Here is a 57,671-nt window from a genome sequence, read left to right as displayed (position 1 = left end):
CTGGCAGGCGAGGACCTTCATGACGGGTTCGCTTGAGGCGCGGCGTCGTCGGCACTCTCCATGCGCACAGTCGCGCCGGCGTTGATCGCCTTCAGCGCGACGACATCGTCGATCGCCTGGGCCCAGATGTTGCAGGGACTGGCGAGCCGGATTTCATCGCCCTCGGAAATCGGCGTCGGGCCGAACCCGATGGCCACCGCGTCACCGTCGGGCCAGTAGGCGATTTCGCCGGCCTCGACCACCGAACGTGCATCGCTTTCGCGGCCGATCCGGCATGGCGTCGAAAAATAGACCTCGTCGCCCCAGGTCATGGCGCGCGATTCGAATGGCAAGGCATTCCAGATGGCATCGGCCGTCGGCGTGTCCAAGAGCATGGCTCCGATCACGATGTCGTCGCAGTGAATTCGTATCCGTCTTGCCATTGCCCGGTTCGATGCGAAAGGGTTCAATCAGAATGGTTCAATCCGGCGCGCCATCGCTCTAGTCTAACGGTGGAAACGAAAGGGAGCCAAGGATGACAGTTTCGCGCCTGGCGGCGGCGACCGCCGCGATCATGCTTTTGGGGCTCACCGCGGAGGCCGCCGACGAGCCGTCGCCCGCGGCCCGAACCTTTTTCGATAGCTGCATGGGCAGCGCCGGCAGCACCGAAGAATTCTGCCGCTGCGGCGTCGGACACTACGAACGGAAATTGTCGGCGCAGGAGTTTTCGCTGGTCGCCGCGATCTCGGCCCAGGTGGCGGCGGGCCAGAAGGCGGCGTTCGACGCCGAGGCCGACCGTCTCGGCCTGACCGCGGCGGAAAAGGACGCCGCCTTGGCGCATATCGGCGACGCGGCGAAGGGCGCGGCTTTGGCCTGCGATCCGCTGATCAAGAAATAAGTACCAGTGGGCCCACATTTTAGTTCGAAGCGGATATCACGCGGATCAATTCTCCCCCAGTAGCTAATTTCCAATAGACGCCGTAGCCTATGGCCGGGAAGGATAAGAGATGCAACGTCGGCTTGCGGCGATTCTTGCTACCGATATGGTCGGTTATTCACGGCTTATGGGGTCCGCCGAAGAAGACACGATTGCGCGCCAGAAGGCGCATCGCTCTGAACTATTCGACCCCCTGATCTCCGCGCACCACGGGCGTATCGTCAAGACCACCGGCGACGGTTTGTTGGTGGAATTTGCCAGCGTTGTTGATGCCGTCAAATGCGCCGTGGCCGTACAGAAGGGTATTGCGGAGCGCGAGGCCGAATTGCCTCAGGAGCACCGCATCCAATACCGAATGGGCATCAATCTGGGCGACATCGTGATTAACGGCGATGATATCCTGGGTGATGGCGTGAACGTCGCGGCGCGGCTCGAGGGCCTCGCCGAGCCGAGTGGGATCTGCGTCAGCGCCACGGTGCACGAGCACGTTGGCGATAGGCTTCCGATTGGCTTTGCCGACTTGGGCGAGCTCAAGGTAAAGAACATCGCCCGACCGATACGAGCCTATAAGGTTCTCGCTGCAAACGAGACGTCCGATACAGCATCCCCGGGAACGGCGGAAGTAATGCTCAAGCGACCGGCGGTGGCTGTTCTGCCATTCGCCAACATGAGCGGTGACGCCGAGCAAGAGTATTTCTCCGATGGGCTCACCGAGGAAATCATCACCGCGCTCGCTCTTTGGCGGTCATTTCCGGTGATCGCCCGGAACTCCAGCTTTGCCTACAAGGGCAAGGCTGTGGACGTGAAGCAGATCGGCCGTGAACTCGAGGCGCGCTATGTTCTCGAAGGCAGCGTGCGCAGGAGCGGAAACCGTGTCCGGGTCACCGCGCAGCTTATCGACACAACTGGCGGCCATCATGTCTGGGTCGAAAAGCTTGAAGGGGAATTGGACGACGTTTTCCTGCTCCAGGATGAGCTTACCCATAGAATCGCCGCGAATTTGGAACCGGCAATCGGAAAGGCCGAACTCGCGCATTCAAGGGCAAAGCCGCCGGACAATCTGGATGCGTGGGACTATTTTTTACGGGGACGGTCAAGGCTCCACGAGTTCACGCATGAGGGCCATGTCGAAGCCCGGAAGATGTTTACGCGCGCGATCGAGCTCAACCCGAATTATTGCGAAGCATTTGCCAACCTGGCCTGGACGTATTCGCGCGATTTGTTGCTCGAATATACGGAAGACCGGAAAGGCTCTATTGCGAAACTCCACGAGGCGGCCCGGCAGGCGGTGGCGCTCAATGACGAATCCTCATTGGCGCACCACCTCCTGAGCACTGCCTATCTCTGGCGTGACGAGTTGGATCTTGCGATTGCCGAGGGGCGACGGGCGGTGGCGCTCAACCCGAGCGACGCGGATAGTCGGCACGCGCTCGGCAACAAACTCGATCTCGTCGGAGATGCCGAGGGAATTGTTCTGATGGAGCAAGCCCAACGGCTCAATCCGAAGGATCCGCAGAGGCACATGCAATTGTCTTTCCTGGCCCGCGCTTATTTGAACGCTGGCCGGTACGAGGAGTCGGTGGAAACGGCAAGAACGGCCGTCCAATGGCGGCCGGATTACCCCAATGCTCATTATGTCTTGGCGGTGGGCTTGGGCCATCTGGACCGCGAAAAGGAGGCCCGCGCCGAGCTCGACGAATGCGAAAGGCTTCATCCGGGATTTGTCGAAATACGGAAGGACTGGCGACCTTATCGCGACGCCAACAGCAATCAGAACTTGCGCGAAGGTCGCAGGAAAGCAGGTTTGGCGTAGTATCTCGGGCGGATATTTAGAGCCTTACTCTGACTATTCCGAGGCGTGTCGGAGCGGCGAAGTCACCATTGTATGATTGGCGCGTTGCGGCGCGGTTGACGTGGTTACGGGCCGCGCTTCACGGATATTCGGTGGCGCGAACGGTTGCCAGGACCTTGTGCAGGGCCTCGATCAGCACCCGGTGCTCGTCTTCGGTCAGGCCGTCGACCGCGACCCGATAGTGACGCATGGCGATCGGCATGATGCGGTCGAAGGTCGCGCGGCCGGCATCGGTCATGAACACCTCGGCGATACGCGCGTCGCCCGGCGCCTGCCGCCGTTCGACGAGACGCGCCTGCGCCATGCGGTCGACGATCCGCGACAGCGTCGATTGTTCGGTGATCGTATAGACCGACAGTTCGCCGATGCTGCGGCCGTCCTTGACGTGCAGCACCGCCAGCACGCGCCAATAGGGCAGGGTGACGCCGATCGTTCGCAGCTCTTCGCTCAGATCCGTGTTGAGCCGGTTCGAGATCCGGTTGAGCAGGTAGGGCAGGAAGTCGTCGAGCGACAAATCGTCGGCGAGCAGGCGATGGTCGGGATCGTTGCGCGGGCTCATCGGCGCATCACCGAGGGCAGCCAGGTGGCGGCTTCGGGGACCAGCGCGATCAGGGCCAGTACGATCAGTTCCAGGACGATAAACGGCGCCGCCGCGCGATAAACTTGGCCCATGGAGATCTCGGGTGGCGCCACCCCCTTCATCACATAAAGCAGGAGACCGAAGGGCGGCGTCGTGAAACTGATCTCCATCACGATCAGCATCAGGACGCCGAACCACAGCAAGTCGATGCCGATCGTCGTCGCCAATGGAATGAAGAAGGGCAGGGTGATCATGATCATACTCACCTGGTCCATGAAGGCGCCGAGGAACAACAATATGCCGAGCATCGCCAGCAGCAGGATGATCGGATCGGCGCCGACGCCGCCGATGACTTCGAGCAGGCCGTTGGTGGCGCCCGAAAAGGCGAGGATCTGCGAGAACGTGATCGAGCCGGCGATGATGAACAGGATCATCACCGAAATCTTCGCCGTCTCCATCAGCGCGCGGACCAAGTTTTCCCGGGTCACGGCGCCGTAAAGGACGGCGGCGATGAACGAGGCGGAACAGCCCAGCGCCGCCGATTCCGTCGGCGTCGCCCAACCGGCGAGGATCGAGCCGACGACTACCGCGAAGATGCCGAACAGCGGCACCACGTAGACCAGGAACGGCCGCCACCGGTCCCACGCATTCAGTTCCTCGACATCGTAGGCCGGCGCCAGATCGGGGCGCAGCCAGCTCCGTCCGCTGACATAGCCGAGGAAGGCCAGGCTCATGATCAGGCCGGGGATGATTCCCGCCATCAGCAGGCCGGCGATCGAGATCCCGGCGAGGCTGCCGAGCAGAACCGCCAGCGCCGAGGGCGGGATCAGCATGGCGATGCTGCCGGTGGCCATGATCGGGCCCATCGCCATGGTCGGGTGGTAACCGCGCCTCAGCATTTCGGGCATCAGCACCGAACCGAGGACGGCGGTGTTGGCAATCGTCGACCCCGACAGCGAGGAAAACACCGTGCCGCCGACCACGGAAACGATCGAAAGCCGCCCCGGCAGGCGCGTGAACAGGCGGTCGATGGCGTTGATCGCCTTCAACGCGACGCCGGTATGAAAGAGGATTTCGCCCATCAGCAGGAACAGCGGTATCGGCACCAAGGCGAAGCTGTTGACCGAGGCCATCGAATTGCGGGTCATCTGGGTCAGACCCGCTTCGCCGCCGAGAAAGACGAAGGCGCCGACCGCATTGACCGCGAAGAAGGCGAAGGCGACCGGCAGGCCGATCGCCATAAGCAGGCAGATCAGACCAAGCATCAGGACGAGGGCGGCATACCATTCCATGATTTTCGCCGCCGCCCGTCAGAGTCCGTCGGTCATGCGATTCTTCATGTCGCCGCCGGCGATCCATGTGCGTCGCAGACGGCGGGCGAACTCGATCGCGAGCAACACTCCGGCGAACGGCATGACCGCCAACAATGGCCATTCGGGGATGACCAATTCCTTGTAGATGAGCCGGCTGCCGCCGAGGGAGATCGAGGTCGCGTTCAGGCTGTACCAGGCGAAGGTCGCGCAGGTCGCCATTCCGATCAGGTCGGCGGCCAATTCCATGACCGTCGCCATCGGTTTGGGCGCGACATTGACGAAGACATCGACACGCACATGGGCGGCCCGGTTCAGCACCCAGGGCGCGGCCAGAAACGTGGCGACGTAAATGACGTATTCCGCCACTTCCAGCAACCACGGGAAATTCAGGATGCCGGCATTGCGGAGGACAATATCGACGGTGATCGCGAACGCCAAAAGCGCCAGGGTGGATCCGGCAAGTAGGCCGCAAAGGGCCAATAACCGATCGTAGACGGCGGCCACGCTATTGCCCATCGCATGAAATCGCGGTGACGCGGATGGGCCCGGCGAGGGCCGAGCCCATCCCTGGTGCGCCTATCGGGTCAGCAGCTCTTGCAGCTTTGGACCGTTTTCCGGGTTCGCCTCGATAAAGGCTTTCCACCCTTCATCCTTGGCCATCTGCAGGTATTGCGCGCCGGCATCGCCCGAAAACGTGATGGTCTCGATCCCGACATCGGCCTGTCTCGCCAGCTCGGTGTCGTTGACCGCCATGTCCTCTTCGCACAGCGATTCCATCCACAACGCGGCATCCATGATCACCGCCTTCTGCTCGTCGTTGAGGCTGTTCCACTTTTCCAGGTTCATGATGACCTCGACCGATGCGCGATAGAAGGGCGGGTCGACGCGATAGCCGGTGACCTCGTGCCAGCCGAGATCGAGCACGCCCTGGGTCGGCCAGCCATAGCCGTCGACAGTGCCGCTTTCGAGGGCGGTGTAAACCTCGCCCGGCGCCGTGCGCAGCAATTCGGCCCCCATCGCCGCGAAGAACGCGCGATAGATCGGGGTCACGCGGATCTTGTAGCCGGTCAAATCGGGCTTGCCGATCGGATCGGCATTCTTGCCGAGATAGAGGTGGAACGGCACGCAGTCCTTCTGGCGCGCGATGTGCTGGGCATTCATCTTCTCGTTGTGGAGCTGATTCATGAACGCCCAGGCACCGTTCTCGCGCTCTTCCGAAATCGTGTATTCGGACAGCTTGATGGCGTCGCCCTCGGGCAACAGCGTCGTATAGAACGCGCTCGCCACATTGGCGATATCGACCGTGCCGCCCTGGATGGCGTTGCCGACTTCGAACGGGCTCATGACCTTGCCGCCGCCGCCGATATAGTCGATTTGGACGACGCCCTTGCCGGTCTCATTGACCTTGTCGACGAAGCGTTCGAAGTTCTTGGTGAAGGTCGTCCCGTCGGCGAAGGCGCTCATGCCTCGTATCGTGACTTCCTCGGCGGTTGCCATGCCGGCGAGCGACGCAGCGGCGACGGCCGTCGCCGCGAACAGTGCGGGTGTCAATTTCATGCGGCTTTTCCTCCCTGGTCGTGACTAGGCGCGGCCGGATGGCCGGACCCGTCTCTATTGATTGACGCAACTCCATGCACATTAGCGTCCGAAAGCGCCGCCTTCAATTCGAAGCCTTCGGGATCGGCGAGGGCGGCGTCACGTGCTTGCTTGACCGCGGCCGTCGCCGGGGCGCCGCCGGCTTGCGCCAGCGCGGGTTCGATGACGGTGTCCACGATGGCGGCGTAGTTCTCCCGGCCGCGCCGATAGGTGTCGCCGTAGCCCTTCAGCAGGCGCGCGCATTCGGCGATTTCGACGGCGAGGTCGGAGGAGAACTCGGCGCCGGCGCAGACCATGTCCAACCAGTTCTCGATCGCCGCGCTCTCTTCGGTGAAGCGCAGTGACGTCCGGCGAAAGCGGCGCATCCGGGACAGCAGCCACAGCCGGGCAAACCCGCCGAAGCGGTCGGTGCGGATGCGCATCGAGCGCTGCCACCGTTCGTGGCCGCCGAATCGCCGGGTAAGATCGCTGACCATGCGGCCGAGACGGGCGGGAAGGATCGCCGCGACCTCTTCCGGGCTCGGTTTGAGAAATTCGGTGATACGCACCGGCTCGCCCGGCTTCGCGCCGACCTCTTGCCGCATCTTTTCGATGCGCTCGGGCCGGATCTTCAGCTCGGCGACGCGGATGACGTCCTCGTAGCTCATCCATAGCGCCAAGTGCCGCGCGGTCTCCCGGCTCAATCGATATCCGGTGTCGGGAGAATCATGAATGAGAACGCGCTGCAGGCGTTCGACATACAGCCTGGCGTAGTCCCCGTCCTGGTAGTCGAGCAGTCGCCGAACACCCTGGTGCGCGATCTCTCTGACCTCGAGTGGTAATCCGTCGCAGGTAGCTGCAACGTCTCCCGGGATCTCGCGGTCGGTTATCGTTGCCGGCGCGGGCGATTGCTCGGGCGCAGGCGAGCTGCCGGCAACCCGGGCTATCCCCGCGCGAAAGCCGTTGAGATTGGCCTCGACCGCAATCCCGCTGTTCCGGATCGCCGCCTCGTAGCGGTCATGTGGGATGGGCAGGGTATCGCTGCCGGCGATGACGCCGAGGATCACCGCATTGATCGCCGCGCCCTCGGCCGCCGCGATCGCCGCCAAATCGCCGAGGATCGGGCGCCGCGCCAAGGCATCCGCGGCGGCCAAGATCCGGTCGGTGTCGAACCGGCCATCACCCATCGCCGACTTTTCCGCGATCGAATAGATACGGTGGGTCGAGGCGATCAGGCACGTCCGGTCGGGGCTCACGAAACCGGCCTCGATCGCCCGTCCGGCCTCGAGAAGTTCGGAGGCGACCATGACGTCGATGTGCCCGGGGCTCGGATAAAGCGCCATCACCGGCCGGCGCGCCGACCCATCCTGCGGCTCCGGATAGATCTCGATGTAATAGGTCGTCGCACCGGTGCGCTGGGCGACGCCCGGGATCGACGTGCTCTGGACCGGAAATCCTTCCGCTTCGGCAGCGCCGACGATCCAGTCGGTGAGGACGCCGCCGCCTTCGCCGCCGAGGGCGGCAATCAGGATGCAATGGGGAAGCGGCCCGCTCATGCCGGCGCTTCGCCCTGAAGCCAGCCGATCATGCGGCGATGGAGCCGATCCAGCCACAGGTCGCGGGCACCCGGGTTTTGCACGATTTCGGCCTGGTAGAAGGACGGGCACAGCGCGGCCGCATCGGCGACTTCGCCGCACAATCCACAGCCGACGCAGCTGTTGTCGACATGGGCGACCGGGTCGCGGCGCAGCGGATCGGGGTTGGGCTTGACCGTCAGCGACGGGCACCCGGACAAGCGAATACAAGAATGGTCGCCGGTGCAGATCGCCTCGTCGACGCCGAAACGGGTGCGCACCACGCGTGCGCCGGCGGCGAGTTTTTTGCGGATCAGCGGCTTCAGCCGGCGTTGCCGGGCGAGTTGGCATTCGCTCTCGGCGATGATGACCTTGAGTCCCTTTTCCGCCGTCGTCATCGCCTCCTTCAGCGCGCGTTTCATGGCGCCGACCCGATAGGTGGTGACCGTCTTGAGCCAGCGCACGCCGACGCCGCGGAGCGCGCCACGGATGGTCTGGCTGGTCGGCTGGTTGGCGAAGTTCTTGCCCGAAGACGGGATGTATTGCTGACCGGTGGCCGAGCTGTAGCCGTTGTTCATGATCACCAGAACGCCGTCGGTGCGGTTGAAGACGGCGCTGGCGACGCCGCTGGTCAGGCCGTTATGCCAAAAGCCGCCGTCGCCCATGATGCTGACCACGCGTTTGTCGAACGCGGGCGCGACCGCGGCGGCGCTGGCCAGGCCAAGGCCATAGCCGAGCACGGAATTGCCAAGGTTGAAGGGCGGCAGCGTCGAGAAGGTATGGCAGCCGATATCGGCGGCGATGTGGATCTTGCCGAGATCGCGTTCGACCAGCTTGAGGGCGCTGAACACCGGCCGCTCGGGACAGCCGGTGCAGAATGCGGGGGGCCGCTTGGGCACTGCCGTGCCCAACAGCTCCGCAGCCTTGGCCTTGATTTCGGTGACCCGGTCGACCGCGGCGGCGACCGGCACCAGGTCGATTCCGGCCGGCACGCTGCCTTCGAGGTAGGCGGCCAGGCCGCGCAGCAGAACCTCACCCGTATACTCGCCGGCGAGCGGCAGGACGTCCTTGCCGACCACTTTGGCCGCCACCTCGTGGCGGCGGAGAAGCGCGTTGATCGCCTCTTCGAGGAAGGCCGGCTGGCCTTCCTCGACGACCAGGACGGTTCTCTTGTCGGCACAGAATGCGGCAATTTCGTCGGGTACCAAAGGGTAGGTGACGTTAAGCGCTAATATCGGCACGCGGGCCGCGCCGAACGCGTCGGCCAGGTCCAATTGCTGCAAGGCGCGGATGACCGAATTGTAGAGCCCGCCCTGAAGTATGATCCCGACCCCGTCGAGATCGCCCGGGAATACCTCGTTGAGGCGGTTGGCGCGGACGAACTCGACCGCCGCCGGGTAGCGCTGCTCGACCTTATGCTTTTCCTGGCTGTAGGTCGCCGGCGGCAGGCAGATGCGGTCGTAATCGAAATCGGGCGCGCTCAGGACATCGTTCCGCGACACCGCCGGCCGGCGGTTATCCTTGCAGACGAAACTTCCGTAAACGTGGCAGGCGCGAATCCGGAACTCCATCATCACCGGCGTGTTGCTGACCTCCGACAATTCGAAAGCGCGTTCCACCAGCTCGACGATCTTGGGATGGTGCGGCCGCGGGTCCAGGAGCCACAGCTGCGATTTCATGGCGAAGGCGTGACTGCGTTCCTGGATGATGCTCGAGCCTTCGCCGTAATCCTCGCCGAGGACGATGACGGTGCCGCCCTTCACGCCCGCCGAGGCAAGGTTCGACAGCGCATCGGAGGCGACGTTGGTGCCGACCGTCGACTTCCACACCACGGCGCCGCGCATGGGATAGTTGATCGACGCGGCGCACATCGCTGCCGCGCCGGCCTCACTGCCGCAGGCCTCGAAATGGATGCCGTACTCGTCGAGGATTTCGCGCGCATCCGCCATCACGTCGATGAGGTGGGAGACGGGCGCGCCCTGGTAGCCGCCGACATAGCTGACCCCCGACTGCAGCAGGGCCTTGGTAATGGCGAGAATGCCCTCGCCCTCGAAGACCTCGCCGTCGCCGAGCTTGAGCATTTCGACCTCGCGGGCGAAGGAGCGCTCCATGGTTCGCGGCACCGTCCGGCAATTTATATGAATTTACATATAATCCCCATCGGCGATCCGAGGTCAAGGCCAATAGCGGGGGATGACGCGACGGCGGAACCGTGCCGCGCAACCCGGATCAATCGCCGCCGCCGGTCGACTCGACCGGCGATGCATCGGTTGGGCCCAGCACGGCGGCGCTCGCCGGCTCGACGAAGGTAATGCCGGCTTTCTTCAAGGCGCTGTGGATTTTCCGATTGGCCAGGTAGCGGATCTGGAAATAGCGCAGGCTCGGAACCCAGAAGCGGGCGCCGAGGACGACCCCGCCATAGGTAAAATCGTGGACCCCGACCTGGGCCGGCGGCGCCTCCTCGGATTCGGCGAACTCGGCGATACTGTCGCGGATCACGTCGGTGGCAAGGTCGATATCCTGGTCGTTGCGGACGATGATCTTGGATTCGATGACGCGATAGTGGTGGGAATCGACCAGCACCCGGCCGACGATTTCCTTGTTCGGGATGGTGATCGTTTCGCCGTCTTCACCGCGCAGCACCGTCGCCGCGAGGTTGATTTCCTCGACCACGCCGTAGACGCCTTGGACCTGAATCGTGCTGCCGACCTTGAACGGCCGGGTCAGGATCAAGACCAGTCCGGCCCCGTAATTCGACAGCGGGCCTTGGATGGCCAACGTGCCGCCGAAGGCGACCGCGCCGGCCAGTGCGATGAAGGGCGCGATGGTGATGCCGAAATTGCCCAACGTGATGATGACGACGATGGCGATAAGAATGACCCGCACGACATTGCCGGCGAACTTGGTCAGGGTTGGATCGAAATCGCGCCGGGTCCCGTAATCGACCGTGCGGCGCGCCAGCCAGGATGAAATCTTGAGGCCGATGACGAGGACGACCAACGCGCCCAGAATCTGGAAACCGTAGGCGACGGCGAACTCGACGATCGTATCGATCATGACCTCGAGCGAATCCATGCTCAGATCCACGTTATCCATCCTATCGCCCTTCCGCTTTCGCCTCGGTCCACAATATCCAAACGTAATTCCGCGCGACGGCTGAAATCCGGCATTCGGGCGCACCGCCCCTTCGCCTGGCCGACGGCATGCGTCCGATCAATTCTCGAACTCCGCGGTTACCCGGACACTCGCCTCCATGGCCTGGAAATCTTCGGCCGCGCCGATAAAGGTGCCCTGAAGCGGTACTGCCTGCGACGGGTCCCGGGCGACGGCGACGCGGATGAGATTGAGGCCGCCGACTTTGCCGTTGGTCGGATCGTACTCGACCCATCCGGCGCCGGGCAGGTAGACCTGGACCCAGGCATGGGTGGCGCCGGCGCCGGTCACCGTTGTCGCACCGCCGTCGATCGCCGGGTCGTAGAGATAGCCGCTGACGAACCGGGCGGCGAGGCCGAGGCTGCGGACCGCTTCCATCATGAACAAGGCGTAGTCGCGGCAGGTGCCGCGGCCGGCATCGAGCAGCTCGGTCGGGCTCCGGGTTCCCGGCGCGGTGCGGTCCTCATAGGTGAACCGATAGGGGATCGCACTGTTGAGTTGTTCCAGGACAGACCGGGTCTCGACCGAACCGCCACCGCCGAGGAACTGCCGCGCCCAGTCGGCGAGCTGGTCGTCGGGATCGGGATAGTGCCGTTCGTTGGTGCGGGCGAGATCCGGGATCATGTCGGCCGGATAGCTGAACGGGAGCGTTTGCGCATAGTGCAGAATGGGAAAGGCGGGCGCATCCAAGCCATAGTGCTCGATCGTGAAGCGGCTGTCGAAGGACAGCGTGTCGGCCGCGGCCTCGAAGTGTGCGATCGCGATCGAGTTGGAGAACACGTCGTGCATCCAGCGAATTTCCGTCGGCGGCGAGATCCGCAGCGACGTTTCACGAAGCCGCAGATCGTGACTGTCGCGGGGGCGAAACATCAGCCGGTGCTCGCCAAAGCGCACCGGTCGATGATAGCGGTAGACCGTCTCGTGCTCGACGGTCAGGACCTTCATCGGTCCGCGCCCTCAGCCAATCTCATGCTCCGCCAGTCCCTCGAGGGCCCGGATCAGGGCGGAATGGTCCCAGCCGCCACCCCCCTTGGCCGCGCAATTGTTGAACAGTTCCTGGCAGGTTGCCGTATTGGGCAGGCTGACGCCCAAGGCGCGTGCGGATTGAAGCGCCACGTTCAAATCCTTTTGATGGAGCTCGACCCGAAACCCGGGCTCGAAGGTTCGCTTGATCATGCGTTCGGCATGGACCTCGAGGATGCGCGAGGCCGCGAAGCCGCCGAGCAGGGCTTCGCGGACCTTGGCCGGGTCGGCACCGGCCTTGGATGCGAAGACCAGTGCCTCGGCGACGGCTTCGAGGTTGAGGGCGACAATGATCTGGTTGGCGACCTTGCAGGTTTGGCCGTCGCCGTTGTTGGTGCCGACCAGGGTGATATTCTTGCCCATCAATTCGAACAGCGGTTTGATCTTGTAGAAGGTCGCCTGCGGACCGCCGACCATGATCGTCAATGTCCCTTGTTGCGCGCCGACCTGGCCGCCGGAGACGGGTGCATCGAGGTACTCGCCGCCGGCGGCGTTGATGCGGGCGGCGAAATCTTTGGTCGCCGTCGGAGAGATCGAACTCATGTCGACCACGGTCTTGCCCGCGGAAATTCCTTTCTCGACCCCGTCGGCGCCGAACAGGACCTGCTCGACGTCCGGCGTATCGGGCACCATAAGCACGGTGACCTCGGCGTTTTCGGCGACTTCGCGGTGGCTCGCACACTCGGTGGCGCCACCGTCCGCGATCTCCGCCGGCACCGGCGCGCTATGCCGGATCACGAACAGCTCGTGTCCCGCCGCCTGAAGATGTCCCGCCATGGGTGCGCCCATGATGCCGAGACCGACAAAACCGATCTTCATACCGTCTCCCCTTGTCTTTCGAGGCCAATCCGGACCGCCATCATATCGGTTCGCCGATTGGGCCGGAATCGAAATTCAAGCGAGTCGTTTATGGCAATTCAAGTGACCGCGGCGCCTGTGCTAGAAAGCGTAACAATTTTCCGAGACCGTTTCGACTGGCGTCGCTGCATGAACGATCGCACACCCATCGTCTTGGTTACCCGCAAGATGCCGCCGGCCGTCGAGGCCCGGCTGCAGCGCGACTATGACGTCCGGTTCAATCCGGACGATCGGCTTCTCTCCGCCGACGAGCTGGTCGCGCGTTCAGAGGGCGTCGATGCGATCCTGCCCTGCTACACGGAGGGATTTTCGGCCGATGTGATAGCGCGGCTGCCCGATTCGGTTCGTATCATCGCGACCTACTCGGTCGGTCATAATCATATCGACGTCGCGGCGGCGCGGGACCGCGGAATCGTCGTCACCAACACGCCCGACGTGCTGAGCGACGCCACCGCGGAGGTCGCCATATTGTTGATGCTCGGCGCGGCGCGGCGCGCGGCGGAAGGGGAGCGGCTGATGCGCGACGGAGCATGGCAAAGCTGGAGTCCCAATTTCATGACCGGCACCCAGGTCACCGGGAAACGATTCGGCGTCGTCGGGATGGGCCGCATCGGCCGGATCGCCGCCCGCCGCGCCCGCGGCTTCGACATGGAGATTCACTACTACAATCGCAGTCGTCTACCCGCCGCGCACGAGGAAGACGCCATCTATCACCCCACGGTTGAAGACCTGCTGCCCCATTGCGACGTGCTCTCGCTCCATTGCCCGGTCACGCCCGAAACCTACCACCTGCTGAACAAGGCCCGGATCGACCTGCTGCCGCCCCATGCCATTGTCGTCAACACGGCGCGCGGCGAGATCGTCGACGACGACGCCCTGATCTCGGCCCTGACCGAAGGGCGCATCGCCGCGGCCGGCCTCGATGTCTTCGAGAATGAACCCGACATCGATTCGCGCTATGCGTCTTTATGGAACACCTTCCTGCTGCCCCATCTCGGCAGCGCGACGGTCGAAACCCGAAACCAGATGGGATTTCGCGCGCTCGACAACGTCGATGCGTATTTCCGCGGCGTCGAACCGCGTGATCGTGTGGTCTAGCAATGGAGGGACCACGATGACCGAAACGAGCGACCTCACCGACCTCACCGCAATCGAGGGCGCGCAGGCGATTGGTGCCGGCGGCCTGACATCGGAGCAGTGGGTCGCCGCGTGTCTTTCGCGAATCGCCGAGACCGAAGACAGCATCCAAGCTTGGGCCTTCCTCGATCTGGACCTTGCCCTGGCACAGGCGCGGGACGCCGATCGCCGCCAAGCTGAAGGAGCGGTACTCGGGCCGCTGCACGGCGTTCCTGTCGCCGTCAAAGATATCTTTGATACCGCCGATATGCCGACCGAGAACGGCAGCCCCATCCATGCCGGCCGGCGACCGGTCGAGGATGCGGCGGCGGTGGCGCGCCTGCGGGACGCCGGGGCGGTGATTGTCGGCAAGACGGTCACGACGGAATTCGCCCTCTTCACGCCCGGCAAGACGCGGAATCCGCATGACCCGTCGCGAACCCCAGGAGGCTCGTCGAGCGGCTCCGCGGCGGCGGTCGCGTCACACATGGTACCGCTCGCGATTGGCAGCCAAACCGCGGGCTCGGTCATCCGACCGGCCTCGTTTTGCGGGGTGTTCGGTTTCAAACCTTCGCATGGATCGATTTCGCGTCACGGCGTGCTGGTCCTGTCGGCAACGCTGGACCACGTCGGCACGTTTGCCCGCGATCTTGATGACCTGGCGCTCATCACCCGGATCCTAGGTGGTGCGGATCCGCGCGACCCCGACACGGCCAATGCGATCGTTCCCGACTTCGACAGCCAAAATTCCGGCCGGGCGCGCCGCCTCGCGTTTCTCCGCGCCCCAGTATGGGATCGGCTCGAATCCGGCGCCGCTGCCCAATTCGAAAGCTTGGTCGGGGAAATGGGCGCGAGCGTGGTGGCGGTCGAACCGCCAGCCGGGTTTGCCGACATACTCGACCTTCAAAGTATCGTCATGGAATCGGATGTGGCGCGACACAGGGCCGAGGACTTCGCCACCGCTGCCGAATTGATCAGTCCCAGGTTGACAGAAATCATCGAACGCGGTGCACGTACCGACCAAGCGGTATTCGAAGATGCCCTCGTCCGCCGCTCGCGCCTTCGCGACGATGTCGATCGATTGCTGGGCGATTTCGATGCGATCGTGACCGCGTCTTCGTCCGGCGAAGCGCCGGTCGGCTTGGACTCGACCGGTGACCCGTCCTTCGCGGTGCCGTGGACGTTTCTTGGGCTGCCGGCGATATCGCTGCCCATGCTCCGCGGTCCGAACGGCCTTCCGGTCGGGGTCCAGTTGGTCGGCCCGTCCGGCGGCGACGGCGAACTGCTCGCAACTGCGCGCTGGCTGGTCGCGCATGGGGCGGGCTCAGTCACACTTCGGTGAGCGACAATCTGGCCGCCGATTCGGTTTTCGTCTCCGCTGCCGATTTCCTGCCGCAATTCGTCTCTAAAAGGCACTAGCACCCGGAAGCGACGTCGTAATTGGCGGTTCCAATCGAGGTCTGAAGTAGTTAATCGGCAATTCCGTATGGTGGAATAGTAATCCCACAGCTTATTGCGGAACGTCGCCGCGCCATGCGATAAAGACGCGTCATTACTTAAGAAGCCATTAGAATCACAGGGAGGATACGAAATGGCGAAGCGTAAACAAGTGCGTGAGGCCGTTGAGGGCGTCGTCGATAGCCGGCGGCGATTCCTCAAGACGACGCTCGCGGCGGGCGGAACGGCGGCGGCCTTTACCGCCGCCAGCCAGGTTGGCGCGCCCTTCATCGGTACTGCCTTGGGGCAGACCAAGACGTGGAAAATCCAGACCTCATGGCCGGGCGGCATCGGCCTTGAAATCTTCAAGAATTGGTCGGCCGGCATCGTTGAAAAGACCGGCGGCGAGCTTGCGTTCCAGCCTTTCGGCGCGAAGGACGTGGTTGGCGATTTCCAGCTCTTCGACGCGGTGAAGAACGGCGTTCTCGATGCCATGAACCCGTTCACGCTCTATTGGGCCGGACGGATGCCGGCCGCGGTGTTCCTCAGCTCCTATCCGCTGGGCCTCCGCAACCCGCATGAATGGGACGTATTCTATTACGCGCTCGGCGGGTTGGAGCTGGCGCGCGATCTGTTCCGCGATTTCAACATGTACTATGTCGGCCCCATCCATCACGGTCCGAACATCATCCATTCGAAGGTGCCGATCCGATCGATCGAGGACTTTCGCGGCCGTAAAATGCGCCTGCCGGGGGGTATGGTGGCCGAGGTGTTCCAGGATGCCGGTGCCAAGACCACGCTGCTTCCGGGGTCGGAAATTTTCCCCGCGCTCGAAAAGGGCACGATCGACGTCGCCGACTATGTCGGTCCGGCCATCAACCATGCGCTCGGCTTCCACCAGGTCACCGACTTCATCTCGATGGGCCCTCCGGGCTTCATGTCGCTCTATCAGCCGGTCGACTTGATGGACCTCACCGTTGGCCTGGACCAGTGGGAGGCCTTGTCGCCGCAGATGAAGCAATTCGTCGAGATGGAGGTGCACGTCTATTCCGACCTCCATCATGCGGCGATCCAGAAAGCCGACCAGGAAGCGTGGAAGAAGTTCGAGGACGCCGGCACGATCGTGACGCGGCTCGGCCAGGACGACGTCGAGAAGTTCACCGACCTCGCGGTTCCGCGGTGGTTCTCGTGGGCGAACAAGGACAAGAACGCCGCGCGCGCGTTCAAGATCCAGCTCGACTACATGATGTCCGGCAGCCTTGGCTACGTGACCCCGGAAATGATCGCGGGTCAAAATCTGGATCTGTAGGAGTACGCTCTTACGGACCTGCGATAGGGGCGATGTGACAGGTGGGAGGATGCCGCTTAGGCGGCATCCTCTGCTTGTCGTTGAGGGGAGGCTAGAAGGCAGCCGATGCCCGAGCTGAATTTCGTCCTGCCCCATTGGCTTTATTGGGCCGGCTTGGTGCTGTTCCCGCTGATCGCGATGATCTTGGTGCGGCGTGCGCGGGATCTGAACAAGCGCGGGCGCAGCAGCGTGACGGTTGCCTACTTCGTTTGGCTGACCGCTGGGTTTCTCGGCCTCCACCGCCACTACCTGAGGCGTCACCTGACCGGCTTGATCTATATTCTGCCGTTCGTCGGCGTCATATGGTCGAACATCGAGGCGCGCACCTCCCGGGTCGACCTTTCCGGAGCGACGAGTGAAAAACTGACCGCCGAGTTCTTGATCGAGCGGGCCGAAAAAATGCTTGCCGACGGCAAGGAGGGGGCCGCGGCGAAGCTCGAGGAAGCGCGCGCCAAACTCGAAGCGGTCGAAGCGCAAATCATAGATTTCGCTGGTGACATGGTGTTCTGGACCGACGCCGCGTTCTATTGCGCGGCGGCCATACTCGTATTCCTCATCGTCGATGCGATCCTGCTTCCGCGCTTGATCGCGCCGATCCTCGAAGCGGAGGAAAACGAGCCGCAAGCCTCTTATGTCGAGGACGCCTTGCCGGAGGAGGCGCGGCAAGGGACCGGCGAGGCGCCGGACGTGTACATACATACGCCGATCACCAACGCGATCGACCGGCTCAGCACCTTCACCGGCGCCTTCGTCGCCTATTGGTCGGTGATCGCGGTGTTCGTCTATTACTACGAGGTGTTGGCCCGCTATATTTTCAATTCGCCGACCAATTGGGCGCATGAGGGCATGTTCCTGATGTTCGGCATGCAGTACCTGATCTCGGGCGCCTATGCCTATCTCACCGACGCCCATGTCCGCGTCGACGTGTTCTATGCGCGGCTTTCGGTGCGCGGCAAGGCGATCAGCGACCTTCTGACCTCGGTCTTCTTTTTCATTTTTGCCGGAACCCTGTTGTGGACCGGATGGACGTTTTTCATCGATGGGGTCAGCGTGTTCGAGGTTTCGTTCACCGAATGGGCGATCCAATACTACCCGGTGAAGTTCGCCATATTTCTTGGCGCGGTCCTGATCATCCTTCAGGGCGTGTCGAAGCTGCTGAAGGACATAGTTCTTCTGCGCGGCGCGGGAGCCTAGGGCGTGGGCCTCGAAATCCCCATCGGGTGGTTGACGCTGCTGATGTTTGGCAGCCTCCTGGTGCTGCTGATGGCCGGTCTGCCGTTGGCTTTCGTTACCGGCGGCTTGGCCTGCGTATTCCTGTTCCTGCTCGGCGACGAACGGATGCTCAACATGGTCCCGTCGCGCATCTTCCCGTTGATGACCGATTATCAGCTATCGGCCATTCCGCTGTTCATATTCATGGCGACCATGCTCGAACGGGCGGGGATCATCAGTGAGATGTTCGATGTCATCTACAAGCTCCTCGGCGGCCTGCGCGGCGGTCTTGCGGCGGCGACGATCATCGCGTCGACGATTCTGGCGGCCATGGTCGGGGTTATCGGTGCCGCCGTGGTGACGATGGGAATCATCGCCCTGCCGGCGATGTTGGCGCGCAAATACGACACCACCATCGCCATGGGCTCGATCATGGCCGGCGGAACTTTGGGGATCCTTATTCCACCGAGCATCCTGGCGATCATCTATGCCGTTGTCGCTGAGCAATCGGTCGGCGAGCTATTTGTCGGCTCGGTGTTTCCGGGCCTGCTGCTGTCCGGCATGTATATCGCCTACGTGACCGCGCAGTGCTGGGTCTACCCGGAGAAGGGGCCGGCGATTCCGGTCGAAGAGCGCATCAGCACGCGGGAGAAAATTCGTGTGTTGAGCCAAATGACCGCGCCGATTTTCCTGATCGTCCTTGTTCTGGGCGTCATTTTCACCGGGGTCGCGACGCCTGTCGAGGCGGCGGGGATCGGTACCTTCGGGTCATTCATCGTCGCCGCGCTGCATCGCAGGCTCGATTGGATCACCATTCAGGAGGCCTGCATATCGACCCTCAAGGCCTCGGCGATGGTGCTGTGGATCATCTTCGGCGCCACCGTGTTCGTCGGTCTCTATGTCGTCGAGGGCGGCCAGGCCTTCGTCCAGGAGGCATTGGTCGGAACCGGCCTCGGGCCGTGGGGCATCCTGATCGTGATGCAGATCATTCTCATAATCCTCGGCATGTTCCTCGACTGGGTGGGTATCCTGCTGCTGTGCGTGCCGATCTTCGTCCCGATCATCAAACAGCTCGGTTTCGACCCGTTGTGGTTCGGCGTGCTCTATCTCGTCAACATGCAGATGTCGTTCCTGTCGCCGCCGTTCGGCTACGCGCTCTTCTACCTGCGCGGGGTCGCGCCGCCGGAGATCCCAATGACGGCGATCTTCCGGGCGGCGATCCCGTTCCTGATCATTCAGGTCATCGGCCTGACGCTGTGCATGGTCTTTCCGGAAATCATCACCTGGTTGCCGAGCCTGGTTTACGGCTAGCGCCGCCCCCGGACGCGCAAGTAGGCGGTGACAATGGCCAACACGCGAAACCCGCAAATGATGTCTCGAATCGAGTGATCAGGTCGTGAGGATCGATTGGCAGGTCGGGCGCGATGGTGCGCCGGTATTCGACGGCGAACATCTGGAGCGAATCACAGAATCGAATGCCGCGGCCGGCATCGACCATGCGGCGGTGCGCGCCTATCGGTTGGCCCGTGTGCGCTCGGAAATGGCGAGGCGCGTTATCGCGGCATGCATTCTGTTCGATCCGGTCAACGTTCGCTATGCGACGGGCGCCCGAAACATGCAGGTATTTCATCAGCGCAACCCGGCGCGATATCTCTTCCTGCCCGTCGAGGGCAGAGTCGTTCTGTTCGAGTTTACGGGCTGCATGCACCTAGCCGACGGCCTCGAAACGATCGACGAGGTGCGTCCGGCGACGACCGCTTCTCATGTTGCGGCCGCTGACGCCATCGTCGAGCGCGAACGCAGTTGGGCGCGTGAAATGGCGAGCCTCATGAATGAAGAGGTTGGGCGACAGCGACGTATCGGACTCGAGCGGGTCAACGCGGGCGCGGCGATGGCACTCAGCGCCGAGGGCTTGACGATCGTCGACGCACAAATGGTCGTGGAGCGCGCGCGGTCGATCAAGTCACCGGAAGAGGTCAAGTGCGTGCAGGCATCGTTGCGCGCGACCGAAAATGCCGTCGCCGCCTTGCGAGCCGCAATTCGGCCGGGAATGAGTGAAAACGAGCTATGGTCGGTGTTCCATCAGGCTGTAATCGCTCAGGACGGCGACTACGTCGAAACGCGTCTGCTGTCTTCGGGGCCGCGCACCTGTCCGTGGTTTCAGGAATGCGGTCCGCGCATCGTGCGAGCAAATGAACTGGTTGCGCTCGATACCGATGTCGTCGGCAGGTTCGGCTACTACGCTGACTTTTCGCGGACGTTTCATGTCGGTCCCGATGCTCCGACCGAAAGCCAACGCCATTTGTACCGCACCGCCCACGAGCAAGTTCAGCACAATGTAAACATTCTGCGGCCGGGCCTGACATTTCGGGAGTATTCGGAATCGGCATGGCCGCTGCCGGAGCCGTATGTCGCGAACCGGTATTACCTTTCCGCGCATGGCGTGGGTATGACCGGCGAATACCCGTACCTCTATCATCGCATGGATTTCGCCGGCGCCGGCTACGATGGTGTCATCGAACCGGGAATGACGCTGTGCGTCGAATCCTATATCGGCGAGTCCGGTGGCCGGGAGGGCGTCAAGTTGGAGGAACAGGTACTGCTCACCGATACCGGGACCGAGCAGTTGTCGAGATTTCCCTTCGAACCTGACCTATTGGGCTCCCAATAGGTCAGGTTCGAAGCGGCACTAATTTCATCGGCGAATAGCAACACATCACCGACTACCGATCCCCGGAGGGACGGTCTTGAAACGAGGTCTTGGCGACGACGGCCGGCGGCGGCGCTACTCGGCCGCTTCCTTGACTTTGTCGGCGGCCTCGTCCGTGGCCTCCTTGACCTTGTCGGCCGCCTCGGTAGCGGTTTCCTGCATTTGTTCGGTTGCCTTGTCGATCTCGGCCCCCGCCTTCTCCGCCGGGCCTTCCTCTTCGCATCCGGCCACCGCGGCGCCGACCACGAACATCAACACAATCAACGGCACGCGAAACCATAGGCGTAGTTGATCCATGATTACCTCCAGATTCCCACGGACCGCACGAAATTGGTCCAGCCAACATAATAATACCTCAATTCAAGGCGGTATGGGTCAACGATGTGACAAGCTTGATCTAGGTCAATGCGATGAGCGACCCATGCGCTACGGTATCGGGGTCGTTGGTGCACGATAGCCCGTCAGCTGTGCACCGCAGGTCATCTCAGTCCACTCGGCGGGCCCTCTGGGTCCGCCATTTTCTTATTCAGCGGCGGCGCTCCCCCCGGCGCGACGGATTGCCGTCGCCGGCGCGTCGACCGCCAGTGTGGCGGGATCGAGGGCGACGCCGAATAGCTCCGCCGCATCCTCAATCGTGTAGTACCCGCGACGAACGTCGAGGGCGACCATTTCCGGATCGCGCCGGATAGGGTCACCGTAACCGCCGCCGCCGGGCGTGCTGACGATGACCCGGTCGCCGGCGGCGATTTGGATATCCTGATCCTTCGACAGGTGCGGCGGATGGTAGACCTCGCCGGCGCGCTCCACGACGACCTTGTTGACCCCGCCGTCGCGTCCGCCGAGGACTCCCTGCGGGCCGGTGCGGCCGTGATCCATGACGAACGAGGCCCGCGCGGTGCCGCGACGGAGCGTGACACCGTAGCTGACACCGAAACCGCCGCGCGCCTGTCCCGGCCCGCCCGATCGCTCGTGCAGACTGTAACAGTCGATCAGCACCGGGTAGCGCTGTTCGATGACCTCGATCGGGGTGGTCTTGGAGATCCCGATCGTCGAACAGCCGTTCGAAATACCGTCGCCGAGCGCCGAGCCGCCGTAGCCGCCGCCCGATATCAGGTACATGACGTAGGAACGCCCGGTTTCCGGATCGTGCCCGCCGAGGGCGAAATTGCCCGACGTCCCAGCCGGCGCGCCAAACAACTGCTCCGGAATCGCTTTGGTCAGGGCGGAAAACACCGCCTCGGCGATGCGCTGGCTGACCTCTGCCGCGCACCCGGACACGGGGCGCGGGTATCTGGCATAGAGGAAGGTGCCTTCGGGCTCGATGATATCGAGCGGCTCGAATGTTCCGGCATTGATCGGCACATCGGGAAAGACGTGCTTGATAGCCAGGTAAATCGACGACTTGGTGGTCGCGATGACGCTGTTCATCGGGCCCAGGCAGGGCGGGCTAGACCCACTCATGTCGAAAGTCATCTCGCTGCCGGCGACGGTGATTTTCATCGCGATCTTCAACGGCTGGTCGACGACTCCGTCGGAATCGACGAATGCCTGCCCCTCGTAGACGCCGTCGGGAATACCTTCGATCTTGGCGCCCATCTGCTGCGCCGCGCGCGCGCGCAGCTCGCGGATCGCGGTCTCGACGACATCCTTGCCGTAGCGATCGATCAACACCGTGAGCCGGCGCTCGCCGACGGTAAGCGCCGCCGCCTGCGCCTTGATGTCGCCGATTCGCTGATCGGCGATGCGGATGTTGGAAAGGATGATGGCGAGAATCTCCTCGTCCATCACGCCGGCCTTGAACAGCTTTACCGGCGGCAGCCTCAGCCCTTCCTGTTCAACCTCGGTCGCGGTGGCGGAGAATCCGCCGGGGACCATGCCTCCGGTGTCCGGCCAATGGCCGGTATTGGCCAGCCAGCAGAACAATTCTCCCTTATAGAAGAAGGGCTTGACGAAGCGGACATCCATGAGGTGGGTGCCGCCGAGATAGGGGTCGTTGACGATGAACAGATCGCCGGGCTGCAGATCGCGGGCGCGGGCGATGACCTCGGCGGTGCCGAATTGCATGGTCCCGACAAAGACCGGCAACCCGAGGTCGCCCTGGGCGATCAATGCCCCATCGTCACGGTGGTAGATGCCGTCCGAGCGATCAAGCGCCTCCGAGATGACCGGGCTGAACGCGGCCCGCACGAAGGCGAGATCCATCTCGTTGCAGACTTGAATCAATCCGTTCTGAATGACCGTCAGGGTTACCGGGTCGAGTGCGCTCATGACCCCGCACCTTCAACGGTGATGACGAGATTGCCCTGATCGTCGGCGACGAAAGCATTGCCCGGCTCGATGACGACCGTGGTGTCCAATTGCTCGATAATGGCGGGACCGGAGAATGCGATACCGGGGCCGATCTGTCGGCGGCGATAGATCGACGTCTCTCGGGTACCGGTTTCGAACCAGACCCGGCGCGTCGCCATCGGTTGGGGATCGGCTTCGCCCGATTCGGCCAACGCCGCGAGCGAGACCGGCTGGCGGCGGCCGATCACCGCGGTGTGGAGGTTGACGAGCACCGCATGAATTTCCGGCAGCGTAACCTCGAAGCGGTCCCAGTAGGCGGTTTCGAATCCCGATTGCAAAGCCTCGCGTTCGACCGATGGACGATCGACCGGCACGGTCAGGATATGGCTCTGCCCCTGGAACTGGATATCGGCGGAATGGAGGACGACGAGATCCTCGATTTCGACGCCCTCGCGCGCGATGGTTTTCCGGCCCTCGGCGATCTGCTCCTCGAGGATTCGGCGCACCGCCGCCATATCGAGATCCTTGACCGGTGTGTTCACGGTGTTGACGTAGTCATGGCGGACATCGGCGACGACACAGCCGAGGGCATTGGTTATGCCCGGCCGCGCCGGCACCAGCACGCGCGGCAACGCGAGTTCGCGAGCCAGGGCCACCGCGTGGAGCGGGCCTGCGCCGCCGAAGGCGAACAGCGTGAAATCCCGCGGGTCGTGCCCCCGCGCCAACGAAACCATGCGCAGCGCGCCCGCCATGCGGTCGTTGGCCACCCGCAGCACGGCAGCGGCGGCGGCGAACCCGTCGAGGTTCAGCGCGGCCCCGATATCGCGGGCGAAAATATCCTCGACGTCCTGGAGCGAGACCGGATTGTCGACCGACAGCAACGCCGAGGGGTTGAGACGGCCGAGAACGAGGTTGGCATCGGTGATGGTCGGCCTGGTGCCGCCGCGGCCATAGCAGATCGGCCCCGGATCGGCGCCGGCGCTCTCCGGTCCGACCTGCAGCATTCCGGCTTCGTTGATGAACGCGATCGATCCGCCGCCGGCGCCGATGGTGTGGATATCGACCATGGGGACATGGATCGGCATCGCATATTCGAGCTCGAGTTCCGAACTGACTTGGGGGATGCCGCCCTCGATCAAGCCGACATCGCAGCTGGTGCCGCCCATGTCGCAAGTGATGACATCGGGACAGCCCGCCGCCGCCGCCGTATAGGCCGCGGCCATGACGCCGGAGGCGGGTCCGGACATGACCGTGTTGACGGCTGCCTCCGACACGATGCGCGACGAAACGGTGCCGCCGTTACCCTGCATCACCAGTAGATCGCTTTGGTAGCCGCGGGTGTGCAACTCTTCCTCGAGCCGGGTGATATAGCGGTGCAGCACGGGCTGGATCGCCGCGTTCACCGATGCCGTCACGCCGCGCTCGTATTCGCGGTACTCGCTCAGCACCGCGTGGCCCATCGTGACATGATCGTTGGGCCAGATCTCCGCGGCGATTTCGGCCGCGCGCCGTTCGTGCTGCGGATTGATGTAGGCGTGGAGAAAATGAATCACCAGCGATTCGCAATCCATTTCAAGCAGCTTGCGCGCCGCCGCGCGCACCGCGTCCTCGTCCAGCGGGGTCACGATCCGACCGCCGGCGTCCATGCGTTCGGGCACCTCCAATCGGCGCTCGCGGGCGATCATCGGTTCGAAGTGTCCGGTCAGCCCGTAGGGCCGCGGACGCGTCCGCCGGCCGAGCTCGAGTACGTCACGAAAGCCGGCGGTGGTGATCAAGCCGCACGTGCTGATCTTGCGTTCGAGGAGCGCGTTGGTTGTGGTCGTCGTGCCGTGGACCAGCGTTCGAACGCGGTCGAGGCCAATCTCCGCGTCGGCCAGCGCGGCGAGAACACCGAAGGCCTGGTTGGCCGGTGTCGTCGGCACCTTGGCGACTTTGACGCTTCCGGCGCCCTCGTCGACCATCAGCAGGTCGGTGAAAGTGCCACCCACATCGACGCCGACAATCACGCTTTGCGGTTCGCTCATGATCTTCTCGGAACGCCGCCGCTAACCGTGTTTGAGCCGCGCTTGGCCGGTCGTCGCGTCCGCCGCCGCGCTATCGCCGACCATTCGGCTTTCGCCCCGCAGGGTCAAAAGGGCACCGCAGATCAACCTCTTGCGGAACAGGTCGACGGCCACGGCAACACCACGGTTGAGCGCGGTTCGAACGGCCTCGTCGTCGAGGGTGCCGACTTCGATCGTCACCAATCTTTCGCCGAGGTCGCTATCGGGATCGAGATCGACGCCCGCGCGGCGGGCGATCGCGGGATGATCGACGTCGACCGAATTGCCGATCAGGGTCGCGGCAACATCGGCGGCCGCGGCGTCGCTGCCGAGGACGGTGACCGAATCGGCGATGCCGAGCGAGAAACTTCGCCCGCCGCGGCCACTGGTCGCGATACCACGGACCGGGTCGTGGAAATCGATCCTGGCCACCCCGTCGATCGCCGGCCTCGTCGGATCCGTGACAATGCCGGAATCGAAGCCGTGGCCGGGCGTCAGGTAGAGCGCGATATCGCCGCCGTCGTTGACATAGGCGCGATCCAATGCTCCGCCCGACACCATGCTGGCCAAAACTTCGTCGGCCACCGCCCCGGCGACGGCCGCCATCGGGGTCACAAATGTTCCGCGATGGGGCCGGCAGGCGCGCCACATGCGGCGCGCGGTCGGCCCCTCGGGCTCGGCCCGGTGATCGCTCACCGGCCGGCGCAGCAGCGGCAATTCCTCAACCAGCTCATCGAGCAAAACTTCGAATCGCCGCCAGGCCCGCGTGTAAGCGCGGTCGGTCTCGGTCGGGGCGCCAAAGGCTTCGAGGATCAGGTCGATGGGCCCGTGTTGAAAGTGGCGCCGCCCATCGGCAAGCAGCGCGCGGACCGGACCGGCGCTCATGATGCGGTCCGGTCCAGCGCCGCCGCCGGCGTCCACGGCCACGGATTGCGATCATGCCATTGCGTGACCCGGACCCGGTCGGCATCGACGATATCGCCGATGCGTCGCACGCTCCCTATATGGCCGCCGAGGTCGCGATAATCGTCGAGCCGCATTGTGAATTCGATCGGCGCCACGATCGCTGGCGTCGGCACATAGCCGAAGGACCGGTCCGGCATGCGGGTGACGTCGACCAGGATGGTGATGCCGCCGCCGGGCCAGACATAGACCGGCGCGCCGCCGCAGGACACCCGAGTGAGCGCGGCCTTGACCGACCGCGTCAGCCGCACGGGATTTTCGGTGACCCCAGCGCGCAACGACCCGCCTGCGCCGGCCATGAACAGCACCGTCGCCAACGCCGGCTCGCAGTTCTCGCCGATCCTCTCCACGGTAAGCCGAAGCGGATCGGGCATCTCCGCCGGCACCGGTTGGAGGCGCTCGTCGAGTTCGAAAAACGCCGCGTCCTCGCCGGTGGTGCTGACCATGAGCAATCTGAGCCCGGGATAGGAGATTTCGGGGTTGATCGATTCGATGATGGTCAACGGATCGGTGATATCCGTGCCGCCCCATCCGGTTCCCGGATTGGCGACTTGAAAGTACCGCCCCGGAGTCGATTTGCGGCCGCGAACCCGAATGCCGGCCGGCTTCATTTCCAGAAAGCGGCCGGCTTGGTGCTCGGTGAGGACCCCGGTAATGTGATCATCGACGACAACCACCTCGTCGACATGCTCGTGCCACTGCTTGGCGAACATGCCGATCGTCGCGGAACCGCAGCCAACCCGCATGCGCTCTTCATGGAGATTGTTGATGATCGGCGCTTTCCCGGCCTGGACGGTCAGCGTCGCACCGCCATCGACCGTGAAATCGACCGGCTCCTTGTTGCACAGCCGCATCATCATGTCGCAGGTGACGGTGCCTTCTTTCTTCGATCCGCCGGTGAGGTGACGGACCCCGCCGAGCGCCAGCATTTGCGAACCATATTCGGCCGTCGTCACGTGGCCGACGGGCTCGCCCTGGCATCGGATCGCGGCCTGTTCCGGACCGACATAACGGTCGGTGTCGATCTTCACCTTGATTCCGCAATAGCTGAAGATGCCCTCGGTCACCACCGTGACCATGTCGATGCCATCGTGGGCGCTGGCGACGATGAAAGGGGCCGGCTTGTAATCGGGATAGGTGGTTCCGGACCCGATACCGGTGACGAAGGTGGATTCGTCGGGAAGGAGGCTGCCGTCCCAATCCTTGTCGAGGAAGGGTACGGCCTCGCCGGCTTCGCCCAGGACCCGTTGCGCCAGGATAAACGGATCGGTTCGCACCAGCGTGCCATCGGTGTTGCCATAGCGGCCGCAGGCACCGGTCCGGCCGGCCCTGATCCGGCACAGTACCGGACAAGCGTCGCAGACGACCAGATCCTCGACCGGCTTCTTGGCCGTCTTGGCAGCAGTCCGGTCGGGCGCCGTGTCAGTCACGGCCCGATCCCGTGCGGGCGGCAAGGATCGCCGCCCGGACCCGGTCCGGGGTCGCGGGGACTTGGTAGATGCGCGTTCCGATGGCATGGCTGATCGCGCCCAGGATCGCCGGCGCGGTCGGAATCAGTGCCGGCTCGCCAATGCCCTTGGCGCCGAAGGGACCCAGCGGTTCGTGCTCCTCGATGATCATGATCTCGATGTCGGGCATGTCGCCGAAGGTCGGGATCAGATAATCGTGGAGGTTTTCGCTGCGCCCGGGCACGTACTCCTCCATCAGGGCCATGCCGAGGCCCTGGGCGATACCGCCGTGGATTTGGCCTTCGACTTGAATTGGATTGATCGCACGGCCGACATCGTGGGCGGCGACGACGCGTCTCACCTTGACGGTGCCGAGATCAAGATCCGCCTCGATCTCGGCCATCTGCGCGGCGAACGCATAGGTGGCGTAGGGGCTGCCCTGGCCATCGTCGTCGAGCGGCGTGGTCGGCGGGTCGAAGGTGCCCTCGCCGGTCAGGACATTGCCCTGCTCGTCCGGCGACAGCGTGTTCAGTTCGATCCGGCGCTGAGAATGGACGTCACGGACGAAAAGCGCGTCGGGTTCGACCTCGATGAGCCCATGGGGCCCGACATTGGCGAGCCGTAGAATCTTCGCCCGCATGTCCTCCGCCGCGAGCTGTGTGGCGCGGCCGGAGATGAAGGTTTGGCGCGACGCCGACGTCTTGCCGGCGTCGGCGGTCAGGTCGGTATCGCCGGTGACCAAGCGGATCGACGTGACCGGGACACCGATGGCATCGGCGCAAATCTGGGTCAGGATGGTGCTCACCCCCTGGCCGATGTCGACCGCGCCGCTGTACAGCGTCACCATGCCGGTGGCGTCCATGCCGACCCGTATCGTCGACGGATTCGAGATCGACGTATTGCCGCAGCCATACCACATACAGCCGAGGCCGACGCCAAGGCGCCGCCTGCGCGATCGCTCGTTGAACATATCCGCCTGCCCACGCGCCTTGCTCCAATACGGTCGCAAGGCCTCGAGGCATTTGTCGATGCCGACGCTTGCATCGAGTACCTGCCCGGTCGCCGTTTCGTCGCCAACGCGAATTGCATTCAGCAGTCGGAACTCGAGGGGGTCGATGCGGGTCTTCTCGGCCAGCATATCCATGATGCCTTCGTGGGCGATCGCGCATTGCGGCACGCCGAAGCCGCGAAAAGCGCCGGCCGGCGGTTCGTTGGTCAGCACCGCCGTACTCTCGACCTCGACCACGGGAACGCGATAGGGCCCGGTCGCATGGATCGGCACCCGGTCGGCGACCGTCGGCCCCCACGATGCATAGGCACCGGTGATGAAGTCGCCCTGCAACTCGTAGCTCGTCAACAGGCCCTGTTCGTCACAGCTCGCACGTGCCTGGAGGCGCGCTGGATGCCGCTTGGTCGTCGCCGCCATCGATTCGGGCCGTGTGTAGACGCAACGCACCGGCTGATCGAGGAGCCACGCCGCGACCGCGATGATGGGTTGGACGGAGACGTCCAATTTGCCGCCGAAGCCGCCGCCGCAGGCGGTCGGGATGATGCGGACCTGCGCCGGTTCGACATCGAGCACGGCCGCGATTTCTTCGCGGTCCATGTAAGGAGCCTGGGTCGCCGCGGTGATTTCGATGCGATCGCCGACGCGGCGGGCGAATCCGGCCTCGGGTTCGATATAGGCGTGTTCGACGAAGGAGGTCTGCCAGGTCGCCTCGGCGACGATCGGTCCTTCGTCGATCGGCTTTGGTTTTTCGCCGCGTTCGTTCGGATCTTCCTTCCCCTTGCACACGTAGCCGCGGGTCAGGATATTTCCCTCGTAGGCCTTTTGAATTGTCGCCGCGTTCTTGTGGAGCGCCGCATCGAGCCCGATCACCGGATCGGCCGGGTAATAGGTAACCGGAAGCTCGTCATCGGCGATGATACGAATCGTTTCCGCGTCACCGACCAGCGCCAAGATCGCGTCGCCGCGATATCGTGCGACGTTTCGCGCCAGGACCGGCTGATCCTTGATTTCCGGATAGATGCCGTAGCCGTTTCGCCCGGGGATGTCGACCGCCGACAGAACCCGCACGAGGCCGGGATATTTTTTGAACAAGGGGCGCAGATCGCTGACCGAAAAGGACGCGCTGGCAAAGGGCGAGCGCACGATACGCAAAGCCAGGGCACCCTCCGGAATGACATCCGCGCCGAACTTTTCGGCCCCGGTCAATTTCTCGATGCCGTCGACCTTTGCCAGCGACGCGCCAACCGCCATGCCCGACTGCCCGACGGCGCCGGTGTCGGTGCCGTAGGCGGCATCCATGACCGCGTCGACAATCTTGACATAGCCGGTGCATCGGCAAAGGACGCCACCCATGGCGTCCTCGACCTCTCGCCGGGTCGGCCTCGAGTTTTGTCTCAAGAGGTCGGTTGCCGCCATCAGCATTCCTGGCGAGCAGATCCCGCACTGCGCCGCACCATGGCGGTGGAAGGCGGACTGCAGGAAGGTCAGTTCCTCGCCCGTCGCCAATCCCTCGATTGTCTCGATATTGCTGCCTGCCGCCTGGGCGGCTGGGATCATGCAGGCGCAAACCTGGGCGCCGTCCATCAAAATGGTGCACGATCCACAATCGCCGGCCTCGCAACCGACCTTGGTTCCGGTCAGGCCGAGCGAATCGCGAAGCACGTCGGTCAGGCGCGTGACCGGCTTGGCCAAAACGGTCACCGATTCGCCGTTGACCGAGAACGTAATGGGCTCCAGGGCCAAGGTCATGACCTCACCCTCATGTCGACACCAATCGCCGAAAGCGCACGCTTGACCAGGGTCAGTGCCGCGTCGCGGCGATAGCTGCCGGTGCCGCGGACATCGTCGATCGGGTTGAGGTCCTCCAAGTGGGCAGCGGCCACCACCGCACCCAGGTTGGCGTCGCAAGGCTGGCCGATCAGGGCCGCTTCCAATTCCGGCAGGCGGCGGGCCACCGGCGAACATGCGCCGATCGCGACGTGAGCTTCGGCAACCCGGCTGTCGCTGTCCGGTGAAATCGTCACCGCCACCATGGCGATCGAGATCACCAGGTATTTTCGAGCGCCCAGCTTTTGAAACGTGCTCGCGGTGCCGAGGGGCGGTTTGGGAATTATCAAGTTGGTGACCAATTCATCGGACCGGCGCGCCGTCCGGCGATTGGCCAGGACAAAATCTTCGAGCCGCAGACTGCGCGCGCCCGACAGGGAGGCCAGTTGCACGCGGGCATCAAGCGTCAACAGTGGCGGCATCCCATCAGCGGCCGGCGAGGCGTTGCAGAAGTTTCCGCAAATCGTGCCGCGGTTTTGAACTTGGAGACCGCCGATCTCGCGCGCCGCCGTCTTCAAGCCATCGAAGCAGGGCGGCAATTCCGTCATCATCAAGTCGCGCCAGGTCGAAAGAGCACCGATCAGCCAGTGATCGTCGCGTTCGACGATGCCACGGAGATCAGCGAGCGCACTGATGTCCAGGACATCCTCGATCAGCGGTTTACCGACCCGACTTGGATAGTAGTCGGTGCCGCCGGCGAGGATTTCAAGCGGCCCTGCGCTCAACGCGGTCAACGCATCCGCAATTTCAATCGGACGATGGTAAGTACCCATATCGGATGAACTGCCTAGCCCTCTGATCGACTGACGAAAGGTCGAATTACATCGTATGTGTACATATGACTTTACGCCTGGTTTGAAGTCTCTTCAAGTCCAGGCATGCGACATCCGGTTCAGTTCAGTTTCTTGAGTAGGCGAAGAAACGATTTGCGCTCCTCCGCACGGAGTGGGGCCAACGTTTCGCTGGTAATCCGTTGACCGCCGGCGGAGAGCGCGCGTTCCGCCACCCGTTGCCCGGCAGCGGTCAGCGACAACAGAATGCGCCGTCGATCATCGGGGTCGGGCCGTCGCGTCATCAAGCCACGTTGGCCCAATCGGCGCACGACCCCTTGCATGGTCGCCGGGTCCACCGCGATCAACCGTCCCAATTCATTCTGTGACACCAGATCCTGTTGCATCACCTTGACCAAGGCGGAGAATTGCCGCGGCGTCAGTTCAAACTCAGCCATCGCTTCCATGAATATTGCCGTCGCCCGTTGGTGCGCGCGGCGCAGGAGATAGCCGACTTGATCCTCGAGAACATAGTCGCTTTGTGCGGATTTCAAATCACCCGACATGCCGACCGTCGCTCCGTGTTGACCCCTACCGGCCGCAGCGGCCCCCGGACCGGTCGGGCGCCGCGCAGCAACCGTATTGTTCGCCCGCGCGAATTTTCGTGCAACCAAAAGATTCATCGCCGAGGTCATTCCTGGACGATCGGCTGGGCCACGATCCATAGGCTCAGCATCGTGTAACCGATCATCAGGGCGACCATCGGTATCTGGCTGGCGATGGCCGCCCGATTGGTCGAGTAGGTTCGCAGCGCCATCGCATGGGCGAGATAGACTGCGATGACGTGGCCGAGAACAATGGCCGTAACCGACACGTACCAGACGATCCGCGCGTTGATAATCGCGATATTGATGAAATAGAGTTTGGTGCCAAAAAGATCCCATCCGGCGCCGAACGGGTCGGATGCGAGAGGGATCGCATATTGTCCGGCGATCGCGAGATAGGACAGATAGTGAGCTAGGTGGTAGGCGACGGCAATCGGAACCAGGGTGAGGACGAAAAGGCCGGCGAGCTCGATCACCGGATGTCGGTCGTCACGGGCATCGCCGCTATCGCCGACGCGACGCGCGCAGACTGCCATCAATTTGCAGAACCCCAGAAATACGACGAAAAACATCGCCGGCACGAGGATGAGCGCGGCGGTGGCGAGCAATGCCCCGGGCGCGAATCCACCGGTCTGAAGGTCGAACAGGAACCCGGCCAATGGCGGTGTGGTGACGAACCATTGCAGCGTCGCTTGCCACGCCGGCGTCTCGGCGAAACCGTCGAAGGACACCGTCGCCAGCACGAGCAGGGCGAGATAGACCATCGAAACGGGAACCGGCTTGTCGACCAACAGGCCGACCGCGTAGGGTCGCAGGCGAAATTCGCGGCGCCGGTCTCGAACCGCCGTCTCGGTCGGGGAAAAACGGGCGAAGAGGCCGAACACCAAGGCAAAAGCGTCGCCATGAGCGAGCCAGGCCTGCCTGCCGAAGACCACCATACCGGCCCACGAGATAACGGCGTAGATGACCATGATAGTGGCCAGGCCGGAGGGCCGGTCGGCGCCGCTCCAGACCAATTCGCACCACGCGAAGGCGAGGAAAAGTGCCGCCCCCGGCCACACGCCCCAGGCCTTGGGCCACGGCCGGCCGAGGCAAAGCTCGCGTCCGCTGATGGCGCGCCACATGTCCTCGGTCCAGCGAAACATCGATGCCAATGGATTGACCAAGGCCCAGAGGTCGCCGCAGAGCGACGAAACATAGGCCAGGCCGACCCACCAGATTACCCAGACCGCGGTTGGCGCGATGTTCTTGAACGGGTTCTGATCGCCGCCGAAACCGGCGACGACGATGACAAGATATAGGGCGACCGCAATTGCACGCACCGCCTCCAGGACCACCGGATGGGCCAGCCACCCGAGCGGCGCGATCCGCAGTAGATCGTAGGTCGGATAGGCGGTGGATCTGACCGATCTGCGCAAGAAAAAGCCGGCCAGGACGAACGACAGGCCGACGGTCGCGGCCGCTCCCCAGATATACATCGACAACGGAACCGGCAGATCGTAGCGCGCGCCAAAACCATGGGCGGCGGCGGCGGCCGGCAGCAGCAGCAGGCCGCCCGCAAGCGACACTATCGTACGGCGAATGCGCATTTATCCGAGGCGGCTGGTCTCAGCGCGGATGAACTTCAAGGTACTGCAACGTGAGGTGCGCGCCATCCGACCCATGGGTGGTGATGGGGAACCGCCCGGTGGCGTTCGCGGTCAGGCTCATTTCGGTCGCCTGACCGGGTTCGACCGCCGCTTTGACGTTGTAGCCGTGGAGGTGGATGTCCGCGGTTCTGTCCGTGGTCCAAATCAGCGTCACCCGATCGCCTTCGCCGACCCGCAGGGGCCTATCCGAATCGGCAAGCCGATCATCTACAATATCGAGTTCGAACATCTTCTCCGCCGGATCGTCGGCGAATACCGGCGCCCCGGCGGACGCGATCAGAATGGCCATCGCCGATCCCGCGAATGCCGGCCGTAGGCGGCGAGACCAGTCGGCAAAGAGAGTCATGGAACGACGTTTTCCTTCCGGCAAGACATCCATTTCAACCATGATTTCGCCTCGTTGGGCCGCGATTATCCGCGATACGACGAATCTTGTCACCCGTTGACAAAACTGGGAAAATGCAGTGAATCGCCGATCGGCGATGGGAACCAGCGTGTTGGCCGCGAGGGTTGATTAAAAGCCGGTTTTCTAGGCGCTATGCCTAAATGGAGGGTCGGCCACGGCAAATGCCGCCGCATTCATCGCCTGAGTGGCGGCGGAATGGTTCAATCGAGAATTTGGAGGAATTATGAATATCACAAGATTTCTCGGCGTTGCAACATGCGCGGCGGGCCTGATGCTGTCTGCGACTGCGGACGCCGAGATACTCGCAATGATGAACTACGAGACCAAATCGCCGGAATCGCTCAAGGCGTTGAAGAATGCGATCGCCCCGCAGGCGCGCCGCGAGGGGATCGCCATCATCGATGTCGATCCGCAATCCGACAATTTCGGCAACATTCTGGTCGATATCCCGCTGCCGGCGGATTTGGTCGCCCACCATCTGTTCTATAACCGGGACATGTCGAAGATCTATCTGACGGCGCTCGGCCAGCCCGCGATGCACGTCATCGACGTGTCGCAGAACCCCTATCGCCTCAAGCGGCTCGACACCCCCGGCTGCACCGTTCAGGAGGATATTATTTTCTCCGCCGACAACAAGACCTGGTGGGTGACCTGCATGGGATCGAACACGGTGGTCGAAGGGAATGCGGAGACCGACGAGATCGTCCGCAATATTTCGACCCCGGAAAAATATCCCCATGGCATCGCCGTCAGTGACGGCATCGACCGTCTGCTCATCAGCAGCACGGTAAACGCCGCGGACCTTGGCGATCCCGGCGAAACCATCACCGCGATCGAGGCCAGCACCGGGAAACCGCTCAAGTCCTATAAGGTGTCCAGCAAACCGTCGCCGGCCGGCGAGGCGCCGGTGGAGATCCTATTCGTGCCCGGCGCGAATCCGCCGGTGGCCTACGTCACGAACATGTATGGGGGTTCTCTGTGGACCGCGAGCTGGGACGCCGACAAGGGCGACTTCGTCGTCGCCCAGGCGCATGACTTCGGTCCCCAGGAAGCCGGCGTGCCGTTGGAGATATATTTCAACGACGATTCCTCGCGCCTCTACGTGACGACGGCCAATCCGGGCCATTTTCATGTCTTCGACATTTCGGGCGACCCCGCCAAACCGAAACTGACGAAAACATTGCCGACCGCGCAAGGCGCTCACCATGTGGCGTTCACCAAGGATTGGAAGCTGGCGTTTGTCCAGAACACGCTGCTCAACTTGCCGGGGATGAGCGACGGTTCGGTCACGGTGATCGATCTCGAAAAGGAAGAGGTGATCGGATCGGTCGATACGCTGAAGGAAATGGGCTTCAACCCGAACAGCATTATTCTGCTGCCGGAATGGAACCATTTGGCCGGTCACTAATTCGACCCTGATCGGATGACGAGATCTCCGCCCGGGCAGCCTCTCGCCCGGGCGGTTTTCTTACGGCCGGTGGCGATCGGTGTTCGTTGTTGGAAGAGCCGCCCGGCCACTGCCCGATGTTGACATCGGCCGCGGGCGCCCCTATGTTCCCGCGTCCTTTGGAATGCTACGCACGGACGCACGAAAATGAAGGTTTTACATTCGCTCAAATCGGCGAAAAAGCGCGACAAGAATTGCCGCGTCGTGCGCCGTCATGGTCGCGTATATGTCATCAACAAGCGCAACCCGCGTTTCAAGGCGCGTCAGGGATAATTTCGCCCGGTTTCGCCGGTCCAGGATCGCGCCCCGGTGGCGCGATTTTTTTATCCGCAGCTTGCCTCGATACCAATTCGGCTTACCATAGAGCCGGCGGCCGAAATCGGCGCGCCGTTTCTTCGCTAGCCGTGGGAGCCTTCGACGATGAAGATGCCCGATCCCGATCAGGACATCATCGCTAGGCGCCAGGCGATCGTCGCCGATTTGAACGAGATCGTGACCGGCGCTCAGGTGATTACCGGTATTGTTACCGTCGAAAAGGATGCCAGGGGTGAAGTTCGACGTAGCGGCGTTGTTGGTCATGCCAATGCCGGTATTGCCCGGAATATGCAATGACTTCTGACGGCGCTGTAACCTCGACATCTACGTCAATTCGGACCGTTGCTACTGGCTTAGCCTTTCCTGAAGGGCCGATTGCCATGGCGGACGGATCTATATTAGTGACCGAAATCGCCGCCGGCACGCTGGTCCGGGTGTCACCGGACGGTCGTATTGAACGCATTGCTGAACTGGGCGGTGGACCCAACGGCGCGGCGATCGGACCAGACGGCGCAGCCTATGTCTGCAACAACGGCGGTAGTTTTTCGTTTTATAAAAAAGGGGACCTGTTGGTATTTGGTTTGGTGGCGCCGCCGAGCTATTCGGGCGGCAGCATTGATCGGGTCGATCTCGCCACCGGCGAGGTCAGAAAGATTTACACTGCGTGCGACGGGCACCCGCTAAGGGGTCCAAACGACATCATCTTCGATGAGACCGGCGGCTTCTGGTTTACCGATCACGGCATCCGCACCGAGCGGGAGAGCGACCGCACGGCGGTCTACTATGCACAGCCCGATGGCACCAGCATCACCGAGGCTATCTTTCCCCTCGATAGTCCGAACGGCATTGCGTTGTCACCGGACGGTAGTCGCCTCTACGTCGCCGAGACACAAGTCGGGCGAATCTGGTCATGGGAATTAGACGGCCCCGGCAAGATCGCCGCCAACGCGGACGGCGATTATCATCCAGGCAAGCTGTTCTACGGTGCGCCCGGCTACACCCTGTTTGATTCAATGGCAGTCGATGGCGACGGCTGGGTATGTCAGGCGACGTTGATTAATGGTGGCATTGTGCAGATTTCGCCGAATGGTCGGACTGTTGAAAACCTGGCGCTGCCTGACCCGATGATCACTAATATCTGTTTCGGTGGTCCCGATCACGGCACGGCCTACATCACCTGTTCCGGAACCGGGCACCTGATCGCCGTGGATTGGCCGCGGCCCGGCGGACGTCTCGCCTTTTCTTAATACGATTCCGTCGAAGGAGGCGATCTGATGTTGGTGACCGAGTACATCGTGTCGGCGCTGCACGACCAGGGTGTCGACCATTGTTTCGTCGACCTCGGCGGCCTGAACGACAATTTCATGCCGCCGCTTACCGGCACCCAGGGTGTGAAAACCGTCGTTGCCGCATTCGAAGGCGGTGCCGCCTATATGGCCGATGGCTATGCCCGGGCTTCGGGCGGGCTGGGCGTGTGTCTTGGCATTGGGGGCCCCGGTATACTCAACATGGTAACGGCGCTGGCGGCGGCGCGCGCCGACCGTAGCCCGGTGCTTGCAATCAGTGGCGAAGTGGCACGCAGTTGGGAAGGCATGGGGGGCTTCCAGGATGCATCCGGCGCCGGGCTCGATGACGTCGACGCGCTGCAGCGCATAACCGGACTGTCGCTGTCGTTGTCGTCGCACGCGGTCGTACCGCATCACCTGCGTCATGCGATTACCCATGCATTGACACGCCGCATACCGGTGCATCTGTCAGTGCCGGTCGATGTGCAGAAGGCTGAGATCGATGATGACTGGCAACCGGTCGGCGCGGCATTGGCGGCGAACCGGAGCCTCGACGAGGCGGCGCTTGGTCACGCTGTCGATCAGATGAAAGGCGCCGAACATCGAAAAATCATCGTGCTGGCTGGGCCAGGTGTGCAACATGCTGGGGGCGCCAAGACCCTTCGCAGTTTCGCCGAACGGTTCGACATACCCGTGGCAACGACGTTGTCGGGCAAGGGTCTGATTCCCGACGATCATCCTCTTGCATTGGGCGTATTCGGCTATGGAGGGTCGCGTTGGGCAATCGATGCCATCTGTTCCGACGAAGTCGAGGTGCTTATCATCATCGGCTCCGGACTATCGCAGCGCGACACGATGCAGTGGGACCCCCGTATGCTGCCGTCCAAGGCAATGATCCATATCGAGGCCGATCCGTTGCTGATAGGGCGCACCTGGCCAAGCGATGTCCCTGTGGTCGGAAATGCCCATGAAGCGCTGAAACGTCTGGTCAGCATGGAGGGAGCGGACGCCCTAGAGGCTGGGCGCGACGACCGTCTGGCGTTCCTGAAGAAGATACGGTCTGCGGGTCCGCGCCGCTACTGCGGCGAAGACATGAAGAGTGACGCTGTGCCGATGCATCCGGCGCGCGTCGTCGCGGAGCTGCGTGCCGCGTTCCCCGATGACGGCGTCTTGTGTGTCGATTCCGGTGCACATCGGGCCTGGTTTGCCGAGTACTGGGATATCCGCGATGAAAACACACACTTCTCGCTGACCAATTTGGGGCCGATGGGCGGCGCTATTCCGCTTGGCATTGGCGCCAAGCTCGCTCGGCCCGAGCTGCCACTGATGGTGGCTACCGGTGACGGCTGCATGCTGATGCACGGCATGGAAATCCATACCGCCGCGCGTGAAGAAATCCCGTTGGTAGTCGCGGTCATGAACAACCAGTCCTATGGAAATATCTATTTCCGCGCATCGAAGATGGGGCCGGGACCCGAGCACCTGACCGACATACCGGGTATCGATTGGGTTGGCTTCGCCAAATCGATGGGCGGTGATGGCGAACGCGTCGACACCCCCGATGGCATCGCGGCAGCGGTCGGCCGCGCCCGCGAGGCCAAGGGTCCCTATATATTGGACCTGCATACCGACAAGACCTACCCGACACCCGTAGGGGCCTGGCGCAAACGCCAGAAGGAGTGGGAGGATAGCGACTGATGGCCAAGCTGCCCGATCCCACTGAGTCGCTGAAAGGCGGCGACCTTAAGACCTTCGAGCACATGGCGCGCGCGCGCGCCCACGCCGAAGGTCGCGCCCAATTGGGCGAGGTCTACGTCCGCATGTTCAACAATCCCGGTGTCGCGACCAAGATTGGCGCACTTGGTGAACATCTGCGTTTCCACGCAACCCTGCCCGACGCGGTGCGCGAATTAGTGATCTTGCGTTTTGCAGCCAGACAGGCTTCTGGTTACGAATGGTCGCACCATCAGCGTCCAGCGAAGTTGGCTGGAATAAGCCAGGATGTGATAGATGAACTAACTGCCGGCGAGGTGCCTGACGTTTTGCCCGACGCGTCCCAGGCGATATTGCAAGCGGTCGACGCCGTAGTTGCCAAACAATCGATCCCCGATGACATCCAGCAACGTATCGTCGCCGTTCACGGCGTCGCGGGCGTGGTCGAGGTGGTCGCCCTTTGCGGCCTCTACGGCATCATGAGTTACATGGTCTTTGCCTTCGATATCCCGCTAGAAGAGGGCCTGCCCGAGCCGCCCGATCTGGGTTAGGTCGCATGGGAACGGTGTGGCGCCCCGATGGCACGATTTTTCTTATGCGCCGCTTGCCTCGATGCCAATTCGGCTTACCATAGGGCCGGCGGCCGAAATCGGTGCGCCGTTTCTTCGCTAGCCGTGGGAGCCTTCGACGATGAAGATGCCCGATCCCGATCAGGACGTCATCGCCAGGCGCCGGATAATCGCCGCCGATTTGAACGAGATCGTGACCGGCGAAGGAATCATCGTCGAGGAAGATGAGCGCCGGCCTTACGAATCCGACGGCCTGACCGCCTACCGGACGGTTCCGCTGCTCGTCGCACTGCCGGAAACGACCGATCAGGTGGCGCGCATTCTGGCCTATTGTCACCGCGAGGGGATCAAGGTCGTGCCGCGCGGCGCCGGGACCTCGCTCTCCGGCGGTTCGCTGCCGCTCGCCGACGCGGTCCTGCTTGGCCTTGGCAAGTTCAACCGCGTCCTCGAGATCGATTATGAAAACCGTTGCGTTGTGGTTCAACCGGGCGTCACCAACCTGGCCATCAGCGATGCTGTTGCCGAACGCGGCTTCTATTTCGCGCCCGACCCCTCGAGCCAAATCGCATGCTCGATCGGCGGCAATGTCGGTGAAAACGCTGGCGGCGTGCACTGCCTCAAATACGGCGTAACCACCAATAATTTGCTCGGCCTCGAATTCGTTACCATCGAAGGTGAAGTGATCCGGATCGGCGGCAAGCATTTGGACGCCGGGGGTTACGACTTTATGGGCCTGCTCACCGGCTCCGAGGGTCTGCTCGGTGTGATCACCGAGGTGACCGTGCGGATCCTCCGCAAACCCGAGACCGCGTGTGCAGCGCTGCTCGGATTTCCTAGCAACGAGCAGGCCGGCGATTGCGTCGCCGCGATCATCGGTGCCGGTATCATTCCGGGCGGCATGGAGTTGATGGACAAGTTGGCGATTCACGCCACCGAGGAGTTCATTCACGCCGGTTATCCGATGGATGTCGAGGCGCTCCTGATCGTCGAGCTGGATGGGCCGGCGGCAGAGGTCGACCACCTGGTCGAAACTGTATCGAAGATTGCCGACGACAATGGTGCGGTGACCAAGCGGATCAGCCACTCCGAAGAAGAACGCATGACCTTCTGGGCCGGGCGCAAGGCCGCGTTTCCGGCGATGGGCCGTATTTCGCCAGATTACTATTGCATGGACGGGACCATCCCGCGCCACCGCTTGCCCGAAGTGCTGAGGCGGATGACCGAACTCTCGGCCCACTACGGGCTTCGCTGCGCGAATGTTTTCCACGCCGGCGATGGAAACCTTCACCCCCTCATCCTTTACGACGCCAATCGGCCGGGCGAGCTCGAGAAGGCGGAGGATTTCGGCGCCGATATACTCAGGCTCTGCGTCGAGGTCGGCGGCGCGCTGACCGGGGAGCATGGTGTCGGGGTGGAGAAGCGGGATCTGATGGGCGAAGTGTTCTCGGAAGTCGACCTGAACCAGCAGCAGCGGGTGAAGTGTGCCTTCGATCCGAAGGGTTTGCTCAATCCGGGTAAGATGTTTCCGACCCTCCACAGATGCGCCGAGTTGGGTCGCATGCACGTCCACGGCGGCAAGCTTCCATTTCCCGATATCCCCCGATTTTAGTATGGCCGATGTCTTTCGTCCCGAGAACGAGGATCAGGTTCGGGAGCTGATCGCGTGGGCGATGGCCGAGAAGATTCCGGTCGAGATCCTCGGTGCCGGAACCAAGCGTGGTCTTGGTCGGCCGTCGCAGGCCGACCGTGCGATCGACCTCACCGGGTTGACCGGGATATTGCTCTACGAGCCCGAGGAGTTGGTGTTGAGTGCCCGCGCCGGAACGCCGCTGGCGGAGATCGAGGACTTGCTCGCCGAGAACGACCAGGAACTGGCCTTCGAGCCGCCGGATTTCAGCGGCTTGATGGGCGTGGAAACGCGAACCCAGACAATCGGCGGGGTGCTGGCGTGTAATCTTGCCGGGCCTCGGCGGATCAAATCCGGCGCCGCCCGCGACCATTTTCTCGGGTTCCACGGCGTGACCGGACGCGGCGAGGCGATCGTCGCCGGCGGACGGGTCGTCAAGAATGTCACCGGTTACGACCTTTGCAAGTTGATCGCCGGTTCCTATGGGACATTGGCGGCGATGACCGAGGTCACGTTAAAGGTACTGCCACGCGGGCAGAAGGCGTGGTCGCTCCTGGTCTATGGCCTCGACGTTAGTTCGGCTGTCGCGGTGATGACCGAGGCGCTCGGCAGCGCCTACGAGGTATCCGCCGCGGCCCATCTTCCGGCCCCGCTGGCGGCGGCATCCGCGGTCGATTATGTCGCCGCGCCGCAGACGGCAGTGACCGCCCTCCGCGTCGAAGGCCCGGGGCCGTCGGTGGCCTCTCGGGTCGCCGCACTTACCGCGGAACTTGCCGCTTTCGGCAGCGTCGAGGAGTTGCACAGCAGAAATTCAGGGGTTCTCTGGCGCGAGATCGGCGACATTGGTTTCGATTCCGTAAGCGATAACGAGGCGTTGTGGCGCCTCTCTGTGGCACCGACCGCGGCTCCCGCCGTCGCCGACATGCTGCGCTCCGACGATTTCGCGGAACCGCTGTTGGATTGGGCGGGCGGCTTGATGTGGGTTGGCGCGCCGGCCGACGGCGATGGCGGGGCATCGGTCGTGCGGTCCGCGATCGCGGCCCACGGCGGTCATGCAACCTTGTGGCGCGGACCCGAGGGACTGCGGGCTTCGATCGATGTTTTCCAACCTTTGGCGGGGCCGCTGGTCGGTTTGACCCAACGGGTCAAGAGCGGTTTCGATCCGCACCACATTCTCAATCCTGGTCGCATCTACGCGGGAATATAGACCATCGGGAAGGGATTGCGCCCGCGCGGCCGTGAAGCTTGGCGCCCAATCGGTCACGACCTGTTGAAGGCAAGGATATTGGCAACCGATAGGTCATGAGGCCATATTACGGCGATGCTTAGATTGATGAGCATGGCGATCGGTGTTGCGTTACTCCTCGGGTCGAGTGCGACCAACGCCGACCAGAGCGACCCGAGGCTCGCCGAGCTGTTCTCCGGTCTTCTAGCGGCGGAGGGCCAAAACGAGGCCGACCGCATCACCGATGAAATCTGGACTATCTGGGTTGCCAGCGATGACGAGACGGCGAACGAGCTGATGTCGGCCGGCGTGGCGCTGATGGCGTTGGGCCGTCCCGCGGACGCCTTGCTGCGGTTCGACAAGTTGGTCGAGATCGCACCGAAATTTGCCGAAGCGTGGAACAAGCGGGCGACGGTCCACTATCTGCTCGACAATTATCAGGAGTCGGTGGACGACATCGAACGCACCCTGGAGTTGGAGCCACGCCACTTCGGTGCGCTGTCGGGGCTCGGCCTGATCTATATGGAGACCGGTGACGAAGAGATCGCGATCCGGGCCTTCGAAGGCGCGTTGAAGGTTCATCCATATCTGCCCGGCGCGCGGCACAATATTGAAATCCTGAACGAGCGTCTCCAGCGCAAGGAAATCTGAGAGCGGTACCGACCGGTACTTGCTCGCATGCCATTCACCGGCTGTTGACTTGCGCGTGAGGCCGGCCATCCTTAGGTAAGGCGTGATGGGCCGCGAGCGGGGAGTTGGATCGTGCTGACAAGAGTTAAGCGTGGATGGGAGATTCCGGAGCGTCTGGCGACGCCGGAGCACATTTTTCACGCCCGCCGACAGATCGTCAAAGGGATCGCCGCCGGGCCGATACTGGCGGCACTGCCGTTGGTGGCGAAGTCCGCCTGGGCCCAGACCGAAGACAAGGATCCATCGGCCGGGCTTTACCCGGTCGACCAGAACCCGCGCTATACCCTCGACCGGCCGATTACGCCGGAAAAGGTCTCGACGACCTACAATAACTTTTACGAATTCGGCTCCCACAAGCAGATATCGCAGAGCGCCCAGGATCTGCGCATTCGGCCCTGGGAAGTGCACTTCGATGGTCTCGTCGAACAGGAAAAGACGGTCGGCATCGACGACCTCCTGGCGGCGATGCCGCTCGAAGAGCGTTTGTATCGCCATCGCTGCGTCGAAGCATGGTCAATGGATGTGCCGTGGAGCGGGTTCGAAATGAAGGCGCTGGTCGAATTCGCGAAGCCGCTGGGCTCGGCCAAGTATGTCCAGATGCAGACCTTTCATGACAAGGATATGGCTCCGGGCCAGCGCCAGTTCTGGTACCCGTGGCCCTATACCGAAGGCGTGTCCATGGCCGAAGCCACCAACGAGCTCGCCTTCATGGTGACCGGCATGTACGGCAAGCCGGTGCCCAAGCAAAACGGCGCGCCGCTGCGCATCGCCTTGCCGTGGAAATACGGCTTCAAGTCGATCAAATCGATCGTCCGCTTCAGTTTTGTCGAAGAGCGGCCGAAGTCGTTTTGGGAGGAACTCGCGGCCAACGAATATGGATTTTGGGCCAACGTCAATCCCGAGGTGCCGCATCCCCGGTGGAGCCAGGCCTCGGAGCGTAACATCGGCCTCGATGAAAAGGTTCCGACGCGACTCTACAACGGCTACGGCGAATTCGTCGCCGACCTCTACACCAACATGAAAGACGAGCTTCTGTTCATGTAATCACGGCGCGGGACGCCGTTGCTCAGCTGCCGCCGTTGGCCTTCTCGTGCTGGTCATAAACGTAGCCGCCAAGGGCACCGGCACCGGCGCCCACCAAACCTCCAAGCGCCATATTGCCGCCGATCGCTCCCGCGACGGCGCCAATCGCGGCGCCGCCCGCCGTGCCGGTAAGGGTCCGTTGTTGCGTGGTGTCGAGACCACTGCACGCGGAAACAGCGAGCGCGCCGCTCACCGCCAGGGCCATTGTGAGACCTCTCATCGCCTGTCACTCCCATTCAGATTCACGCGACCATACCGGCCCCGGTTGTCGGCGGGGAACGGTATGACGGTCCTGTTGTCGATTGCCCGTGTCATCGGTATTACGGGCACGGCCACTTGCCGATCGCGGCCGCCGCGACGCCCTCGATCGCCGGTGCATCCTTGCTCTTCGGATTGGCGCGCGCCCAATTGACGAAAGCCTCGACCAGGTCGAGACGGGACGCGCTTGAATCCGGACATATCACCGGCTTTTCGTTCGGGCCCGCGGTTCGCGCATTGTGGTATTGGATGACGCCGGTGATGTAGCCCATGCAGAAATAGGCACCCTTGTCGCTCAACTCATGACCCTGGGGCACCGTACAGAGGTCGACCAGATCCTGAACATTGACGACGGCAAAGTCGCCGGCATCGGTCACGCCATCGTCCTCTGCGCTCGACGCCATCGCCGGAAGGAATCCCCAAACCGCAGCCAAGAGTACGGCCATCACTTTCGTTTTCATCGTTGCCTCTCCTTGCCCTTGGGACCGGCCCCGGGCCGCTGTCGGATTCGACCGATTGGGGCCTCCTGTCACCTCTATCACAATGCCACGACGAGGCCAATCTCGGCAGCCATGATCGGAATCCGAAACATTCCTAGCCGGATCACGGAGACGCCCGGGGTCATGCCGCCACCGGAATCTCCGGTCGGCGCCGGTCGCCTCGGAACCGGGTTTCCGGCCTGGCGGCCTATGCTGCATCGCAATAATCTCGTCATATTTCGTCGCATGATGGAGCGATGTGGATGGCCACCATGAAAAAAAGGCCGGGTCAAAGACCCGGCCTTGAAGTTAAAACAGGGAGGCTTCACGTCTGGGAGACGTAGGATCCGAAGACCCTGGGTCGGGCGATGAGCCCGAACGGTGAGGCAATATCGATCGGACACTGCCTCGTAACTCATGGATGATGCGCTGCACCATCGATGTCCTAGAGATAATATGTCTACGAACAAATTCCAGCGCTAGAATTGCAATCGAGCTATGCAGTCACCGCATAGCTCCGCGCGTCGAACTCAGAACCGGGTATCCTGAATCTTGCTCAGCAGGAAATCGCGGAACACGGCGACCCGTTTCGACTGGCGCAGCGCCACCGGATAGGTCAGGTAGGCTTCGATGTTCGGTCCCTCGACCTGAGGCAGAACCCGCACCAGCTCGGGCGCCGATTCGACCATGTAATCGGGTAGCGAAGCGATGCCGAGGCCGCTCGCCGCCGCGCGAAATATTCCGTAGACATTGTTGACCGTGAAGACCGGCCGTCGCGCGCGTTCGGGGGAACTGCCAATATCGAGCAGCCAATTGACGTCGGCGATCGGCGGTCGCGTGCCGTCGGCGTAGGCGATCAATGCATGATCGTCGAGCGATTCCTTCGAATCCGGCGCGCCACGCAGATCGATATAGGATTTCGCGGCATATAGATGGAAATGAACGGTCATCAGGTGACGCTGGATGAGGTCGGGCTGCCGTGGGCGCGACATGCGGATCGCCACGTCGGCTTCACCCATGGTCAGATCCATCTCCATGTCGTCGAGGATCAAGCTGATCCGAATCTCGGGATAGAGGTCGTGGAATTCCTTTATTCGCGGTGCCAGCCAGGTCGATCCGACGCCGACTGTCGTGGTCACGCGAAGCGCTCCTTGGGCGCGGCGCTTGCTGTCGACCAGGCGGGCCTCGGTATCGATCAGCGTCGCCACCACTTCGCGCACCGAGCGATAGAGGATCTCACCCTGTTCGGTCAGGACCAGGCCACGGGCATGGCGGTGAAAGAGTGGCACGTTGAGGCTCTGTTCGAGCGCGCCGATTTGCCGGCTGACGGCGGATTGACTGAGTTTCAAGATCTCGCCCGCTCGCGTGAAGCTGCCAGCTTCGGCGACGGCGTTGAAAATCCGCAGCTTATCCCAGTCCATCGCCATGTCGGATTGTCATTCCGCGGCGTTGCGCGGCGCCTCGGCTTGCGCCGCGGCAAGAAACTTCTCCGCCTCCAAGGCGGCCATGCACCCCATGCCGGCGGCCGTCACGGCCTGGCGGAATATCTTGTCGCGTACGTCGCCGGCCGCGAATACGCCGGGAATCCGGGTCGCCGTGCTGTCCGCCGCGGTGCGGATATAACCTTCGTCGTCCATATCCAAATGTCCTCGGAAAACGGCGGTAGCCGGATCATGGCCGATGGCGATGAAGACACCGTCGACGGCGTGTTCTTGGATCTCACCGGTCTTGACGTCGCGCAGACGGGCACCGGTAACGCCGGGTGGGTTGGCTTCGCCGAGGACTTCGTCGAGGACCGAATTCCACACCACCTTCACCTTGGGATTGGCGAACAGGCGGTCCTGCAGTATCCGCTCCGCGCGAAGCTGATCGCGACGGTGGACGAGGGTAACCGTGGCTGCATGGTTGGTCAGGAAAATCGCTTCCTCGACGGCCGTGTTGCCGCCGCCGACGACCAGCACGTCCTTGCCGCGGAAGAAAAACCCGTCGCAGGTGGCGCATGCGGACACGCCGAACCCCTTGTATTTCTCTTCGCTCTCGAGTCCCAGCCAACGCGCTTGCGCGCCGGTCGCGATGATCACCGCATCCCCGGTATAGACGGCCCCGCTATCGCCGACGCACGCGAACGGACGGCGCGAGAAATCGACTTCTGTGATCAGGTCGGCCTCGATCCGGGTGCCCACGGCCTCGGCCTGGGCGCGCATCTGGTCCATCAGCCACGGCCCTTGAATGACATCGGCGAAGCCGGGATAGTTCTCGACGTCGGTGGTGATTGTCATTTGGCCGCCCGGCTGCATTCCCGCGACAATGGTTGGTGACAGGCTCGCGCGCGCCGCATAGATCGCCGCCGTATAGCCCGCCGGTCCGGAACCGATGACGAGAACTTTGCTGTGAACGGCGTCGGGCATGGCAGGCTCCTCCAACTGCAACCGCGGCTAACATAAGTCCGCCGACTGTGCCCCGCAAGGCATGCACGGCAGCGCCGCGGCGCATTTGGGGATGGGTCTGTGGAAAACGGGACGCGTGCGAATAGACGATCGCCGTTGATCCGGACGGGACGGAAAATACGGCCAAACTTGTAGCATTTATTGCGCGTACATCGCTTCGGCTTGTAATATTATTACGCGTGTTTATAATTTCATGACCTTTCTCGATCGAGGGCATCGCAGTGCGTCGGGTGAAGCTGGACCGAATCGACCGCCGAATTTTGCACGATCTTCAGGCCAATGGGCGCACAACCAACGTCGAACTGGCGCGCAACGCGGGCATCTCGGCGCCACCTTGTCTGCGCCGTGTTCGCGCCCTCGAAACCGCCGGGTTCATCCGCGGCTATCATGCCGACATTGACGCCGAGGGCCTCGGCTACCACGTCACCGTCTTCACCCAGGTCGGATTGAACAGCCAGGCCGAGAACGACCTGCGCGCGTTCGAGGCTCTGGCCGAGCAATGGTCACAGGTCCGCGAGTGCCACATGCTGGCCGGTGAGACGGACTATCTGCTCAAGGTGGTGGCCAAGGACTGGGACGACTATCAGCAGTTCGTGACCGCCGAATTAACCGCGGCGCCCAATGTCGGTCACGTCAAGACCGCGTTGGTGATACGAACCGCCAAGGACCGGCCCGGCGTTCCGATCGACTACGACTAGTTCGTTTTCGAATTTCGCGGCACCGGCCCGCTCGCCCTCCCGACTCCCAACGCCGGTATCCTGATGGGTGGCCGGGAGGGGGAGCGGGCCGGAACCGAATCAATCAAGCGCGAAAATGATTTGGGCGATGCCGGTCACCTATTTGAACCGGACCCGCTTGACTTCGTAGCTGCGCGCCCCGCCCGGCGTGTTGACTTCGACCGAATCGCTGACCGTCTTGCCGATTAACGCCCGCGCCAGCGGCGAGGTGATCGACAGCAGCCCCGATTGAATATCGGCCTCGTCGGCGCCGACAATCTGATAGGTCGTCTTTTCGTCGGTGTCTTCGTCGGCCAAGGTAACGGTGGCGCCGAATTTGATGACCTTGCCGCTGAGCTTGCTGACGTCGATGACTTCGGCCCTGCGGATTTTGTCTTCGAGGTCGGCAACGCGACCCTCGATGAAGCTCTGGCGGTCCCGCGCCGCATGGTATTCGGCGTTTTCCGACAAATCCCCATGTTCGCGCGCGACTTCGATGGCCTTGATGACCTGCGGCCGCTCGACGGTCTTGAGCCTCTTCAATTCTTCCTGCAGGCGACTGTATCCCGCCGCCGTCATCGGCACCTTATCCATTGCTGGCTCTCTCAATTTGAAACTGATGATCGCATTCCGCGAATTGCCACAATCCGCAGGCCATCATCACACGATACGATTGATGTTTATTCCGGCTCCCTAAAGTAGCCCTGGAGAGGAGCGACTTCAAGCTGTCCGGAGCGCAACGCGGCGATGGCCTCGATCGACGCCCGGGCGCCGGCGACGGTGGTGTAGTGCGGGATCCTGTGGAGCAAGGCGGTCTCGCGGATCGAAAAGCTGTCGGCAACCGCCTGGGCGCCTTCGGTGGTGTTGAATATGAGCTGGACCTGGCCGCTCTTCATCGCATCGACGATATGGGGCCGCCCCTGCAGGACCTTGTTGACGATTTCGACCGAGAGCCCGTTGGCGCGCAGATAGTCGGCGGTCCCCAACGTTGCGACCAAGCGGAAGCCCATTTCGAGGAGGCGTCCGCATAGCTCGATCATGGCCGCTTTGTCGTGGTCGCGGACGGAGACGAAAACAGTTCCCTCGAGCGGCAAGGTGATGCCGGCGCCGAGTTGCGATTTCGCGAATGCGCGCCCGAAATCGGCATCGATCCCCATGACCTCGCCGGTTGAGCGCATCTCGGGCCCGAGGATGATGTCGACTCCGGGGAAGCGGGCGAACGGGAACACGGCCTCCTTGACCGCGACATGCCCGTTCGGCCGTGGCGCGAGGTCGAAATCCGCAAGCTTCTCGCCTGCCATGATCCGGGCCGCGATCTTGGCGATCGGTATGCCGGTCGCCTTGGCGACGAAAGGAACCGTCCGGCTCGCCCGCGGGTTGACCTCGAGGACATAGACATCCTCGTCCTTGACGGCAAATTGGACGTTCATCAAGCCGACGACACCAAGCGCACGGGCCAGCCGCGCGGTCTGTTCGCCAATGTCGTCGATGGTCGCGGGCGGCAGCGAATAGGGCGGCAGCGAACAGGCCGAATCGCCCGAATGGACCCCGGCCTCCTCGATATGTTCCATGATGCCCGCCAGGTAGACCTGTTCGCCGTCACAGACCGCGTCGACATCGACCTCGATCGCGTCTTGAAGGAAGCTGTCGACGAGTACCGGATTGCGGCCCGAAACCCGAACCGCATCGGTGATATAGCGCTGCAGCCCGGCCTCGTCGTGGACGATCTCCATGGCCCGGCCGCCGAGTACGTAGGAGGGGCGCAGCAGAACCGGGTAGCCAAGCTCGGCGGCGATCGAGACCGCCTCTTCGGCCGAGGTCGCCACCCCGTTCCTGGGCTGGCGCAAGCCGGTTTGGCCGAGCAGCTTTTGGAACCGGTCGCGGTCCTCGGCCAAGTCGATGGCGTCCGGAGAGGTGCCGAGAATCGGAATTTCCGCCTCTTCGAGCGCTCGCGCCAGCTTGAGCGGCGTCTGTCCGCCGAACTGGACGATGACGCCCAAAAGGGTTCCGTTTTCGGCCTCCCGCCGTACCACCTCGATGACGTCCTCGGCGGTCAAGGGCTCGAAATAGAGCCGGTCCGCGGTGTCGTAGTCGGTCGACACGGTCTCCGGATTGCAGTTGATCATGATCGTCTCGTAGCCGGCCTCGCGGAGGGCATAGACCGCATGAACGCAGCAATAGTCGAATTCGATGCCCTGGCCGATTCGGTTCGGTCCGCCGCCGAGGATCACGATCTTGTTGCGGGCGCTGGGGTCGGATTCGCATTCCGGTGCTTCCGCGCCGTCGCCCTCATAGGCCGAATACATGTAGGGCGTCTTCGCCGGGAACTCGGCCGCGCAGGTGTCGATACGCTTGAACACCGGGCGCAATCCCAGATCTCGGCGGCGGCCCAGAATTTCGGTTTCACCGCCGCCGACGAGCTCGCCGAGACGGGCGTCCGAGAATCCTTTCTGCTTGAGCCTTTGCAGCGCCCGCCGATCGTCCGGCAGGCCGTCGGCGTGAAGCGCCGCCTCGGTCTTTACCAAGTCTTCGATCTGGCGCAGAAACCACGGGTCGATCCTACAGCATTGGTGGATTTCGTCGATATCCAGGCCCGCCCGAATGGCCTGGGCGACGACCAGCAGGCGGTCGGCGCGCGGTGTCGACAGCGCGGCGCGCAAGGTGTCGCGAGTCTCGCCACGCTCGATCGTGACCTCGTTGAGCCCGGTCAGCCCGATCTCCATGGAGCGCAGAGCCTTCTGCAGCGATTCCTGGAAATTGCGGCCCACCGCCATCGCCTCGCCGACCGATTTCATCGAGGTGGTCAGGAGCGGGTCGGTCTTGGGAAACTTCTCGAACGTGAACCGCGGGACCTTGGTCACGACATAGTCGATCGTCGGCTCGAAGGCCGCGGGCGTGACCCCGGTGATGTCGTTGTCGAGTTCGTCCAGGGTGAAGCCGACCGCCAGCTTGGCGGCAATCTTGGCGATCGGGAACCCGGTCGCCTTGGAGGCCAGGGCCGACGATCTGGAGACCCGCGGGTTCATTTCGATGACCACCAGGCGGCCGTCCTCCGGGTTGACGGCAAACTGAACATTCGAGCCGCCGGTGTCGACGCCGATTTCCCGCAACACCGCGATCGAGGCGTTGCGCATCGTTTGGTATTCCTTGTCGGTCAGTGTTAGCGCCGGCGCCACGGTGATGCTGTCGCCGGTGTGGATACCCATCGGGTCGAGGTTTTCGATCGAACACACGATGATGCAGTTGTCGGCGCGGTCGCGCACCACCTCCATCTCATATTCCTTCCAGCCCAGCACCGATTCCTCGATCAGCACCGAGCCGACGGGCGAAGCGCGCAAGCCGGCGATTACCTGTTCTTCGAATTCGTCGCGATTGTAGGCGATGCCACCGCCGGTGCCGCCGAGGGTGAAGGACGGGCGGACGATCGCCGGCAGGCCGACCGCATCGAGCGCTGCCATCGCTTCGTTGAGGGTATGGACGAGGCGGCTCTTGGGGCTGTCAAGCCCGATGCGCTCCATCGCCTCGCGAAACAACTGGCGGTCTTCGGCCTTGGTGATCGCCTCGCAATTGGCGCCGATCAGGGTTACGCCGAACTCGTCGAGGGTGCCGTCCCGGGCCAGCGCCATCGCCGTATTGAGCCCGGTCTGCCCGCCCATGGTCGGCAACACCGCGTCCGGCTTCTCGCGCTCGATGATGCGGCGCACCAGCTCGGGCGTGATCGGTTCGACATAGGTGGCGTCGGCGACCTCCGGATCGGTCATGATGGTCGCCGGGTTGGAGTTGACGAGGACGACGCGGTAGCCCTCCTGGCGCAGGGCCTTGCACGCCTGAACGCCGGAATAGTCGAACTCGCAGGCCTGCCCGATGACGATCGGCCCGGCGCCGATGATCAGGATCGACTCGATGTCGGTCCGCTTAGGCATCGGCCATCATCGCGACGAAACGCTGGAACAAGTAGTGGCTGTCCTGGGGGCCGGGCGAGGCCTCGGGGTGGTACTGGACCGAGAATACCGGCCGGTCGTCGAGCGCGAGGCCGCAATTCGAGCCGTCGAACAGCGAGACGTGGGTTTCGACGACGCCGTTTGGCAGGCTGGTGGCATCGACCGTGAAACCGTGGTTCATCGACGTGATCTCGACCTGGCCGCTGCGCAACTCCTTGACCGGATGATTGGCGCCGTGATGACCGTGATGCATCTTGACGGTACGGCCGCCGAGCGCCAGGGCGAGCATCTGGTGGCCGAGGCAGATCCCGAACACCGGCTTGCCGGTCTCGATCAGGGCCCGGATCACCGGCACCGCGTAGACGCCGGTCGCCGCCGGATCGCCGGGTCCGTTGGACAGAAAGATGCCGTCAGGCCGATGGCCGAGGATATCTTCCGCGGTCGCCGTCGCCGGCACCACCGTGACGTCGCAGCCGAGACCGGCGAGGCAGCGCAGGATGTTGCGCTTGGCGCCGTAATCGATGGCGACGACTTTGTGGCTCGGCGCTCCCTGATGTCCATAGCCGGCGCCCGGGCGCCATTGCATCTCGGTCCAGCGATAGGCCTGGCGGCAGCTCACCTCCGCGGCGAGGTCCATATCGACCAGTCCCGGCCACGCCGCCGCCTCGGCCTGCAATCGGCGGATGTCGATCGCGCCGTCGGGGGCATGGCAAATCATCCCATTGGGGGCGCCGAGGTCGCGGATACGGCGGGTCAATCGCCGGGTGTCTATCCCGGCCAGCCCGATCAAACCGCGGGCCTTCAGCCACCGGTCGAGATGCTGCACGGCGCGCCAGTTGGACGATTCGGTGATGTCCAGACGAAGCACGCAGCCGCGCGCCGCCGGCGTCTCGGACTCGATGTCTTCCGGATTGGTGCCGACATTGCCGATATGGGGAAAGGTAAAGGTGATGATCTGTGCGGCATAGGAGGGATCGGTCAGAATCTCCTGGTAGCCGGTCATCGCGGTGTTGAAGACGACCTCGCCGACGGCGTGACCGCTGGCGCCCAGGCCCTGGCCCCTGAAAACCGTACCGTCGGCCAGCACGAGCGCCCCCGATTCCGCGCCGGTCCCAGCTTTCAGGGAGGACGCGGCGGGGAGCGATGAGCTGACCGTCATATGCGGCTAGAGCCTTATCGGATCATACGGGATCAATTCTGTTGCGGTTTGGGCGTTCCAGGCCGCAAGGCGCCGTCCGAAACGCGATGCCGAAGCATCGGGTGAGGGCAGCAACGACGCGGACGCCCGCCCAAGCGCAACCCTGTCGGGCCGGGGCCTTTTTCGCCATGACGGCGTCAACCGCCTTGACCGTATGCCGGATACGCTCCGCGGCGGTTTCCTGGTCACGGCGAAAAAGGCCTCCGGCAGAATGATTCCATATGATCGGATAAGGCTCTCGGTCCTCGAAACGGCACGATTGGCGGCATCACCCGGCCCTTGGCCATGCCGCCTGGAGACGGCCCCTTGCAGGCGGGCGAAGCAGGGCCTACATAAGGCAAAGTCGCCCAGTGGTCAAGCTGGAACCGGATAAAATAATCGTTTTAATTCAATAGTTTAATAGATTATCCCCGTTTGCGATACGGGGCTCAATGCGTTAGCGTGCGTTGCGATATCGGAAAGGTAGTGGTTTTCATGCTTCGTGAGACTTTGAGCACCGCGCTCAAGTCCGCCGTCAAGGGCCAGGACAAATGCGCGACATCGACCTTGCGGCTCATACTGGCCGCGCTCAAGGACCGTGACATCGCCGCCCGCAGCCGCGGCAACGCGGACGGCATCGGCGATGACGAAATCCTGCAGATGCTGCAGACCATGGTCAAGCAGCGGCGCGAGAGCATCGAGATGTACGACAAGGGCAACCGTCCCGAGTTGGCGGAACGAGAGCGTGACGAAATCGTGGTGATCGAGCAATACCTGCCGAAGCAGCTCGACGAGCGCGAAGTCGGCGATGCGGTTACCGAGGCGATCGCCGAAACCGGCGCCGAGACCCTGAAAGACATGGGCGGCGTCATGGCCTTCCTGCGCCAGCGTTATGCCGGCCGGATGGATTTCGGCCGCGCCAGCGGCGCCGTCAAGCAGCGCCTGGCGCAAGTCCAGGGTTAACCCGAGACCGACCGGAGCCGGTACGGCCCTACATTTTTGTTCCGCTTCACTCCTCTCCGATTGGCGGCAGAGATAGCCCCTGCTAAGATTGCCTGACCGGCGGAATTTTAGGGGTGGCAGTTAATGCGGATCACGCCGGCCTTTCTTGACGAATTGCGCAGTCGCGTTCCGCTGTCCGGGATCGTCGGACGCCGCGTCAAGCTGACCAAGAAAGGCCGCGACTATCTCGGCCTGTGTCCCTTCCACAATGAAAAGACGCCCTCGTTCACGGTCAGCGAGGAGAAGGGCTTCTATCACTGCTTCGGCTGCCAGGCCCATGGCGATATCATTGATTTCGTTAAGGAATTGGACGGGCTGAGCTTTCCCGAGACGATCGAGAAGCTGGCCGCCGAGGCCGGCATGGAGATCCCCCGCGACACGCCGCAGGAGCGGGCGCGGGAGGCGCAACGCAAGACGCTTGGCGCCGCGGTCGAGGCCGCCTGTACCTGGTTCCAGGACCAATTGGCGACGGCCAACGGTGCCGAGGCGCGGAAATACCTCGAGTCGCGGGCGCTCGGTGCCGAGACGATCCGGCGTTTCCGGCTCGGCTTCGCGCCCAACGCGCGGGCGGCGTTGAAGGGTGCGATGATGGGCCAGGGCTTCGACGAAAAGCTGCTGGTCGAGGCCGGCCTCATTATCCAGCCGCCGGAGGGCGACCGGGCGACCTACGACCGCTTTCGCGGCCGCCTTATCTTTCCGATCGCCGACCGTCGCGGCCGCGTCATCGCCTTCGGCGGCCGGATCATGGGTGACGGCGAGCCGAAATATCTCAACTCGCCGGAAACGCCGCTGTTTCACAAGGGCCGCACCCTCTACAACCTCGACCAGGCGGCGCCGGCGGTGCGCAAGGGCGCCGAGCTCATCGTCGCCGAGGGCTATATGGATGTGATCGCCTTGGTCCAAGCGGGCTTCGGCGGCGCGGTCGCCCCCCTCGGCACCGCGGTCACCGAGGACCAGATCCAGGCCTTGTGGCGCATCATGCCGGAGCCGATCCTATGCCTCGACGGCGATGACGCGGGGCGCCGCGCGGCGCTGCGAGCCGCGGAGCGTGCCCTGCCGATGCTCGCTCCCGGGCAGTCGCTGCGCTTCGTTTTGCTGCCCGACGGCGAGGACCCCGACAGCCTTCTCCGCCTCGCCGGCACGGAGGCGATGCGGTCGGCGCTAGCCGCCGCGGAGCCGCTGGTCGAACTGCTATGGTCAGCCGAACTCTCGGCTGCGCCGTTGGACACGCCGGAGCGGCAGGCCGACCTCAAAAAACGCCTTTACCAGCGCGCCCGGCAGGTTGGCAATGCCACGGTCCGGGAGCTTTACGTCAACGAATTCCGGCGCCGGCTGAATGGCCTATTTGCGGTGCCGGAGCGGCCCCAGCATGGCGCGCGGCCATGGGCCCGGTCGCGGCCGTCGGGACCCGGATTGCGGGCGCCCCACCGCGTTGAAATCCTCGACTTCCGGCACCAACAGGCGCTTCTCGCCGCGGTCATCAATCATCCCGATCTGATCGCCGATGTCGGCGAGGACCTGGGCACCGCGACATTCGATCCCCCGCCACTTGACAAATTGCGCCGCGAAATCCTAAAGACCTGGCATTCCGGGCTTGATTCCAAGGGCCTGGAAAGCCATTTACGTGACAGCGGGCTGGCCGAGACGCTCGACCATGTGCTGGCCCGCAACGTCTATGTCTTGGCACCGTTCGCACGGCCCGCCGCGTCCCTCGAAGAGGTGCGGTACGGCTGGGCGGACGCGTGGCGCCAATTCCGCCGCCGGTATCATGCGGCGGAGTTGTCGGTCGCGGAGCGAGAGCTCGCCGAGACCATGACCGGGGAAAACTGGGCGCGGGTCGATGCCTTGCGCCAGTTGATCGGTGAAGGTGAGGGGGACGGCACCGATTTGGATGGATGGGACGAAGGCAGCGGCCTTTAAGACAGTCAACCGTTGATCGCTTGAAAACGGACCGGCGCCCCCCGCGCCGCGGCCGCGTCGGACGGTTTGCTCACCAGGGCGGAGGATAAATGGCGACCAAGGCAGCGACGGCACAACGCACCGACGACGCGAGCGAGAAGCGCGAAGACGGCGGCGACGGCCCGCTTCTCGACACCACCGACGCGGCGGTCAAGAATCTGGTCAAGCGCGGCAAAGAACGCGGCTACATCACCTATGACGAACTGAACAAGGCCTTGCCGCCCGACCAGGTGTCGTCGGAGCAAATCGAAGACACCATGGCCGTGATCTCGGAGATGGGCATCAACCTCGTCGAGAACGAGGAAAGCGAGGAATCGGCCGAGGAACCGCCGGCCGAAGCGGAGCCCCGCCAAAGCGGAAATATCAGCGAGGACGAACTCGGCCGCACCGATGATCCGGTGCGCATGTATCTTCGCGAGATGGGCAGCGTCGAGCTGCTGTCGCGCGAGGGCGAGATCGAAATCGCCAAGCGCATCGAGGCCGGCCGAGAGAAGATGATCGGCGCCTTGTGCGAGAGCCCGATGACCATTCGTGCCATCGTGTCGTGGCGCGATTCGCTGCTTGCCGGCGACGTCCTGCTGCGCGACATCATCGACCTCGACACCACCTACGGCCGCTCCCCCGACGGCAGCGCACAGGCCGCCAACGTTACCAATACCGATGGCGCCGCGGCCGCCAACGACGACGACGGAGAGGAAACCATCGCCGTCGACGAGTCGGGCGACGACGACGAATCCGAGGCGTCCGAAGGCGGCGAATCCGAAGGCGGCACGAGCGAAGGCGAGGCCGGCGAAAACGGCGAGCGCCGGGGCCAAGGCGATGGCGACGACGACGATGACGGCGACGAGGTGAATCTGTCGTTGGCGGCGATGGAGCAAGCCTTGTTGCCGCAAGTCCTCGATCAGCTCGAGCTGGTGTCGGCAACCTACAAGAAGCTGCACCGGGCCCAGGACAAGCGGCTCGCCGCCCTGCAGACCGGCGACGAGATCAGGTCGGCCTCGGAAACGCGCTACAAGAAGCTCAAGACCGAGATGATCGAGTTGATGGAGGGCGTCCATCTCAACAACGCGCGCATCGACCAGCTGCTCGAGGCGCTCTATGGGCTGAACCGGGAGATGGTCGCCTGCGAGGGCCGGCTGATGCGTCTTTCCGGACGCGCCAAGGTCGACCGCCAGGACTTCCTCAAGCAGTATCTCGGCAACGAGCTCGACCCCAACTGGCTGCGCCGGGTCAGCCGTCTCAAGGGCAAGGGCTGGAAGCCGTTCGTCCAAAAGCACCGGAACGACATCAAGGAAATCCGCGCCACCATCGCCGACATCTCCGACCGCGCCGGGCTGCCGGTGCCCGAGTTCCGCCGCCTCGTCGGCGCCGTCCAGGAAGGCGAGCGCGAGGCCAGCCAGGCCAAGAAGGAGATGGTCGAGGCCAATCTCCGCCTGGTCATCTCGATCGCCAAGAAATACACCAACCGCGGGCTGCAGTTCCTCGACCTGATTCAGGAGGGCAACATCGGCCTGATGAAGGCGGTCGACAAGTTCGAGTACCGCCGCGGCTACAAGTTCTCGACCTACGCGACGTGGTGGATCCGCCAGGCGATCACGCGCTCGATCGCCGACCAGGCGCGGACCATCCGCATCCCGGTCCACATGATCGAGACGATCAACAAGCTGGTCCGCACCTCGCGCCAGATGCTGCACGAGATCGGCCGCGAGCCGACCCCGGAGGAGCTCGCCGAGAAGCTGCACATGCCGCTCGAGAAGGTGCGCAAGGTGTTGAAGATCGCCAAGGAGCCGATCAGCCTCGAGACGCCGATCGGCGACGAGGAGGACAGCCACCTCGGCGATTTCATCGAGGACAAGAACGCGATCCTGCCCTTGGACGCGGCGATCCAGTCGAACCTGCGCGAGACGACGACGCGGGTGCTGGCGACGCTGACCCCGCGCGAGGAGCGGGTGCTGCGCATGCGTTTCGGCATCGGCATGAACACCGACCACACCCTCGAGGAGGTCGGCCAGCAGTTCTCGGTCACCCGCGAGCGCATCCGCCAGATCGAGGCCAAGGCGCT

General features: G+C 63.2%; 50 protein-coding genes (1 of these 50 running past the window's edge). 22 read left to right on the top strand and 28 right to left on the bottom strand.

All coding sequences use genetic code 11. From position 1 onward, the window contains the following. Window positions 1–21: the 5' end (the start) of a carbon-nitrogen hydrolase family protein gene (locus tag GY791_17345; GenBank protein MCP4330192.1), read on the bottom strand. It extends 834 nt beyond the left edge of the window; the window shows 21 of its 855 coding nt (coding positions 1–21); the start codon lies at window positions 19–21; its stop codon lies beyond the left edge, outside the window. Next, the gene (locus GY791_17340; protein ID MCP4330191.1) at window positions 18–422 is read right to left on the bottom strand and encodes a hypothetical protein; all 405 of its coding nucleotides are present in this window, start codon (window positions 420–422) and stop codon (window positions 18–20) included. The genes GY791_17345 and GY791_17340 overlap by 4 nt, the downstream gene beginning before the upstream one ends. 92 nt (window positions 423–514) lie before the next feature. Here GY791_17340 and GY791_17335 point away from each other — a divergent pair, with 92 nt between their 5' ends. After that, entirely contained in the window at window positions 515–877 is a 363-nt protein-coding gene (locus tag GY791_17335; GenBank protein MCP4330190.1) for a hypothetical protein, read from the top strand. 166 nt (window positions 878–1,043) lie between these two features. Next, complete coding sequence (locus GY791_17330; protein ID MCP4330189.1) at window positions 1,044–2,729, top strand: adenylate/guanylate cyclase domain-containing protein; 1,686 nt, start codon at window positions 1,044–1,046, stop codon at window positions 2,727–2,729. 118 nt (window positions 2,730–2,847) lie between these two features. Here GY791_17330 and GY791_17325 read toward each other — a convergent pair whose 3' ends face one another. From GY791_17325 to GY791_17285, 9 genes are all read right to left on the bottom strand, one after another. Continuing rightward, window positions 2,848–3,327: a MarR family transcriptional regulator gene (locus GY791_17325; protein ID MCP4330188.1), complete on the bottom strand. Its 480-nt coding sequence runs from the start codon at window positions 3,325–3,327 to the stop codon at window positions 2,848–2,850. After that, window positions 3,324–4,640, bottom strand: coding sequence for a TRAP transporter large permease (locus GY791_17320; GenBank protein ID MCP4330187.1), 1,317 nt, complete (start codon window positions 4,638–4,640; stop codon window positions 3,324–3,326). Before GY791_17320 ends, GY791_17325 begins: the two co-directional genes overlap by 4 nt. A gap of 18 nt (window positions 4,641–4,658) precedes the next feature. Next, window positions 4,659–5,177, bottom strand: a complete 519-nt coding sequence (locus tag GY791_17315) for a TRAP transporter small permease (GenBank protein ID MCP4330186.1) — start codon at window positions 5,175–5,177, stop codon at window positions 4,659–4,661. Window positions 5,178–5,237: 60 nt separating this feature from the next. After that, the gene (locus GY791_17310) at window positions 5,238–6,158 is read right to left on the bottom strand and encodes an ABC transporter substrate-binding protein (protein MCP4330185.1); all 921 of its coding nucleotides are present in this window, start codon (window positions 6,156–6,158) and stop codon (window positions 5,238–5,240) included. A 56-nt stretch (window positions 6,159–6,214) separates the two neighbouring features. Beyond that, window positions 6,215–7,792, bottom strand: coding sequence for an indolepyruvate oxidoreductase subunit beta family protein (locus GY791_17305; GenBank protein ID MCP4330184.1), 1,578 nt, complete (start codon window positions 7,790–7,792; stop codon window positions 6,215–6,217). Continuing rightward, the gene (locus tag GY791_17300; protein ID MCP4330183.1) at window positions 7,789–9,921 is read right to left on the bottom strand and encodes an indolepyruvate ferredoxin oxidoreductase subunit alpha; all 2,133 of its coding nucleotides are present in this window, start codon (window positions 9,919–9,921) and stop codon (window positions 7,789–7,791) included. The genes GY791_17305 and GY791_17300 overlap by 4 nt, the downstream gene beginning before the upstream one ends. Before the next feature lie 118 nt (window positions 9,922–10,039). Beyond that, window positions 10,040–10,906 carry a mechanosensitive ion channel family protein gene (locus GY791_17295; GenBank protein ID MCP4330182.1) on the bottom strand — a complete coding sequence of 289 codons (867 nt, stop codon included), beginning with the start codon at window positions 10,904–10,906 and terminating at the stop codon, window positions 10,040–10,042. A gap of 117 nt (window positions 10,907–11,023) precedes the next feature. Next, complete coding sequence (locus GY791_17290) at window positions 11,024–11,908, bottom strand: transglutaminase family protein (GenBank protein ID MCP4330181.1); 885 nt, start codon at window positions 11,906–11,908, stop codon at window positions 11,024–11,026. A gap of 12 nt (window positions 11,909–11,920) precedes the next feature. Next, on the bottom strand, window positions 11,921–12,805 hold the full coding sequence (locus GY791_17285) for a 2-hydroxy-3-oxopropionate reductase (GenBank protein MCP4330180.1): 885 nt from the start codon (window positions 12,803–12,805) through the stop codon (window positions 11,921–11,923). Between the two features lie 168 nt (window positions 12,806–12,973). Here GY791_17285 and GY791_17280 point away from each other — a divergent pair, with 168 nt between their 5' ends. The 6 genes from GY791_17280 to GY791_17255 all read left to right on the top strand — a co-directional run bounded on the left by GY791_17280 (window position 12,974) and on the right by GY791_17255 (window position 20,628). After that, window positions 12,974–13,942: a D-glycerate dehydrogenase gene (locus tag GY791_17280; protein ID MCP4330179.1), complete on the top strand. Its 969-nt coding sequence runs from the start codon at window positions 12,974–12,976 to the stop codon at window positions 13,940–13,942. A 16-nt stretch (window positions 13,943–13,958) separates the two neighbouring features. Then, window positions 13,959–15,302, top strand: coding sequence for an amidase (locus GY791_17275; protein MCP4330178.1), 1,344 nt, complete (start codon window positions 13,959–13,961; stop codon window positions 15,300–15,302). A 249-nt stretch (window positions 15,303–15,551) separates the two neighbouring features. Further along, entirely contained in the window at window positions 15,552–16,706 is a 1,155-nt protein-coding gene (locus tag GY791_17270; GenBank protein MCP4330177.1) for a twin-arginine translocation signal domain-containing protein, read from the top strand. Window positions 16,707–16,811: 105 nt separating this feature from the next. After that, window positions 16,812–17,939 (top strand): TRAP transporter small permease subunit, encoded by a 1,128-nt coding sequence (locus GY791_17265; protein MCP4330176.1) that lies wholly within the window; start codon window positions 16,812–16,814, stop codon window positions 17,937–17,939. Between the two features lie 3 nt (window positions 17,940–17,942). After that, window positions 17,943–19,268, top strand: coding sequence for a TRAP transporter large permease subunit (locus GY791_17260; protein MCP4330175.1), 1,326 nt, complete (start codon window positions 17,943–17,945; stop codon window positions 19,266–19,268). Window positions 19,269–19,497: 229 nt separating this feature from the next. Next, window positions 19,498–20,628, top strand: coding sequence for an aminopeptidase P family protein (locus tag GY791_17255; protein ID MCP4330174.1), 1,131 nt, complete (start codon window positions 19,498–19,500; stop codon window positions 20,626–20,628). A 114-nt stretch (window positions 20,629–20,742) separates the two neighbouring features. Here GY791_17255 and GY791_17250 read toward each other — a convergent pair whose 3' ends face one another. From GY791_17250 to GY791_17205, 10 genes are all read right to left on the bottom strand, one after another. Then, window positions 20,743–20,964: a transport-associated protein gene (locus tag GY791_17250; protein MCP4330173.1), complete on the bottom strand. Its 222-nt coding sequence runs from the start codon at window positions 20,962–20,964 to the stop codon at window positions 20,743–20,745. 225 nt (window positions 20,965–21,189) lie between these two features. Beyond that, window positions 21,190–22,935, bottom strand: a complete 1,746-nt coding sequence (locus tag GY791_17245) for a methylhydantoinase (protein MCP4330172.1) — start codon at window positions 22,933–22,935, stop codon at window positions 21,190–21,192. Then, window positions 22,932–24,980 (bottom strand): hydantoinase/oxoprolinase family protein, encoded by a 2,049-nt coding sequence (locus tag GY791_17240; protein ID MCP4330171.1) that lies wholly within the window; start codon window positions 24,978–24,980, stop codon window positions 22,932–22,934. The genes GY791_17245 and GY791_17240 overlap by 4 nt, the downstream gene beginning before the upstream one ends. Window positions 24,981–25,001: 21 nt before the next feature. Beyond that, window positions 25,002–25,883 carry a UPF0280 family protein gene (locus GY791_17235; protein MCP4330170.1) on the bottom strand — a complete coding sequence of 294 codons (882 nt, stop codon included), beginning with the start codon at window positions 25,881–25,883 and terminating at the stop codon, window positions 25,002–25,004. After that, entirely contained in the window at window positions 25,880–27,391 is a 1,512-nt protein-coding gene (locus GY791_17230; GenBank protein ID MCP4330169.1) for a 6-hydroxynicotinate reductase, read from the bottom strand. The genes GY791_17235 and GY791_17230 overlap by 4 nt, the downstream gene beginning before the upstream one ends. Then, entirely contained in the window at window positions 27,384–30,167 is a 2,784-nt protein-coding gene (locus tag GY791_17225) for a molybdopterin-dependent oxidoreductase (protein ID MCP4330168.1), read from the bottom strand. The genes GY791_17230 and GY791_17225 overlap by 8 nt, the downstream gene beginning before the upstream one ends. Beyond that, entirely contained in the window at window positions 30,164–31,018 is an 855-nt protein-coding gene (locus GY791_17220) for a xanthine dehydrogenase family protein subunit M (GenBank protein MCP4330167.1), read from the bottom strand. Before GY791_17220 ends, GY791_17225 begins: the two co-directional genes overlap by 4 nt. Window positions 31,019–31,137: 119 nt before the next feature. Continuing rightward, window positions 31,138–31,581, bottom strand: a complete 444-nt coding sequence (locus tag GY791_17215) for a winged helix-turn-helix transcriptional regulator (GenBank protein MCP4330166.1) — start codon at window positions 31,579–31,581, stop codon at window positions 31,138–31,140. Window positions 31,582–31,706: 125 nt separating this feature from the next. After that, window positions 31,707–33,209: a hypothetical protein gene (locus tag GY791_17210; GenBank protein MCP4330165.1), complete on the bottom strand. Its 1,503-nt coding sequence runs from the start codon at window positions 33,207–33,209 to the stop codon at window positions 31,707–31,709. A 19-nt stretch (window positions 33,210–33,228) separates the two neighbouring features. Next, entirely contained in the window at window positions 33,229–33,558 is a 330-nt protein-coding gene (locus GY791_17205; GenBank protein ID MCP4330164.1) for a hypothetical protein, read from the bottom strand. Window positions 33,559–33,946: 388 nt separating this feature from the next. On the opposite strand from GY791_17205, the gene GY791_17200 reads away from it, so the two are divergent. The 10 genes from GY791_17200 (at window position 33,947) to msrP (ending at window position 43,591) form a co-directional block, all read left to right on the top strand. Next, a complete protein-coding gene (locus tag GY791_17200; protein MCP4330163.1) occupies window positions 33,947–35,083 on the top strand; it encodes a YncE family protein in 1,137 nt (378 codons plus the stop codon). A gap of 186 nt (window positions 35,084–35,269) precedes the next feature. Next, window positions 35,270–35,395 carry a 50S ribosomal protein L36 gene (gene rpmJ / locus GY791_17195; protein ID MCP4330162.1) on the top strand — a complete coding sequence of 42 codons (126 nt, stop codon included), beginning with the start codon at window positions 35,270–35,272 and terminating at the stop codon, window positions 35,393–35,395. 147 nt (window positions 35,396–35,542) lie between these two features. Then, the gene (locus GY791_17190; GenBank protein ID MCP4330161.1) at window positions 35,543–35,734 is read left to right on the top strand and encodes a hypothetical protein; all 192 of its coding nucleotides are present in this window, start codon (window positions 35,543–35,545) and stop codon (window positions 35,732–35,734) included. Further along, window positions 35,731–36,684: an SMP-30/gluconolactonase/LRE family protein gene (locus GY791_17185; GenBank protein MCP4330160.1), complete on the top strand. Its 954-nt coding sequence runs from the start codon at window positions 35,731–35,733 to the stop codon at window positions 36,682–36,684. Before GY791_17190 ends, GY791_17185 begins: the two co-directional genes overlap by 4 nt. Window positions 36,685–36,711: 27 nt before the next feature. Beyond that, window positions 36,712–38,421 carry a thiamine pyrophosphate-binding protein gene (locus tag GY791_17180; protein MCP4330159.1) on the top strand — a complete coding sequence of 570 codons (1,710 nt, stop codon included), beginning with the start codon at window positions 36,712–36,714 and terminating at the stop codon, window positions 38,419–38,421. Continuing rightward, window positions 38,421–38,987, top strand: coding sequence for a carboxymuconolactone decarboxylase family protein (locus GY791_17175; GenBank protein MCP4330158.1), 567 nt, complete (start codon window positions 38,421–38,423; stop codon window positions 38,985–38,987). The genes GY791_17180 and GY791_17175 overlap by 1 nt, the downstream gene beginning before the upstream one ends. A 139-nt stretch (window positions 38,988–39,126) precedes the next feature. Beyond that, a complete protein-coding gene (locus GY791_17170) occupies window positions 39,127–40,614 on the top strand; it encodes an FAD-binding protein (GenBank protein MCP4330157.1) in 1,488 nt (495 codons plus the stop codon). 1 nt (window position 40,615) lies between these two features. Further along, window positions 40,616–41,839, top strand: coding sequence for a glycolate oxidase subunit GlcE (gene glcE / locus GY791_17165; protein ID MCP4330156.1), 1,224 nt, complete (start codon window positions 40,616–40,618; stop codon window positions 41,837–41,839). Between the two features lie 126 nt (window positions 41,840–41,965). After that, complete coding sequence (locus GY791_17160; protein MCP4330155.1) at window positions 41,966–42,508, top strand: tetratricopeptide repeat protein; 543 nt, start codon at window positions 41,966–41,968, stop codon at window positions 42,506–42,508. A gap of 111 nt (window positions 42,509–42,619) precedes the next feature. Then, entirely contained in the window at window positions 42,620–43,591 is a 972-nt protein-coding gene (gene msrP, locus GY791_17155) for a protein-methionine-sulfoxide reductase catalytic subunit MsrP (GenBank protein ID MCP4330154.1), read from the top strand. Window positions 43,592–43,613: 22 nt separating this feature from the next. Here msrP and GY791_17150 read toward each other — a convergent pair whose 3' ends face one another. From GY791_17150 to trxB, 4 genes are all read right to left on the bottom strand, one after another. Further along, window positions 43,614–43,850 carry a hypothetical protein gene (locus GY791_17150; protein ID MCP4330153.1) on the bottom strand — a complete coding sequence of 79 codons (237 nt, stop codon included), beginning with the start codon at window positions 43,848–43,850 and terminating at the stop codon, window positions 43,614–43,616. A gap of 100 nt (window positions 43,851–43,950) precedes the next feature. Continuing rightward, on the bottom strand, window positions 43,951–44,349 hold the full coding sequence (locus GY791_17145) for a hypothetical protein (GenBank protein MCP4330152.1): 399 nt from the start codon (window positions 44,347–44,349) through the stop codon (window positions 43,951–43,953). A gap of 548 nt (window positions 44,350–44,897) precedes the next feature. After that, complete coding sequence (locus tag GY791_17140; protein MCP4330151.1) at window positions 44,898–45,788, bottom strand: LysR family transcriptional regulator; 891 nt, start codon at window positions 45,786–45,788, stop codon at window positions 44,898–44,900. Between the two features lie 15 nt (window positions 45,789–45,803). After that, window positions 45,804–46,775 (bottom strand): thioredoxin-disulfide reductase, encoded by a 972-nt coding sequence (gene trxB, locus GY791_17135; protein MCP4330150.1) that lies wholly within the window; start codon window positions 46,773–46,775, stop codon window positions 45,804–45,806. 260 nt (window positions 46,776–47,035) lie between these two features. On the opposite strand from trxB, the gene GY791_17130 reads away from it, so the two are divergent. Continuing rightward, window positions 47,036–47,512: an Lrp/AsnC family transcriptional regulator gene (locus GY791_17130; GenBank protein ID MCP4330149.1), complete on the top strand. Its 477-nt coding sequence runs from the start codon at window positions 47,036–47,038 to the stop codon at window positions 47,510–47,512. Between the two features lie 138 nt (window positions 47,513–47,650). Here GY791_17130 and greA read toward each other — a convergent pair whose 3' ends face one another. From greA to carA, 3 genes are all read right to left on the bottom strand, one after another. Further along, window positions 47,651–48,124 (bottom strand): transcription elongation factor GreA, encoded by a 474-nt coding sequence (gene greA, locus GY791_17125; GenBank protein MCP4330148.1) that lies wholly within the window; start codon window positions 48,122–48,124, stop codon window positions 47,651–47,653. Window positions 48,125–48,210: 86 nt separating this feature from the next. Further along, a complete protein-coding gene (gene carB, locus GY791_17120; protein MCP4330147.1) occupies window positions 48,211–51,453 on the bottom strand; it encodes a carbamoyl-phosphate synthase large subunit in 3,243 nt (1,080 codons plus the stop codon). Further along, window positions 51,446–52,630: a glutamine-hydrolyzing carbamoyl-phosphate synthase small subunit gene (carA, locus tag GY791_17115; GenBank protein MCP4330146.1), complete on the bottom strand. Its 1,185-nt coding sequence runs from the start codon at window positions 52,628–52,630 to the stop codon at window positions 51,446–51,448. Before carA ends, carB begins: the two co-directional genes overlap by 8 nt. Window positions 52,631–53,143: 513 nt before the next feature. On the opposite strand from carA, the gene GY791_17110 reads away from it, so the two are divergent. The 3 genes from GY791_17110 to rpoD form a co-directional block, all read left to right on the top strand. Beyond that, the gene (locus tag GY791_17110) at window positions 53,144–53,611 is read left to right on the top strand and encodes a GatB/YqeY domain-containing protein (protein ID MCP4330145.1); all 468 of its coding nucleotides are present in this window, start codon (window positions 53,144–53,146) and stop codon (window positions 53,609–53,611) included. A 123-nt stretch (window positions 53,612–53,734) separates the two neighbouring features. After that, the gene (locus GY791_17105; GenBank protein ID MCP4330144.1) at window positions 53,735–55,570 is read left to right on the top strand and encodes a DNA primase; all 1,836 of its coding nucleotides are present in this window, start codon (window positions 53,735–53,737) and stop codon (window positions 55,568–55,570) included. 89 nt (window positions 55,571–55,659) lie between these two features. Continuing rightward, on the top strand, window positions 55,660–57,671 hold a 2,012-nt coding region (gene rpoD, locus GY791_17100), incomplete at its 3' end, for an RNA polymerase sigma factor RpoD (GenBank protein ID MCP4330143.1).

This window comes from Alphaproteobacteria bacterium (assembly GCA_024244705.1).
In the GTDB taxonomy this organism is placed as follows: Bacteria; Pseudomonadota; Alphaproteobacteria; order JAAEOK01; family JAAEOK01; genus JAAEOK01.
This window is presented reverse-complemented; position numbering and strand designations above follow the sequence as displayed.

Coding starts and splice junctions, on each gene's coding strand:
- GY791_17340 (MCP4330191.1), bottom strand. CDS start 422: ATGGCAAGACGGATACGAATTCACTGCGACGACATCGTGATCGGAGCC.
- GY791_17335 (MCP4330190.1), top strand. CDS start 515: ATGACAGTTTCGCGCCTGGCGGCGGCGACCGCCGCGATCATGCTTTTG.
- GY791_17330 (MCP4330189.1), top strand. CDS start 1,044: ATGGGGTCCGCCGAAGAAGACACGATTGCGCGCCAGAAGGCGCATCGC.
- GY791_17325 (MCP4330188.1), bottom strand. CDS start 3,327: ATGAGCCCGCGCAACGATCCCGACCATCGCCTGCTCGCCGACGATTTG.
- GY791_17320 (MCP4330187.1), bottom strand. CDS start 4,640: ATGGAATGGTATGCCGCCCTCGTCCTGATGCTTGGTCTGATCTGCCTG.
- GY791_17315 (MCP4330186.1), bottom strand. CDS start 5,177: ATGGGCAATAGCGTGGCCGCCGTCTACGATCGGTTATTGGCCCTTTGC.
- GY791_17310 (MCP4330185.1), bottom strand. CDS start 6,158: ATGGCAACCGCCGAGGAAGTCACGATACGAGGCATGAGCGCCTTCGCC.
- GY791_17305 (MCP4330184.1), bottom strand. CDS start 7,792: ATGAGCGGGCCGCTTCCCCATTGCATCCTGATTGCCGCCCTCGGCGGC.
- GY791_17300 (MCP4330183.1), bottom strand. CDS start 9,921: ATGGAGCGCTCCTTCGCCCGCGAGGTCGAAATGCTCAAGCTCGGCGAC.
- GY791_17295 (MCP4330182.1), bottom strand. CDS start 10,906: ATGGATAACGTGGATCTGAGCATGGATTCGCTCGAGGTCATGATCGAT.
- GY791_17290 (MCP4330181.1), bottom strand. CDS start 11,908: ATGAAGGTCCTGACCGTCGAGCACGAGACGGTCTACCGCTATCATCGA.
- GY791_17285 (MCP4330180.1), bottom strand. CDS start 12,805: ATGAAGATCGGTTTTGTCGGTCTCGGCATCATGGGCGCACCCATGGCG.
- GY791_17280 (MCP4330179.1), top strand. CDS start 12,974: ATGAACGATCGCACACCCATCGTCTTGGTTACCCGCAAGATGCCGCCG.
- GY791_17275 (MCP4330178.1), top strand. CDS start 13,959: ATGACCGAAACGAGCGACCTCACCGACCTCACCGCAATCGAGGGCGCG.
- GY791_17270 (MCP4330177.1), top strand. CDS start 15,552: ATGGCGAAGCGTAAACAAGTGCGTGAGGCCGTTGAGGGCGTCGTCGAT.
- GY791_17265 (MCP4330176.1), top strand. CDS start 16,812: ATGCCCGAGCTGAATTTCGTCCTGCCCCATTGGCTTTATTGGGCCGGC.
- GY791_17255 (MCP4330174.1), top strand. CDS start 19,498: ATGGCGAGGCGCGTTATCGCGGCATGCATTCTGTTCGATCCGGTCAAC.
- GY791_17250 (MCP4330173.1), bottom strand. CDS start 20,964: ATGGATCAACTACGCCTATGGTTTCGCGTGCCGTTGATTGTGTTGATG.
- GY791_17245 (MCP4330172.1), bottom strand. CDS start 22,935: ATGAGCGCACTCGACCCGGTAACCCTGACGGTCATTCAGAACGGATTG.
- GY791_17240 (MCP4330171.1), bottom strand. CDS start 24,980: ATGAGCGAACCGCAAAGCGTGATTGTCGGCGTCGATGTGGGTGGCACT.
- GY791_17235 (MCP4330170.1), bottom strand. CDS start 25,883: ATGAGCGCCGGTCCGGTCCGCGCGCTGCTTGCCGATGGGCGGCGCCAC.
- GY791_17225 (MCP4330168.1), bottom strand. CDS start 30,167: ATGACCTTGGCCCTGGAGCCCATTACGTTCTCGGTCAACGGCGAATCG.
- GY791_17220 (MCP4330167.1), bottom strand. CDS start 31,018: ATGGGTACTTACCATCGTCCGATTGAAATTGCGGATGCGTTGACCGCG.
- GY791_17215 (MCP4330166.1), bottom strand. CDS start 31,581: ATGTCGGGTGATTTGAAATCCGCACAAAGCGACTATGTTCTCGAGGAT.
- GY791_17210 (MCP4330165.1), bottom strand. CDS start 33,209: ATGCGCATTCGCCGTACGATAGTGTCGCTTGCGGGCGGCCTGCTGCTG.
- GY791_17205 (MCP4330164.1), bottom strand. CDS start 33,558: ATGGCCATTCTGATCGCGTCCGCCGGGGCGCCGGTATTCGCCGACGAT.
- GY791_17200 (MCP4330163.1), top strand. CDS start 33,947: ATGCTGTCTGCGACTGCGGACGCCGAGATACTCGCAATGATGAACTAC.
- rpmJ (MCP4330162.1), top strand. CDS start 35,270: ATGAAGGTTTTACATTCGCTCAAATCGGCGAAAAAGCGCGACAAGAAT.
- GY791_17190 (MCP4330161.1), top strand. CDS start 35,543: ATGAAGATGCCCGATCCCGATCAGGACATCATCGCTAGGCGCCAGGCG.
- GY791_17185 (MCP4330160.1), top strand. CDS start 35,731: ATGACTTCTGACGGCGCTGTAACCTCGACATCTACGTCAATTCGGACC.
- GY791_17180 (MCP4330159.1), top strand. CDS start 36,712: ATGTTGGTGACCGAGTACATCGTGTCGGCGCTGCACGACCAGGGTGTC.
- GY791_17175 (MCP4330158.1), top strand. CDS start 38,421: ATGGCCAAGCTGCCCGATCCCACTGAGTCGCTGAAAGGCGGCGACCTT.
- GY791_17170 (MCP4330157.1), top strand. CDS start 39,127: ATGAAGATGCCCGATCCCGATCAGGACGTCATCGCCAGGCGCCGGATA.
- glcE (MCP4330156.1), top strand. CDS start 40,616: ATGGCCGATGTCTTTCGTCCCGAGAACGAGGATCAGGTTCGGGAGCTG.
- GY791_17160 (MCP4330155.1), top strand. CDS start 41,966: ATGAGCATGGCGATCGGTGTTGCGTTACTCCTCGGGTCGAGTGCGACC.
- GY791_17150 (MCP4330153.1), bottom strand. CDS start 43,850: ATGAGAGGTCTCACAATGGCCCTGGCGGTGAGCGGCGCGCTCGCTGTT.
- GY791_17145 (MCP4330152.1), bottom strand. CDS start 44,349: ATGAAAACGAAAGTGATGGCCGTACTCTTGGCTGCGGTTTGGGGATTC.
- GY791_17140 (MCP4330151.1), bottom strand. CDS start 45,788: ATGGACTGGGATAAGCTGCGGATTTTCAACGCCGTCGCCGAAGCTGGC.
- trxB (MCP4330150.1), bottom strand. CDS start 46,775: ATGCCCGACGCCGTTCACAGCAAAGTTCTCGTCATCGGTTCCGGACCG.
- greA (MCP4330148.1), bottom strand. CDS start 48,124: ATGGATAAGGTGCCGATGACGGCGGCGGGATACAGTCGCCTGCAGGAA.
- carB (MCP4330147.1), bottom strand. CDS start 51,453: ATGCCTAAGCGGACCGACATCGAGTCGATCCTGATCATCGGCGCCGGG.
- carA (MCP4330146.1), bottom strand. CDS start 52,630: ATGACGGTCAGCTCATCGCTCCCCGCCGCGTCCTCCCTGAAAGCTGGG.
- GY791_17110 (MCP4330145.1), top strand. CDS start 53,144: ATGCTTCGTGAGACTTTGAGCACCGCGCTCAAGTCCGCCGTCAAGGGC.
- GY791_17105 (MCP4330144.1), top strand. CDS start 53,735: ATGCGGATCACGCCGGCCTTTCTTGACGAATTGCGCAGTCGCGTTCCG.